This window comes from Lentimonas sp. CC4 (genome assembly GCF_902728235.1).
Lineage (GTDB): Bacteria > Verrucomicrobiota > Verrucomicrobiia > Opitutales > Coraliomargaritaceae > Lentimonas.
On sequence record NZ_CACVBO010000001.1, the window covers coordinates 3,733,617 to 3,791,287 of the forward strand.

Annotated in this window: 38 protein-coding genes (2 of these 38 cut by a window edge); 11 read left to right on the plus strand and 27 right to left on the minus strand. The window is 49.8% G+C overall.

Features of this window, described 5'->3' with window-relative positions; all coding sequences use genetic code 11:
* Positions 1-989: the 5' portion of a hypothetical protein gene (locus GZZ87_RS15980; RefSeq protein ID WP_162024574.1), read on the minus strand. 2,605 nt of this gene lie to the left of the window's left edge; only the first 989 of its 3,594 coding nucleotides appear in the window; the start codon lies at positions 987-989; its stop codon lies off the left edge, out of view.
* A gap of 293 nt (positions 990-1,282) precedes the next feature.
* On the opposite strand from GZZ87_RS15980, the gene GZZ87_RS15985 reads away from it, so the two are divergent.
* From GZZ87_RS15985 to GZZ87_RS15995, 3 genes are all read left to right on the plus strand, one after another.
* Entirely contained in the window at positions 1,283-1,831 is a 549-nt protein-coding gene (locus GZZ87_RS15985; RefSeq protein ID WP_162024575.1) for a DUF4136 domain-containing protein, read from the plus strand.
* 45 nt (positions 1,832-1,876) lie between these two features.
* Positions 1,877-2,419: a DUF4136 domain-containing protein gene (locus GZZ87_RS15990; protein WP_162024576.1), complete on the plus strand. Its 543-nt coding sequence runs from the start codon at positions 1,877-1,879 to the stop codon at positions 2,417-2,419.
* Between the two features lie 273 nt (positions 2,420-2,692).
* Positions 2,693-3,844, plus strand: a complete 1,152-nt coding sequence (locus GZZ87_RS15995; RefSeq protein WP_162024577.1) for a DNA-binding transcriptional regulator — start codon at positions 2,693-2,695, stop codon at positions 3,842-3,844.
* A 95-nt stretch (positions 3,845-3,939) separates the two neighbouring features.
* Here GZZ87_RS15995 and GZZ87_RS16000 read toward each other — a convergent pair whose 3' ends face one another.
* The 5 genes from GZZ87_RS16000 to GZZ87_RS16020 form a co-directional block, all read right to left on the minus strand.
* The gene (locus tag GZZ87_RS16000) at positions 3,940-6,909 is read right to left on the minus strand and encodes a TonB-dependent receptor (RefSeq protein ID WP_162024578.1); all 2,970 of its coding nucleotides are present in this window, start codon (positions 6,907-6,909) and stop codon (positions 3,940-3,942) included.
* Between the two features lie 578 nt (positions 6,910-7,487).
* Positions 7,488-8,222 carry a family 16 glycosylhydrolase gene (locus GZZ87_RS16005; RefSeq protein WP_162024579.1) on the minus strand — a complete coding sequence of 245 codons (735 nt, stop codon included), beginning with the start codon at positions 8,220-8,222 and terminating at the stop codon, positions 7,488-7,490.
* 493 nt (positions 8,223-8,715) lie between these two features.
* Positions 8,716-9,675: an AraC family transcriptional regulator gene (locus GZZ87_RS16010; protein WP_162024580.1), complete on the minus strand. Its 960-nt coding sequence runs from the start codon at positions 9,673-9,675 to the stop codon at positions 8,716-8,718.
* 205 nt (positions 9,676-9,880) lie between these two features.
* Complete coding sequence (locus GZZ87_RS16015) at positions 9,881-10,678, minus strand: PEP-CTERM sorting domain-containing protein (protein WP_162024581.1); 798 nt, start codon at positions 10,676-10,678, stop codon at positions 9,881-9,883.
* A gap of 266 nt (positions 10,679-10,944) precedes the next feature.
* Positions 10,945-11,763, minus strand: coding sequence for a PEP-CTERM sorting domain-containing protein (locus tag GZZ87_RS16020; protein ID WP_162024582.1), 819 nt, complete (start codon positions 11,761-11,763; stop codon positions 10,945-10,947).
* A 644-nt stretch (positions 11,764-12,407) separates the two neighbouring features.
* Between GZZ87_RS16020 and GZZ87_RS16025 the strand changes: the two genes are divergently transcribed.
* From GZZ87_RS16025 to GZZ87_RS16035, 3 genes are all read left to right on the plus strand, one after another.
* Complete coding sequence (locus GZZ87_RS16025; protein WP_162024583.1) at positions 12,408-13,142, plus strand: PEP-CTERM sorting domain-containing protein; 735 nt, start codon at positions 12,408-12,410, stop codon at positions 13,140-13,142.
* Positions 13,143-14,068: 926 nt separating this feature from the next.
* Positions 14,069-15,490, plus strand: a complete 1,422-nt coding sequence (locus tag GZZ87_RS16030) for a family 16 glycosylhydrolase (protein WP_244648103.1) — start codon at positions 14,069-14,071, stop codon at positions 15,488-15,490.
* 23 nt (positions 15,491-15,513) lie between these two features.
* Positions 15,514-17,121, plus strand: coding sequence for a hypothetical protein (locus tag GZZ87_RS16035; protein WP_162024584.1), 1,608 nt, complete (start codon positions 15,514-15,516; stop codon positions 17,119-17,121).
* 262 nt (positions 17,122-17,383) lie between these two features.
* Here the strand turns inward: GZZ87_RS16035 and GZZ87_RS16040 are convergent, their stop codons facing one another.
* From GZZ87_RS16040 to GZZ87_RS16050, 3 genes are all read right to left on the minus strand, one after another.
* Positions 17,384-18,049 carry a response regulator transcription factor gene (locus tag GZZ87_RS16040; protein WP_162024585.1) on the minus strand — a complete coding sequence of 222 codons (666 nt, stop codon included), beginning with the start codon at positions 18,047-18,049 and terminating at the stop codon, positions 17,384-17,386.
* A 151-nt stretch (positions 18,050-18,200) separates the two neighbouring features.
* Entirely contained in the window at positions 18,201-20,204 is a 2,004-nt protein-coding gene (locus GZZ87_RS16045) for an ATP-binding protein (protein WP_162024586.1), read from the minus strand.
* A gap of 169 nt (positions 20,205-20,373) precedes the next feature.
* Positions 20,374-20,832: a hypothetical protein gene (locus tag GZZ87_RS16050; protein WP_162024587.1), complete on the minus strand. Its 459-nt coding sequence runs from the start codon at positions 20,830-20,832 to the stop codon at positions 20,374-20,376.
* A gap of 259 nt (positions 20,833-21,091) precedes the next feature.
* On the opposite strand from GZZ87_RS16050, the gene GZZ87_RS16055 reads away from it, so the two are divergent.
* Entirely contained in the window at positions 21,092-21,733 is a 642-nt protein-coding gene (locus GZZ87_RS16055; RefSeq protein ID WP_162024588.1) for a hypothetical protein, read from the plus strand.
* Between the two features lie 708 nt (positions 21,734-22,441).
* Here GZZ87_RS16055 and GZZ87_RS16060 read toward each other — a convergent pair.
* The 3 genes from GZZ87_RS16060 to GZZ87_RS16070 form a co-directional block, all read right to left on the minus strand.
* Positions 22,442-26,389, minus strand: coding sequence for a sulfatase-like hydrolase/transferase (locus tag GZZ87_RS16060; RefSeq protein WP_162024589.1), 3,948 nt, complete (start codon positions 26,387-26,389; stop codon positions 22,442-22,444).
* 184 nt (positions 26,390-26,573) lie between these two features.
* Entirely contained in the window at positions 26,574-30,155 is a 3,582-nt protein-coding gene (locus GZZ87_RS16065; RefSeq protein ID WP_162024590.1) for a putative Ig domain-containing protein, read from the minus strand.
* Positions 30,156-30,529: 374 nt separating this feature from the next.
* Positions 30,530-30,778 (minus strand): hypothetical protein, encoded by a 249-nt coding sequence (locus GZZ87_RS16070; RefSeq protein WP_162030586.1) that lies wholly within the window; start codon positions 30,776-30,778, stop codon positions 30,530-30,532.
* Between the two features lie 245 nt (positions 30,779-31,023).
* Here GZZ87_RS16070 and GZZ87_RS16075 point away from each other — a divergent pair, with 245 nt between their 5' ends.
* Both GZZ87_RS16075 and GZZ87_RS16080 read left to right on the plus strand, forming a co-directional pair.
* On the plus strand, positions 31,024-32,919 hold the full coding sequence (locus GZZ87_RS16075) for a CRTAC1 family protein (protein WP_162024592.1): 1,896 nt from the start codon (positions 31,024-31,026) through the stop codon (positions 32,917-32,919).
* 37 nt (positions 32,920-32,956) lie between these two features.
* Entirely contained in the window at positions 32,957-33,592 is a 636-nt protein-coding gene (locus GZZ87_RS16080; protein WP_162024593.1) for a hypothetical protein, read from the plus strand.
* 407 nt (positions 33,593-33,999) lie between these two features.
* Here GZZ87_RS16080 and GZZ87_RS16085 read toward each other — a convergent pair whose 3' ends face one another.
* From GZZ87_RS16085 to GZZ87_RS16095, 3 genes are all read right to left on the minus strand, one after another.
* Positions 34,000-35,265, minus strand: coding sequence for a family 16 glycosylhydrolase (locus GZZ87_RS16085; RefSeq protein ID WP_206753329.1), 1,266 nt, complete (start codon positions 35,263-35,265; stop codon positions 34,000-34,002).
* 51 nt (positions 35,266-35,316) lie between these two features.
* Positions 35,317-37,215 carry a CRTAC1 family protein gene (locus GZZ87_RS16090; protein WP_162024595.1) on the minus strand — a complete coding sequence of 633 codons (1,899 nt, stop codon included), beginning with the start codon at positions 37,213-37,215 and terminating at the stop codon, positions 35,317-35,319.
* 73 nt (positions 37,216-37,288) lie between these two features.
* On the minus strand, positions 37,289-38,722 hold the full coding sequence (locus GZZ87_RS16095; RefSeq protein ID WP_162024596.1) for a sulfatase-like hydrolase/transferase: 1,434 nt from the start codon (positions 38,720-38,722) through the stop codon (positions 37,289-37,291).
* Positions 38,723-39,061: 339 nt separating this feature from the next.
* On the opposite strand from GZZ87_RS16095, the gene GZZ87_RS16100 reads away from it, so the two are divergent.
* Entirely contained in the window at positions 39,062-40,495 is a 1,434-nt protein-coding gene (locus GZZ87_RS16100) for a hypothetical protein (RefSeq protein ID WP_162024597.1), read from the plus strand.
* A 2-nt stretch (positions 40,496-40,497) separates the two neighbouring features.
* On the opposite strand, the gene GZZ87_RS16105 is transcribed toward GZZ87_RS16100, so the two are convergent.
* From GZZ87_RS16105 to GZZ87_RS16125, 5 genes are all read right to left on the minus strand, one after another.
* Positions 40,498-41,430, minus strand: coding sequence for an ABC transporter ATP-binding protein (locus GZZ87_RS16105; RefSeq protein WP_162024598.1), 933 nt, complete (start codon positions 41,428-41,430; stop codon positions 40,498-40,500).
* Positions 41,423-42,388: a hypothetical protein gene (locus tag GZZ87_RS16110; protein ID WP_162024599.1), complete on the minus strand. Its 966-nt coding sequence runs from the start codon at positions 42,386-42,388 to the stop codon at positions 41,423-41,425. Before GZZ87_RS16110 ends, GZZ87_RS16105 begins: the two co-directional genes overlap by 8 nt.
* 68 nt (positions 42,389-42,456) lie before the next feature.
* On the minus strand, positions 42,457-43,548 hold the full coding sequence (locus tag GZZ87_RS16115; RefSeq protein WP_162071468.1) for a DUF4340 domain-containing protein: 1,092 nt from the start codon (positions 43,546-43,548) through the stop codon (positions 42,457-42,459).
* Positions 43,549-43,556: 8 nt separating this feature from the next.
* Positions 43,557-46,076 carry a Gldg family protein gene (locus GZZ87_RS16120; RefSeq protein ID WP_162024601.1) on the minus strand — a complete coding sequence of 840 codons (2,520 nt, stop codon included), beginning with the start codon at positions 46,074-46,076 and terminating at the stop codon, positions 43,557-43,559.
* 150 nt (positions 46,077-46,226) lie between these two features.
* Positions 46,227-47,027, minus strand: a complete 801-nt coding sequence (locus GZZ87_RS16125; RefSeq protein WP_162024602.1) for a hypothetical protein — start codon at positions 47,025-47,027, stop codon at positions 46,227-46,229.
* 244 nt (positions 47,028-47,271) lie between these two features.
* On the opposite strand from GZZ87_RS16125, the gene GZZ87_RS19925 reads away from it, so the two are divergent.
* A complete protein-coding gene (locus tag GZZ87_RS19925; protein ID WP_280178246.1) occupies positions 47,272-47,403 on the plus strand; it encodes a hypothetical protein in 132 nt (43 codons plus the stop codon).
* Between the two features lie 401 nt (positions 47,404-47,804).
* Here the strand turns inward: GZZ87_RS19925 and GZZ87_RS16130 are convergent, their stop codons facing one another.
* From GZZ87_RS16130 to GZZ87_RS16160, 7 genes are all read right to left on the minus strand, one after another.
* Positions 47,805-48,377 carry an EF-hand domain-containing protein gene (locus tag GZZ87_RS16130; protein WP_162051199.1) on the minus strand — a complete coding sequence of 191 codons (573 nt, stop codon included), beginning with the start codon at positions 48,375-48,377 and terminating at the stop codon, positions 47,805-47,807.
* 78 nt (positions 48,378-48,455) lie between these two features.
* Positions 48,456-50,078, minus strand: a complete 1,623-nt coding sequence (locus GZZ87_RS16135) for a sulfatase (protein WP_162024604.1) — start codon at positions 50,076-50,078, stop codon at positions 48,456-48,458.
* A 34-nt stretch (positions 50,079-50,112) separates the two neighbouring features.
* Positions 50,113-51,096 carry a family 16 glycosylhydrolase gene (locus tag GZZ87_RS16140; protein ID WP_162024605.1) on the minus strand — a complete coding sequence of 328 codons (984 nt, stop codon included), beginning with the start codon at positions 51,094-51,096 and terminating at the stop codon, positions 50,113-50,115.
* Entirely contained in the window at positions 51,093-53,507 is a 2,415-nt protein-coding gene (locus GZZ87_RS16145; protein WP_244648102.1) for a glycoside hydrolase family 42, read from the minus strand. The genes GZZ87_RS16140 and GZZ87_RS16145 overlap by 4 nt, the downstream gene beginning before the upstream one ends.
* 47 nt (positions 53,508-53,554) lie before the next feature.
* Positions 53,555-55,090: an arylsulfatase gene (locus GZZ87_RS16150; RefSeq protein WP_162024606.1), complete on the minus strand. Its 1,536-nt coding sequence runs from the start codon at positions 55,088-55,090 to the stop codon at positions 53,555-53,557.
* A 9-nt stretch (positions 55,091-55,099) separates the two neighbouring features.
* Positions 55,100-57,079 carry a beta-L-arabinofuranosidase domain-containing protein gene (locus tag GZZ87_RS16155; protein ID WP_162024607.1) on the minus strand — a complete coding sequence of 660 codons (1,980 nt, stop codon included), beginning with the start codon at positions 57,077-57,079 and terminating at the stop codon, positions 55,100-55,102.
* Positions 57,080-57,139: 60 nt separating this feature from the next.
* A protein-coding gene (locus tag GZZ87_RS16160) for an MFS transporter (RefSeq protein WP_162024608.1) crosses the window boundary here: on the minus strand, positions 57,140-57,671 show its 3' end. It continues 1,031 nt past the right edge of the window; only the last 532 of its 1,563 coding nucleotides appear in the window; its start codon lies beyond the right edge, outside the window; the stop codon is at positions 57,140-57,142.

The window sequence follows — 57,671 nt, forward strand, 5'->3', positions numbered from 1 at the left end:
GGGTCACCCTCGACAGGATCTCCCCCAGAGGCGGGTAAAAACATCGGCCCAGTCAGACCGTATGTTGCAGGATCCGACAATACAGTGGATAAGTCCGTCTTGATGCCGCCTTCCTTGGTATTCACCAGCAGTGCATTCGATGTTGTCGTAAAATCATGAAAGTGCGCCTTTAATCCAGCTTCCGTCACTGACGTGTTTACGAGACCTAAATCGCTAAAAGTCGCAATTCTAGACGATAACGAATTGTTACTTTTCCACAATGAAGGAGTGGCATCAAAGTAGCGCGTTGGACTACTCGGATCAGTAAAATAATCACTTGATGCCGCTGGATCGAATACTTGAGCCATCGCGCCATTATAGTAACCCACCTCAGTATCGTCGCCATTACTTGCAAAATGAGGATTCCCTGAATTAATCCGAGCCTTCACGCCTTCATCACTCACCCAATAGGCAAACTCTCCGACTTCGTCTGATCCATTTTTGGATAGCGTTTCCAAAGGAACAACCACACGTTGCGCTGCAGAGGTGCCTGATGCGGCAGACACCAGCTCAATCGTGTCCACTTCAGCCACCCTCGCATCAGGATCGATGCCACTGACTAACCACTGTGAACGCTCGAGGTCGAGCCCCACCACTGCATCATTTGCATCATCTGTCGCGGCCTTACTCGACCACACCCCAGTCCACATAGTCTGCCCCTCAACCCCCCCCGTCACGGTCAGATCTGCCGTTCCCGCTACAGGCGGATACAGTATTTCAGCACGAGCAGTCACTCGCTGATCGGGCCCTGCCAATTGCTGCAAACGCCCTAAAGCATGCATCGCAGCCAACTTTGCATTTTGCCGAGCTAACAGCTGCGCACGGCTATTTGCGGCACTACTCGTCTCCACACGAACCAGCGTGGTGATGCTTAAGAGTAATAACAGAATGAACGCCATCAGGGACAGCGCGATCACAAGGGCAAAGCCACTACATTTTGAATTTTTCATAACTGGGCATAGGGAAAAGAATACTCACAGAATAATACCAATTAGTGAGCCTAATGCACAGTGACATTCCTGTCATTTCAACGGCGTATGCTACCCATCCGCAACGCGGCAGGCACCTCACTGCACTAAATTTAAAGTAATGCACTTCAGGGGATTAGATTTAATCCATGAGGTGCCCTGACGACGAGCCTCACATGCTCAAAACATACTCGATCGCGCAAAAAACATAGTGGATTCTGCCATAGCTCCGTTGGCATTTGCCTTTCCTGAACAGCAGGTAATTTTCATATCCCATGAAACCTGCCATTGCCCTGCTACTGCTCCTATCACTTGCCATCTTCTCCGGTTGCACCACGACACCCTTTCAGGTCAAGTCGAACCCTGAATCCGTCGATAAAATCAAAGGCTACCAATGCTTTAAAATCGATTCCCGCGAAGCACGTGCCAAATATCAGGACGTATCACTCAGCCCGATCGTCGATAGCCGTATCGCGACTGAGCTACGTGATGCGCTCAAGATGCGCGGGTTCACCGACGATTGCGAGAAGCCCGACTTCCTCGTGACCTATGCCACCAAGAAGACGACAGTCACCCGAATGACTGACATGGGCATGCCCGTCACTCCAGGCAAATACCCATACACCAGCTTCGCCGGAGAGCAGGCCATTGATGTCGAGCAATTCAAACAGGGCACGTTCATCTTATACATCATCGATGAGCCAACAAAGGAGGTCGTTTGGTGGGCAATTTACCAAGAGCGTGAACGCTGGGAACCTGCAACCGACAAACAGGTGCGCAAGATTCTCGTTGATATCTTAGCGAAACTTCCGACTGGCAGCTAATTGCCTCCACCCCCTCACTTTAGTGATCACTCACCATCAAATCTCATGAAGTCTGCACTCACCTCCCTACTCCTGCTCTCTTTAGTCGCACTCTCTGGCTGCGTGTCGCCTGTCACAGTCGACTACAACACCCACGCCGCACATAAATTCAGCCGCTATCAATGCTTTGATATCGATACCCGAGAAGAGCGCGCTCAATATCATCAAGTCTCGCTCAACCCATCGACCGATAGTCGCATCCTCTCAGAGATCAATGCAGCTTTAAAGGCACGAGGTTTCTCAGACACATGTGCACAACCAGACTTTCGCGTGACCTACTGTGTCACCAACGAAACGATGACTGAGGTAAATACCAAAGATACCTCTGGCGCAGGCCGTGGAGTCGCTTACGTATTCCGCGAGAACTTTAGATTCGAAGTCGATAAATACCAAAAAGGCACCTTCCTCCTAAGCATTATTGACGAGCAATCCCAAGAGGTTGTTTGGCAGGCCTCTTACTCTAAACGCTGGGATGCAGAACGTCCGACTGACGAGAAGATCCGCGAAATCATCACCGAAACCTTGGCACAATTCCCCCCAGAGTTGTAAGTGCCAAGAGGCTCTAGCAACTCGGAGGATATTGTTAAAGGAGGCACGACTCTAACTTTTCGCCCTGATCCTGACTCACAAATATATCGTAATGATTTATTTTGTAGTAGACCACTTGGCTGAGTGCAGTTCAGGGGATTAGATTTCATCCATGAGGTGCCCTGCGCAACGCAGTCCCTACCCTTTATTTAGATTGATTGAGCACTCTATGCGGCTATCGTTTGATCTTTCTCTTTCCCTGCGACGATCTCTTATAATCATTCAAAGCTCTGCATGGATACACCTAAAGTAGCGATTCTCGTCGATACCGCCACTGGGTGGGGACGACGTGTGATCCGTGGCGTCCTCGACCACCGACTAGAGCACGGCATATGGGACATCACCATTCAGCCCAATGGCCCCAACGATCCCTTTGATTTTGAGAACCTTTCTGAATTCGACGGAGTCATCGCACGCGTCTCAACCCCTGAGATTTCAAAAACGCTCAAGCAACTCAAGATCCCGACAGTCAATGTTTCCGGTATAAAACTCGAAGGCTGCACCTTTACGCAAATCACCACTGACCGCTTTGCCTCGGCGAGACTCGCTGAAGCACACTTCCGAGACCGCTCATTCTCCCATTTCGCCTACATCGGACCACTCGGGCTCAAACATGTTCGAGCGCAAGAACGCGCATTCGAGGAAGCTCTTGAAAAGTCTGGCACCGCTTGCCACGTCTATCACCCAGACCCGAAATCCAAAATCAGTAATCAATGGATACCCAACGAAGATCGGCTAATCGCTTGGTTGCAAAGCTTACCCAAACCAGTCGGCATCTACACTTGGGCTTTTGAAATCGGGCGCACCATCGTCAGCGCCTGCCGTAAGGCCAACATACCAGTGCCACATGATGTCGCCGTGCTCGGTGGCGACTACGACGAACTACTCAGCGATGCCTGCCATCCCGCGCTTTCTGGCATCGTCTGTCCCGCAGAGCAAATCGGCAAGCGAGCCTCCATCGAATTGGACAAGCAGATGAATGGCAACAAATCCGCAGGCTCCAAAATCTACATTCCAGCAGAAGATATTGAAGAGCGACTCTCCACCGAAACACTCGCCATCGCAGACAAGCAGATCAAGCAGGCACTGACCTATATACGTGCACACGCGTGCGAAGAGATTTCAGTCGAAGACATTCTAACTGAAGTGCCCATGGCGCGACGTTCGTTAGAGCGCCGCTTCACACAATACATCGGTCGCACACCTGCACTGGAAATCCGTCGCATCAGGATCAACCACGTTCGCAAGCTCCTAGCAAAGACGGATATGACGATGCAAGAGATCGCCGAAGCCTGCGGCTATTCAGGCTACAACTATCTAGGCATGATCTTCAAAAAAGAGACCGGAATGTCTCCAGGTGCCTATCGAAATCGCGCACGCGGCTAGCCTCTAGAACCGACCAACAAGATATCCCGTATCATCATACGACAATACGGGATATTATGTGGGGCTCATAAAACAAAACCCCAGAAATCGAACGGCTAAAATGTTAGCGCCGCACTCAAAGCATAAGCACGTGGTGTAGTGTAACGTGCGCCACCACCACTCGTCGCGAGTAGATCCTGCTCATCAAATATGTTACGGCATGTGAACTGCACACGATAGCCCATCGCATTCTTAGCCTTTCCAATCTTCCCCCCATACCCAACGAACACCGTTGTAATCAAGCTGTCATCCAGCCAGATTTCAGATTTATCTCCAGTGCGACTCTGATCAGGGTTAGTCAAATAGATGGTATCGTAGAGGCCGGAATCTGTGTATCTCAGAGTGGTGCCGCAGAATGCGCCCTTCAATGCTCCGTCTCTGAAAGTGTAACGCGACGTAAAGCTCACAGTGTGTGGAATCGTGCCCTCTAACTTATCGCCTTCACCGAAATCCGACAAGGGTGTTTTAGTTTTTTCCGTCTCCAAATATGCGTAGGAAAGCACCATAGAAAGCGATTTTGTCGGATTGTAGTAAAGCGTTGCCTCGATTCCCTTCACTTCAACATCTTGGTCTGGCACGTGACTACCATTGCCATCCCAAACATATTCTGGATTAAGGGGGTCACCCACATCGCGCCACAGGCCTGGATCCTCTGCATAAGGATAAATTTGTTTCAAATCATTTACATTATAAACAGTCACGTCGTTTTCCTTTTTAGTGAAAAACCCAACCACTTGACCATTCAACTTCCCCTCCAGCGCTTCAAACTTAATACCACCCTCCCAACCTTTACCGATTTGAGGTGGAACTAAGTTGCCATAAGGATCACGCTGAAATCCGGTTGGTGATTCAATAGACTCCGAATAATTAGCAAATACCGCAAGCCTCTCAGTCACCCAGAACAGAGCCCCCAATGAAGGACTCCAGCGTCGATTCGTATTATGCACTTTATCGCCTGTGCCATAGCCCCCATTCACATCCGAAACGCGGCTGTTTTGTGCGGATGCATTAATTCGATCATACCGGACACCCACTAGAGTGTGCAACCGACCATCCAAATACTTCCCCTGATTCGCCAACCAGAATGCATGACTCTTCGTTTCTGTGCTAATCTTATTTTTAACATAAAAATCACCTCTCCCATGATCAAAATCCAAACCAGGTTGATGCGTGCCACCTGCAATCGTGAAACTTGGATCGGCATTCGGCGCAGCACCATTATAATTATAACCATAATTATAGGGAGTATTACGCTCACGTATCGTCTGCGCAGGTAAGATCCCATTCGCATTTGACAGTATATTACCATCGTAGTCCGTCCGATACAATTGGCCATTGTCGCCGACCGCAGTATAATTAGGGTCATACCAACCCGTATTCTTCAGCTTCGTTCTACGATCATCCAAATCGATACCAAAAAGAAACTGCTGTTGAGAATCCGAGATCTCAGTCGCCCATGTCGTAGTGGAACGAACTGAAGTCGAATCGTCCGATCCAATACGTTCAGACCAAGTCGTATCGACACCAGCGTTCGCATAAATAGTATCAATCGCGTCATCGAGCGCTGCCTTATCTGTGGGAAGCGGGCCAGCATCTAAACCGTAATATTCGTGATTATTGTTACCGATATTATTATAGACGCCATTCGCCGTAAAACGGATACCATTCGTGGCGCCACGCGTCTTACTGTAGCTATCCGACTTTTCATAGGATGCCGCGAGCTTTGTCTTCAAACTGTCCGAGAAGGAATGCGTCACATCACTCAAGAAATAGTATCCGTCATTATCACGGTAGTAGTCCTTACCGATGAGCTCACCCATGTCCTCCATATCCACCTCGAGCGCATTATAGTGATTCTTAATATCTGCATCACTGGTAAAGAAATCGGGCACCCGTGTATCAGGCACTGCATTACCGTTGTTCAGCCTGAGAGCATCTCGATAGTTAATCATCTGATCTTTCACCTTGCGGGTCAGATGCTTATAGAAATCGCCAGTCGCAGGCGCATCTCTAAGTGCACCTGTATGACCAAATTGATCCGTGCGATCGATCATCATCGAAGGAGGGTTCTTGCGCTCAGTATTCACCGATTCCAAGTGCGCCCGCACCTCGGTCTTTTCTGATACACGATAGGTCGCCTCAACAGTGACACCATCGAATGTAAATTCTTTGTAGTCTTGATACCCGCCACTTTCCTTATGCACGGCCATGACACGAACGGCTAACTTATCATTAATCACACGATTTGCATCAAAATCGGCACGATACGTCTCATCCGAACCAACGAGAAAACCCAACTTTGTCGTATCTTTGCCAAACTCAGCACGCTTCGCCAAGAAGTTCACTTTACCACCAGGGGATGCCTGACCATAGATCAAACTATTCGCCCCACGGATGATTTCAGAACGCCCAACGTTATAACCGTCCTGGTCTAACTCACGCCCCATGAATTCATATAGTTGGTCGGCTGTTTTCAGACCGCGAAAAATCAACGAACGATTATTAAATTCTGTCGTCGAATTTACTTCAACACCTGCCAACACATTGGTCAGGTCATCAATGTTATAGAGCAACAAATCGTCCATCATTTCCTGATTCACCACCTGAATGGTCATCGGTGTGTCCTTGATCAGCGCACTTGTGCGTGTGCCACCTAAGGAGTGCGCCGAATAGTAGCCATCATCCTTCTCTGAGGATACTACGAAGTCTGGCAAGATGTGATAGGATTCTTCATCCTCACTTTCCCCTGGTTCGGTGAATTCCGCATCGATTCCAAAGGCCTCCTCTCCTTCTGGAGTCGTGGCCTCTCCGTATTGTTTCTTAGCGTCTGCTTTCTCAGCATCCGCGTCGGGCAATACAAAACCTGGAGCAGCTGCGACTTCATCTACAGCCGGTGCTACGACTTCCGAATCATCGGTAGGCAATACGAATGCAGGCTCTTCAGCGTCTTGCGCTAATAAGACACACATATTCGCACAAACGAACAGGCTGCCAACCAGGACTCTCTTAGGGGATAAATTATTCATAAATTAACAACGGTTTTTAAATTAAAGTTAGCCTAAATCGCATCCACTACAGGCTCTAGGACTTCACAGGGGGAGGTGAAGATTCGTAACAGACATCAAACATGTGAACCTCAAATAGAAGTATTAAAATTCAATCGGTAGCATACCACAGCACATGCCGGAATTGCATAGCCAATCTTATAAAATAGGCGACTAATACAAGACTCTCAGTATCCTACATCTGAATACAATTTTAATGACTTTCAGGCAGACAAGTATCCTAGAACAACAGAACCTCCTAATCGCCTTGAAGTCATACATAGTAGCTTGAACACGAAATGCTCGCATCCACTCAGGCCATTGCGTAGGTCGCGTGCTCTTGGCGGGCGTAGCGTGCGAAGCCTATTGCACGCAGCCGCTGCATGTGATGCGTGCGTGCCCTCGGCAGCGGCATTCAGCAAGGGGACGGCCTCCAAGCTGAAACTCTATATCTAAGCGTCAGGACGAAACACAGACAAACGCACGAACAGCCTTAATCGAGTCGCATTCGGGTTATGCCTTTAACTCATTCTTTGCGGTTCGACAAGACCACCGAGCCACTACTGCCAAACGCGAATATAATCGATCTCGAAGTCGGCGGGCAGCTCCTCCTTAAACGGCAAACCCACCCATGAGAACGTCTCCGAGTCCACCCAGATGCTTGCGGGTTCTACCAAAATCCAACGCTCTCCAAGCTCTTCTTTGGTCACTGTTCCGACGAGTTTCCCATCGGCATAGAATTTTAAATAGTTCTCATTCCACTCACATCCATACACATGAAAATCATCGGCCACACGCCAATCCAGTGGATAGTGGTCGCGCCATGAGCGACGGTCTGGCCCCTGGGGTTTTCCCCAATTGATCATCGTCGCCATCATCTCTTTTTCCAAGTGCTTCTTATGCTTCTGCGACGGCTTGCCCACGAATTCGAATACATCCAACTCCGACTTCACTCCAGTCATCCAAAAAGAGCTGGTAATTGAGGCATCCGCCGCTTTGCAGCGGATCTCCATATACCCATAGTGAAACTCCTCCTTACCGATGACGGCAGCAGTCGTAATATTCTCGTATTTATCGCCCGAAGCCTTGTCGATTTTATCGGAAAAATCAAAGTCAGGCTCCCAGCGTGTTGCTATCTTGAGTTTACCGTCTTCGACTCGCACATTTTCGGTCGAAAACTGTGAAGGCGCACGCCCGATCCAGCGAGACTTATACTCGCCGTTTCTGCCTTGTATCAGCCACTTATCCTCATCTAAACGAGATGAATCAAACTCGTCACTCACCGCTTTATTCAATTGCCATCCTCCCTTATTTAGAGGGTCTGAATAAGGCGACGATACCGATTTAGCCAGAGTGGTTTGAGTAGCAAGAAGCTGCAGACCAACACAGAGTAGAGTCGTGGCACTCGCCAACGTAGTTAAAGAAAATTTGGAATTCTGCATCATTTTTACATGCGGTGATTGAAGGGATAACATCTCGATAATAATAACAATACGTAGGCCTAATAGACAGTGACATTCCTGTCATTTAGACAGCGAATGCTACCCCACAAAGAAACGGACGCTCCTCATGCACGTTCTGAACTGCTTGATCCTTACCGATCATTTTCTAGTAGCCTCCATGTTTCACTCTACGAGCTACGAAGATTCTTTTGTAGCGGAGCCGTGAAGCGGTTTCGTGCGGAGTTACCGAACTTTGGTTCGTCGGTCGAAATGAGTTCCTCATTCCGCTACAAATCAAGCAATCACACCCACAACCGAAGACTAATAAAATCTAAAATCCCCCAACCTACACTGCTATGGCGAATTCACGCACATGCTTTACCTGAGGGTGCTGCTTACGGTATTCCGCAGGCGACTGACCCGTGATCTTCTTAAATAGACGACCGAAGTGCGTGTATTCGTTGAAGCCCACATTATAACAGATCTCTAGCGCACTATCGCAGCTATCACGTAGTAAGACACATGCGCGCTCCACACGCAGACCATTCAAGTAGCCGAGAAACGTCATGCCGGTCTCGTGCTTAAACATCCGGCAAAAGTAGCTCTCAGAAGCGCCACACATGGAAGCCATCTCATCTAGAGTGAGCGTCTTGTCGAAGTTCTCGTGAATAAAATTCAGTGTCTTGCGAATTCCCGCCTTATAGCGAGAAACACGTAGCGATGCATCCACCTCAATCTTTTGCGGCTCAACTGCCGCCTCTTCTTCCTCCTGCCCGGCAAGACATGCGAGCAGGTTCAAAAAATGACAACGCGACATCGCACGGCCTTGCTGACCGTGATCATGCGAAGACGCTTTGAGCTGCTCAAAGAGTGCGGATACCATCTCACGATTCTCATCCGACACTTTGATGTGAACCGCCGAGACCGTCTCTTCCATCAACGGCAGCATCGGCTTAAAGAAATAGCGGTTGGGCGAACCAGAGTTCTGCAACTCTTCAATGGAATTGATTCCAAAATCAACCACCTGAGGCTGAAAGCTGCAGCAATACGCCTTCAGCGGAGCGCCCTCGGCGTCATCTTCCAGCACATGGCTGGCATACGGCTTCATCACAATCAAATCACCAGGGTTCATCGTGATCGCTTCACTTGAGAAGCGATTGACTAAGGTGCCTTCTTCCACATAGAGCATTTCAAAATACTCGTGGCGGTGCATCGTGTTTTGAATCAAAGTGCGATCGACCAAAGTATCAACCGTAACAGGAAATGAGGATTCAGAGAAGAGCTCTCGGGCTTTAATAAGTGACATAGGGTATATTGAGTTGGGGTGTGAATCAGAAAAGCCATGCGTATATTGGCTAGAAGAATGCCGATATTATACTTTGATCCAAAAATACGTCTACTGTCAGATCATGTAGAAGCCCCCTACACGATCATGTAGGATTGCGCGTAAACACAAAAAAAGGCGTGAACTGAAGTTCACGCCTTTTGTTAGAATGTATGGAGTCGAACGACTACTTACGGCGACGAACTGTTACGAACCCGAGGGCAAGTGCACCAGCGATCAAAGCGAAAGCGCCTGGCTCTGGGATTGCGGTCCCATTGACTGAAAATGCTTGAATTTGTCGATTCGACACAAGTCCAACCGTGTCCGTGACGGAACTAGAGAATCCACCATAAAGTCCAGTCGCATCATCTAACAACAACGCTGATACAGTTGTTCCACTCGCGGTATACATCGTAGCCAAATCTGTATTCGACAAAGTAATGCTATAATCCCAAGAGTTTGCAACCGCGTCTGTTGTATTACGTAGGATATCCACCTTAATATTCAACTGATCACTGTCCCCAGTAGCTGCATCATCAAAGCCCAACTGCACCGCAGTTGCCACATCAAGCACTGAAATATTTGTGACTCCTGGAATAAAAAATCCATAATCCCCATCAGTCTTACGACGTAGGCCAAAGCGCAATTGAGACCCAGTGGCAAATTCACTCGAAAACATCAGGCTAACAACATCTTTATTATTAGCAGCAGCAGTCTGAGTAAACGAAAAGTCGATATCGATCGAGAACGCATCAGCCGCACTATACTGCTCGTTAAACATCGCTGCCGACCAATTACTATCAGCATCAAGGTTCACCGCGCCAGTAGTTGCAGAATCGACTACAAGATTATCATTCTGTGAAAGCCAATCTGCATGATCAGTTAAGTTTCCATCCGAGTATCCCGTAGTAAAGTCTACCGTCGTCGCCTGCGCGGTGACAGCAACCGCTGCGGTTAAAGTGAAAAGAGAAAGGATTTTTTTCATAGCATTATTTATCTGGGTTTACGTTTTTGCTAGGTAGCAACTGCGCATCCGATGGGAATTACTAGAATTAGCAGTATGCCATAATCTCCATCCCCATCGAAGTGCTATTCCTAGAATCAACTAGGACAATTTTGTCCTACATCTTCTAAATCTGCACTCAGCCAACTGCTGAATGTCGCACATAAATACTTACACACGCAAACACACAAAAAAAAGGCGTAAGCCGAAGCCCACGCCTTTGATTCAAATGAGTTGAAGTCGGACGACTACTTACGACGGCGAACCATTACAAATCCGAGCGCAAGTGAACCAGCGATCAATGCGAATGCGCCTGGTTCTGGGACGGTTGAAACACCAAAGTGCTGCAATGAAACACCCGCATTCTTACCCGCGACCCCATCTTTAGTGATATCAAAATAGAAACCAACAGCTTGAACATCTGAAAGGCTCGCCGGTGACGCCACTGCACCAATAGTAGCATCACCACTAACATGTGGAGTAAAAGCCAACCATTCTGTCGAACCAGTGACATTCAGCGTTCTCGTATCAAAGCCCGTTGCGATTACGAAATCGTCTGAACTCGCAAACCAATTATCTGCACTATCTTGAAAGATAAATTTCAAGTTACCACTTAGATCGCCACTACCTGTGCGATAGATCGAAGTCGTAAAAGAAGCTAAGTCAGTAGTAGGTGCAGTAACAAAATTCTCCCACACGATCATACCATCAAAATTGGGATCATCGTTATTGCCGGTGACAAATTGAATTTGATCGGGGTTGGCAGCATTTCCAGGGTTAAAAATTTGAGTATTGCCTGCCCCAGTCGTGCTACCGGCCCAATTGAATGTCGGCGACTTCCCTGTATTGTTAGGATAGTAATCAGCTCCAACCACAGGACTCGCAACATGACCAGACGAATATGTCGTTGGAGTATCGATATCAGGATCTGCTCCTGTTCCGAGTTCTTGTGTCGCGGTCACAATATCAGTCGCGCCAGATGGGGCACCCCACTCAACCACTGTATCAGCCTGAGCAGCGCCTGCCCCAAGCGCGGTTAAAGTAAAAAGAGAAAGGAGTTTTTTCATAGTAGTATTTATCTTGGGTTACGTTTTTGCTAGTTAACTCTGGTGATCCGATGAGAATCAGTGGGAACCGCAGTATGCCAGAATCCTCGCTTCTATCGAAGTGTGATTCCAGCAATGAACTAGGACAATTTTGTCCTACAGCGTCTATAATTGCACTCTGCGATGAGCCGTAACTCGTCCGCAAGAGGGGAGCCAATAAAGAAGGGACGTCACACGTTCCTAGAGGCTCGGCCTCACCACGAATAACAGGAGCATGGACACTCTTTTCCATCAGCAACGCGGGCGCATTCCCGTAATCCCGCGGGACGGGAGTGTCTCAACTCCAATTTATGCACTCGACAAAATGCCCTAGATCAAGCCCTAGCGTAGCGCCTTACATAAGTCCACGAGCGTAACTAATGAAAATCTACCAGAACAGAAAACAGCCCCCTTAAACAGAGCAAGAATCGCATACTTAATCAGATAAATGGCCATGTGCCCCCTAGGAATGATATGCTATACTATTCATCAATTAACCTCAGCCCGCACAACCCTCACAATTTGCAGGCGCAAATCCACCCAATCCTTTACGCATAATCATCTATCTCAAATACCTAAGCTTTAGTAATATATAGAATTACACGCACCGAACTCCAATTAACACTATGAATAAAATACTACTCACAACCCTTGCTTCAGGCATTGCGTTAGCAATCTGCACTTCATACGGTGCAACCGTTTCCCCATTTGTAAATTTCTTAGATGATGATTCTGTAGCGAACGACACCGACCTTGGTTTCAATGTTAACTCTGGAGGTTTAGACACAACAAGTCTCACTGCTAATAGCGACGACATATTAACTTTCCTTCTCAATATTGATGACAGTGGAGATACTGGAACTGTCTGGAAAGCTGCACTCACAATCACAGGCCTCACAGCTGGCACCGTTGCACCTGAGCCCAACGCGGTTTCTGCATCTGGCACTGGTGATATCATATTTGGTAGCGTTGGAACTGAGGAAGCAGGCGACCAAACCCAATTAACATTCAACATTACTGATATTACTCAAGTATCAGGCGGCGCTGGATTTGACGCTACTTTCGCTGGATTTACTGGATTAACAGTGAATCGCTTCTCTACTTCGACAGATTCCTTTACATTTGCCGGAAACGGTTATTCTGGCGATATTGATAACTCGGGCGGCGGCACAGGCTCGGTTACCATCAGCCTCAGCAATGAATCGAGTGGCTCAACATTGATCGACACAGGAACCAATCAGTGGAGAGTTGAAGGAGTGACTGGTGCCTTCAACGTGACTGCTGTCCCTGAGCCTGGCACATACGCCCTCCTCGCTGGCATGCTTGCACTCGGTGCAGTCATGGTTCGCCGCAGAAAATAATTTCAGGGGTATGCTAGTTAGGTCTAGCATCTTATATTAGGGTTAAAGCCGTTGGATTCGTCCAACGGCTTTTTTCTTTCACAAAACCTACAACGCAGCAATGACTCAATTGTGAATTGGCAGCTACTTCGCTCTAATCACCTTACTCGTTGAGCCACTGACAGATGCCACACGACTCTTTCAAGCGATTCTTCCCCCTGCTGATGTTCTGTCCTTCGGCGATTGCCCCGATCAGTCGAACCGCCGTGGTTTCATCGTATTATTTACCTGGGTTTACGTTTTTTTGCTAGTTAACTCTGGTGATCCGATGAGAATCAGTAGAAACGCAGTATGCCAGATTCATCGAAATGTGATTCCAACAATGAACTAGGATGATGAGTGCTTTTGCTCAATGCCGCACTCCGATTTAGCTCACAACATTTCTAACGTGCGGCTTCTTGCAAGAAGACTCCTCACAAATACCAGTGATCGCCGATTAGAACTAGTCTCGCCCTGACAAAAACATACGACCACGTGGCCGAAACGGCTTCGCCGATCCGCTACCGAAGTGACTGAGGACCACATGCGGATCTGCAAATGTCGAAAAACCTCGACACCTGCACCTTCGGCTCCACGAGAGCGCCCTTCCCCAAGCAGCACCGGAAGGCGAAACCCTCAGCGGTGACGCACTCGCCTCGTGCGAGAAATCGTTCAAGAACGGGTCGGCGAGGCGCTGTAGCACGATTCGTAAGTCCTGAGCGAGTGAAGCGTCCAGGTGTAGACGGAATCCTCTATGTTTATTACATAAATGCTCATATTCGAAAGCGCGCGTATTTGGTAACCTCTTCACCAGTCATTCAAAGATACCTCACAACACTGCTACTGGAGCTGGTCACGATTTCGACATACGCCGCAACGGACGGTTCAACCTTATACTAAAATAGAATATGATGAAGCAACTACTCCCTCTCCTTCCATGCATAGTATTTTTCTCGGCCTGCACCAGCATGGCTCAGGAGAACGTCTACCCGCATACTGACCCGGAGAATACAGGTGGATGGGTGCTCAACGAAGAAGTGAGCGATGAGTTCAATGCGTCCGAATTTGATCGCCACAAGTGGTTCATCGAAGGCGAGAATGGCGGCGACTATTACATTTGGAAGGGACGTCCGCCTTCGCAATTCGTGGAGCACAACGTGATTCAGGAGGATGGACTTTTGAAGATCCGCTCTCAATGGGAACCCGAGTTTGAATTTTACGAAGGCAAGTATGCGGATGGTGCTCACAACGACCCCTATGGTGTGTTTGAAGATGAACCGTTGCCGATTACCACCGCAGGTGTGATCACCAAGAAACGCTTCCTTTACGGCTACATGGAAGTTCGGACTAAGGCGGGCAACAGTAACATGACCAGCTCCTTTTGGGCGATCGGCTATGAGTCTGAACTCGATATTTACGAGCAAGTCGGCAATCCGAAAATTAAAGGCGATATTCAGGGAGACACATGGAAGGCCTCAATTCATAATTGGTCTCCACCGGCTCAGCGGCCGACACGTCGTTTCGGATTGAAAGAGCAACTCGATCACCGTGTGGCAGATGATTTTCATGTGTATGCCGCAGAGTGGGGACCCACTTATCTGAAGCTTTTTTTGGATGGTAAGCTCTACTACGAGACCACGGCAGAGGAGCAGGGAGAGAACTGGGTGCTGAACAACCCGCTGGAAATCTGGTTCGATTCCGAAGTATTTAAATGGTTGGGCGTGCCTCATGAGGGAGAGCTGCCAGTCGATTATGAAATCGATTATCTCAGAGTCTGGCAGAAGCCTGAGCCGAATTTGCTACAACGACAGTTCTTTAGTTTCGAAGGTCCGGTGCTGTTCTATGAGTATCCAATTCCATTGACGCTTGTGCCTGAGAGTAGCGAGCCAAATGAATATCAGCAATTTTGGCAGTTCGGCGAACATGAGATGGGGCTTTTCTCCATTACCAAAGAGCAGCATGCAGAGGGGCAAGGGATTAAGAGTTTACGCTTCGTGCCTAAGGGTATGCTGGCAAATGTATCCATCGTCACTCCGGCACGCGCCGTCGATATTCCATCTGGCGAATTCACATTCTCGATGCAGGTCATGCTTGAGGCAGACTGCGCGGTGGATCAGCTAAACATCAGTTTGTCCGATCCTGAAGTTTTCCTCGAGCCATTTGATCTCTCTAAATTGGAGAAAGGTCAGTGGGTGACACTGACTCAGACTTTTAAGCGTGATCTGGCATCCGGCGAGCGCGACCGCATGCGCATTCGCATGAACAAGGATACTGTCGGCGCGGGCGAAGGAGCTCTGTTTATCGATGCTATTTCCATCGAAGCAAAGTAAGCCTTTTCGACACTTTAAACACTATGAAAACCTACAAAAATAAGCTAAAATTTTTCGCTTCATCTGCAGCTGCTGTATTGGCAGTTGGCTGTTTTTCTTTATCTCCTGTTTCCGCCGAAATGGTTGGATTCTTTGAGAACAAGGTGTTCGACGATGCCCCAGAAGTCTTGCATGCGGCAACAGACTTTACTGCCTCGACCAATGATACCGAGCGACTCACTGCCGCTTTAAACCGAGCCTCTCAGGAAGATGCAGATGGTGGCGTAGTTATCTTGCGCGGTTCTGATTATGGTGAAAATAAGCGCTACCGAGTAGGCCGCGTTGATTTCCCATCGAATGTGCGGCTCGAAGTTGATCCAGACGTTACCATCGAGATGGAGAGCAAGTCTGAGCCCTTTCTCTTTTCCGTAGGGCGTAGCCCCTCGGTGCGTGATCTTATACCCGAGCGGGTTCGCAATGTGGAAATCACATCGACGCATCCGACCGAGCGCTTCACTATTGATGCCCGCACAAATAAGCCGCTCGATTACACCGGCGGCGGCACCCGCAACGATGGCTCTAGTCGAACACGTGCGATTCCGATTGCGCTATTCTATGTTGAGAATTTTTCGGTCTCCAATGTCCGAGTTGAGGATAACTTCACAGTCTCTGTAGCGGTGCAACTGTATCCTGATACCAACTACATGGATGGCGCATATGCGATTCGTTCCAAAGGTAAAGACCGCACGAAAGATGTCTTCTTGGATGGGCCGAATGGCGAGCCACTACCGATGAATAATCAGGGGCAATTTGTTGATGATCGTGGCCAAGTTATCTCCGATCGCGATGCAATCGTTCGAAACGATACTTGGGGACGCACTCCAATCAAGGGAACCATTCGTAACATTCTAGCCATTCATTCTCACACTGGCTACGGAGCCGTTCAAGTCTACGGCGGGGATTGGGTCGAAATCGACACTATCGAATCAGTTCATGGGATCGGTGTGCGACTTGAAGCAGGCAACGGCACGGATGGCGACAATATGAATCGAGCCGGGCCTTATAACGCTTCAGCCAACCATATTAAGATTTCTAATGTCACTATACGTGAAGGGTTCACTGGGGTTTGGTTGAAAACGCACGGCAAGATCAACAGGAACGTGCTGGTTCACAACGTCACTGCAATCGACAGTGGTTCAGCGATTTTAATTGATAAAGGCACTTTCAACCGCGACTGCCGTGATTTTATCCGAGGTCGCTACGAAAATGCCAAAATCACCGGCGATATTTCATTGAAGCGGACAGGTAAGAAGGCCGACGTCGGGTTCTTGACTACCTTTTACATCGCGCCTTCAGAGCGCGATTCACTCAAAGATACGACAGGTGATGGTCGGATCTCGGCAGCTGATTTGCCGCGCAGTCCTTCTGGGCATCGCTGGTATCTGATCGAGCCGGTTGTGCCAGTGCTGGCCATGTCGCAAATGTCAGCCTCTGAGGTTGGTGATCCATCCGAGAGCGAAGGCTTCTATGCCATTGATTTCAGTCAGGCCAATATCACTGGCGAAAACCTGCTTCGTCCTGAAATGATCCTCTATCGCGAAGATATGACTTATCCAAACGGTAATCAGGCCACAAATTTCATTTTAAAATAAGTGTGACTGACTTGAGTAATTGGTAAGGAAAGGGCTGAAACGTGCGGCTTCTTGCAAGGAGACTGTCTCACCAATGCCACAGACCTAGTAAATTGCTTACGTGACTGTTACTCTCTTAATCTTACTCTTCATCGTAATCGTAATCGGAGCGTTGTGATTGAAGACCTTACGAATGAGTCCGGAGGATTAAGATTATGAGTAAGATTACGATTATGACGTCGAAGATCCTGTTAAGTTACCCCATCCAACCGTCACCTGGATTCTAGATCAAGCCCTTGCGTAGCGCCTTACCGACGGCGCCGGCCTGCGAGTTGACCTGTAGCTTCTGATAAATGCTACGCAGGTAATAATCGACCGTCACTGTGGCGATGTTGAGCGACGCTGCGATTTCTTTCTTCACCATGCCATCGGACAACATACTGAGAACGGCGATCTCCTTTTCATTCAAATTACTCTCCGCGCTCTTAGGAGCGGTATGCTGAAACGCATCCAACACCATCGAGGCAATCGGCCCACTCAGAGGTGAACCGCCTTCGTGCACTAAGCGTATGCCGCGAACGATATCGTCCACAGTGTCATTTTTAAGCAAATACCCCGACGCCCCTGCGCAAATGGCCTGAAAGACGACGTCGCGGTTTTCTGAAATCGTCAGCACGATCGGATGCACTGCAGGACTCATCGCCTTGAGCTGTTGAATGCCCTCGATGCCACTCATCCCCGGCAACTGTATGTCCACTAAGACCACATGCGGAAACTCGCCTGCACGAAAGCGTGGCAGTGCCTCCTCAAACGAACCGAACGACTCATTACATTGAAGTCCCTCGGTCGCATCCAGTAATTCGGCCAGTTCACGACGATACTCAAAGGCATCTTCAATGATCCATACCTTAATAATCTTACCGGACGAAGTGGGAGAAAGCGCTGACATGGCAGGCAACTTGACATTGCTCCCAGTGATCGTCGAGTAGAACTAGTCTCGCCCTGACAAAAACATATGACCACGTGGCCGAAACGGCTTCGCCTATCCGCGACCTAAGTGACCGATGCGCTCATGCGGATCTGCAAATGCCGAAAAACCGCTACACCTGCACCTTCAGCTCCACGAGAGTGCCCTTCCCGGTGGATGAATCGACAGTCAGCACACCGTTCAGGCGTTGGGCACGTTCACGCATCGTCCTGCGCCCGTGATGCCCAGGTGCGAACGACTCATACTCCTTCATATTAAAACCTTGGCCATTGTCTTTGACCTTCAAGTAGAGCGTGCGTCCGACCAGCGCGACTTCCACCTCAATACGTGTGGCATGGGCATGCGAAGCGGCGTTGTGCAGCACTTCTTTCAAGAAGAGCAATAGATCGCGCTTTACTTGTAATTTTACCGGAGTCGAAGGCACCTGACCGGGAGGTGTGGCATGTAACTCAAGCTGTTCTGCTGGAATACTGACACGCACGGAATCGGCCAATTTCTGCATGACATGGTCTAAGGTATCTGTCTGAGCATCCGTCAGCCAGAGCACATCACGCAGCCCATGATGCATATCAGCGGCAATGGTGCGTATGCGTGCGCCGCGTTCACGAACCATAGGCTCACTCGCACTGCGCTCCACATAGGCAGATGCCAGCGAGATGGCTGCCACCTTACTGCCGATATCATCATGCAGGTCAGAATTCACCTGGCGGCGCAATGCCGCAGAGTGGCGACGACGTAATACGCCTTGAATGATTGCGAATAGCACTGCGATCAATGACACCAATACAGCGATATCCACCAAGAGGATACGCCAAAACGAATTCCAGCGGGCTTCAAGTTGTTCACCCAGCACAGTGCAGTTCTCCAACAACCGTTTGAGCTGCTTACGTTCCTGTAGCTGGTTCAACCAATCTAATAGAAATAATACGGGGTGTCCGCCAACCTTACCATCTCTCAACAAATCAACATCCGCCTCCGCCTCTGCCGGGAACCCTTCTAAGCGGATCGCCTCAATCGGGTAAAGGGTATCCAAGCGATACACATTGATTTCGCCTAATGCAAAAGTCTGCTGCTGGTTATGCGTCGGGAAATCCCCCATATGAATTCGGATCCAGCGGGCATTTAAATCGCCACCATTAAAGGCGACTACATTTTGCCCAGGCTCCTGATCGATCCATTCACGCGGCAACATCCGGCCATCAGCACGACCACCAGCCTTAGTCTGACGAACCAACTCAACCCGAATATTTCCAGGAAAACCATAATCTGGTATCAACATGCCCGAGGGTGATTGAGCAGGAAAGAGTGCGACCCAGCCTAATTTCCGATTTCTCCCCAGATCCAACTCCACCACACAGTCTGGTTCTGGATCCGACTCAAAGGAGACCACAAAATCACTTTCAGCAGGACGTTCGGCATTTTCTGCTTTCACATGCAGCGGTAAACCGAGGCTCGTTTTTTGATCAATCACAAACTCAGTGCCCCAATAAGGTAAGGACGTATAGGCCGAACTGGCCTCCACACGTTCACAAGGATGCTCAGACAGCCCCATCACTCCATATAGCTCATCTAGCGCAAATACCTCACGATCACCACTCACCTCGCCACGAAAGACCTCCAGCCGAACTTTATACGCCCGCGGCTCTGACGCATCGATGATCAACGGATAGCGCCCTGGGTCTGGACAGTCCTCATGTATCCACTCCTGAATGACATTCACTGAGCCATCTGCTGCAATCGTAGAGACACGAAAACGTCGTGGAAACCCATAACTCTCGGATGTATTGGCTCGGTGATCAAGCGCAGGCACCAGGATCACCTGAGAGAGCAAGATGTTCCGATTAAAGCTAAAATCTAAGGTCCAGCGTGGCTCATCTATCAGTCCATCCAGAATCGGAAAATAACCGCCATGATACCCATACCCCTCATACTGCAATGGCTGGTTCAGATACGGCAATTGCTCCAACTCGGAACGAACCTCCTGCTTCAACACATCGAGTTCATGTAGTCGCTTCGGTATTTCAAACAGCGCGACCTCAGCAGAAGCATCCAGTGGGGCACCTGTCCGCAAATCGACCGCAGCACACAGCGCGAACTGTCCGCTACAAAGAACCATCAGCGTCAGAACTAGAGCTTTCGCATTGCTTAACCTGAGCGTGAATATCATCTCAGCACTGTAAGCAGGATTCCTGCTCGCTGTCGATCAAACTGACAAGCCAAACGACAATCTCAGACCTAGGCTCGCTCTGCCGTATCCACTGACCGAATGCCGGATTGAGATCTGACTACTTACTGTCCCAATAGACTTTCTTCTCAATACCAGTCGCCAAGCCGTCGTTATTCGCGTCAATGGCCTTGAATTCCGCTTCCATTTTCGACTGATCATAAATCCAGCCTTTTTTCTCATGCCTCGCCTTCTGTATGTCTAAATATTCCTGCTTAGTCGAGTCAGCAGCACTGGTCTTCTTTGGAATCGGCTTAGGCTTTGGAGCTGCCTTAGGAGCCATGCCGTTGGGCTTCGTCCAGTAAGCGGCCTTCTCATCTCCAGAGAGAATGCCATCTCCATTTGTATCCATCTCAGCAAACTGCTGTTCAAGTTTCGCTTGATCATACACCCAGCCCTTACGCACAGCCTGAGTCTTTTGTGTCGCCAAAAATTGCTCTTTAGTGGAGTCGCCTTTAGCAGCGATTGCAGTCGATACTGTCATTGTCGCAGCGAGAATGAGTGTAATCTGTTTTTTCATCTGAGGTATGGAATAGTTTGGATTAATAACGATAAAGTAACCCGACTCGAAACCTAAGGTGATTCCAGCAATCGGAACTACAGAATATCACACACTGCGCCGCAAGAACACTGCCATTTCTGCAACAAACACTGCCATTTCCCTTACAGACATCACGGTTATGAATATCAAAGCAAATCCAACGAGAACCGCATAGTTTTTTTCAATATCGTCAGTCGTCCTCCTCGCTCCGAACTGTTATACTATGAGTTAAATTGTTATGATCAGAAAAACCCCATTCACCCAAATCACACAGCTATCACTCCTTGGTGCCCTCACACTAGCAGGCAACATGGATGCAAAAATCATAGCTGACTTCGAGGCAGACTTCAGCGTTACCCAATTAGCTCCGGGCTGGACTTACAAATGGAACCCAACTGGCGTCAAGATCGGGGATCATGCAAACTACATGGATCTCGTCGCATACGATGCGCCTTATGAAGCAAACTGTCGCTACGTAGTTGATCTCGAGAATCAACCAAGTCCGAAGAATACCTTACCCAATGCCCAGTGGCTTAAAATTGCCAAGGGATTCATCACACCGGGAGACCCCATTCTAAAGTCCACCGATGGCTTAGATCACTATGCCATCGCCTGTTACACGATCCAAGAAGGCGAAGCAGGAATCGGCAGTATTCAGAATAGTAAAATTGCCAGGAAATTCAAAGACGGCAGTGGCAAGATCAGTATTTTCATCAATGGTAATGAGCTCGGTTCTGACGAAGCCGTAGGCGATGAAGCCAGCACATTTAATGTTCCACTGGGCGAACTAAAGGTAGGCGACACGATCTATCTGGCATTCGGCCCAAGCGGCAACAAAGCCAGCGGCGCAAAAATTCAATTTCAGATTGATACGCAGTAATCCTACATGCGCCTTGCGTCTGATTGCCTGCACATAAAACCATCCTTTGACATTTCCAGTATGACGCGCTTCCTAGGAAGCGCATCTCTGACGTATTTTTTAACCGCCCGCTTACGCTTGAGATCGCGGAGCACGCAGAGAGCTGACGCAGAGTATTTCATCTAGGACTCCCCATCTCCTCCGCGCACTCCGCGATCTCTGCGGTTAGACTTTTTACCCGTTTTATTCATAGCTTGATATAATACCGTTATTCGGATTTAGTTGGCATTTCGATATGGGTCGCCCGGTTCTTAGAACCTAGGCCACGTAGCCTCGAAACTCTGTTTCGGGGAGATCGAATTACCAGAAAGTGTCACAGCTTGGTATAAAACGTGTCGAAACTGGCTCCTGGTTCCGCGGCACAGATCTGGCGCCGCGGAACAGGAAACCCACTTCGTGAGCTTTGTGCCTTTTTGAGAGCCCATCCCATGACACTGACTAAGCTTAGGCTCTGTGTTTTTAGTCCGCTAAACTGCGCTTAATGAGCACTTAAACCAACACGATGGGTTCTTAACCATACGGATGTGTTCTTTAGGGTCACTGACTTCGATTCTGTATTTTTAACCGCAGATTTCGCAGATGCACGCGGATGATCGACGACCCATCCGACTCTAACCTCGGCATAAATAATTCGACCGAACATCACTCTGGTATCAAGTGTGCGCTCGCCTAGTTCTCGTAAACGAGCAAACGCACGAAGAACGGATCTGAGCCAGGAGGCATCGCATAAGAGACTGATGCTCCAGCTAGGATCGTGACATCCTGCAGCGCGATGGGTCCCCAACTATCTAGATCCGGTGAAGACGACTGAATCACGTAATCGGTCGCATACACACCCGCGTAGGAGTGCCCCATCGGCCAGGTCACCGTGCCAGTATTGTCAGGACTTGGAAGCGCTGTAAAACCACTGCCCGATTCGCCCATAAAATACTCGATACCATTGGCGACTCCATCAAAGTCATGATCCTGATCAATCGTCTGCCCGGGCGCATTCTCAGCCGCCCACATACTGTAAGTCGCGGGGCCAGAGGTAACAGTCAATGTGCCCGTTCCCGTGATCTGAGAAAGCTCTGCTGCCCCATAAACGCCTGCCGCTTGCTGCACACCTCCGATAAAGAGTGCATCTACGGTGTCGGTGCCTGCATACGCGAGATCTAATGTCGCTCCACTGGTAGCCAAACGAACAGCGGATGCATCATTACTCGTGTTCACCTCTGCGAGCGACAAGGTGCCGGCATTCACCGTAGTATCACCTGTATAAGTATTCACAGCAGTCAAGTTGACCGTGCAAGTGCCCTCTTTGATCAAACCACGTGGCGTATAAAAACCAGCCTCATACTCACCAACGACACCGTTAATATTGAGCACTGCATCCCCATCACCTGTAAGCTTCAGGTCGTGATATAGTTTCACATCCAGGTCCAAGTCGTAGGAAAAGTCCCCTGCCCCAACATTCGTTGCATCCAGTGCAATCTGCGGCGCAACACCCTGAAGGTTGTTGGTAAACAGAATTTCATTCCCTTGAATCGTCGCGGATTGATTGCTTCCACTATCAAAATCACCACTCAAAATAATCTTATTGAGCATGAACTCCATACCCGTCTTTCGACGATAATCGTTGTTGGCAGTGTAATCCGAAGTATGCACTGGAAACTCCAGAACTGCCCCAGGGAAACAATCCGTGTTGAATAGATATTTCTCAACAGTCGTTCCGTTTTTATACCAGTTCCGTGAACCACCCGTCCCTTCGGCTGGATCAACCCCACCCGACCAATTCGTGGCGATACCAGGTCTGAAGACATGGTGGTCAAATACGTTGATCGGCTCAGTATCGATGGTATTCGAACGGATCGCATAACGTGGCTTATCAAAAATCGCTTCTTGATCAGTCAGGTCGCGTTTAAGCTGTTCAATTAACAAATCATACGCTCCACCGCTCAGTTCGGTCTCTTGCCCCGGATCAACATCCACAGCGGCCCCGCCACCCGTGCTGTCCGTCATTTGGAAAAGATCATACCACTGAGGATCAGCTAAGATATTACGACTGTTCTGTAGCGTATAATCACCACGAATGACAGAGAACGAACCACGCCATTTATGGACCAACACCTCATGCGGATTGCCCGCGTTCGTGCCGTTAATATATGGCAGCAAATTAACGCCATCGACATTATCAGCCATGCGATCTAGCGGAGCACCGCCACCAAGCTCATAAGCAGTCGCTAAGATATCAACACCGTGCACTGGATCATAAAAGACCGTGCCACGCTTTGAAGGGTCTAGACCGGCACCTGCAAGAATCATCGGCACGCGAATGCCGCCGTCAAACGAAGAGCCCTTGAAGCCTTTGAGCTTACCATTATCAGTGCCATTAATTTTGGTGACACCGTCTGGCAAAGTTGTCTGTCCGACAACGCCGCCATTATCATTAATAAAGATCACCAATGTTTTATCGACGATACTGTCGGATGTATCTCCATCGCTATTTGGATCTTCGAGCTTGGCCATCAATTCGCCAATCTCCTTGTCCATGGTGATCATCATCGAGGCGACCTGCTTACGTGAATTATCGACCATACCGTCTTCGGAGTCGATCTGATCGGGCCAATCGGCAATGCGAGGATCGTTAAAGTCGGGTGATTCATTCGTCCACGGCTTATGTGGCGCAGGATGCCCAACATAGAGGAAGAACGGCTCGGCATCGTCATAGTGATCTTCGACAAACTGCTCCGCATAATCACCGAAAATATTGGTAATGTATTTCGGCGCTGAAGGCACATTCACAAACTTTGTGTATTCAACCACGGTCTCACTGGTGCTACCATCCGGATAGCTGAACGCTTCGCGAATGTAACGAGGCTGCAAGGCGCTTTCGGGATTATCCACTTGGTTCTCATTGTAGGTGCCGACGGTAAAGTCACGCGACCCATGCCACATACCATAGAACTCATCGATACCTTGATTCTGCGGACGATTACCAAGACGGCCTAAAGGATATTCAGGATCGACCTCTGCCGCGAGATCCTCTGTCTGTCCGAGGTGCCATTTGCCGATCGCACAAGTGGTATAGCCAAGTGTTTTCATACGATCCCAGATCGTATCCACTTCAACGGGAATCCCCTCATAGACTCCTTCCAAATTATTGTCGGCTTCTTCACCTTGGCTGACTAAGAAGAGATCATTGCCGACAGATTCATTACCGATGCGCTGCTGATAGGCTCCTGTGGCAAGTGCGGTGCGTGTCGGCTGGCAATTAGCGGCCACATACGCACGGGAAAATGTCACCCCGCGCGAAGCCAGGGTGTCCAAATGCGGCGTCGGCACCTCTGAATCTTTACCGCTCAAACCATTCATAAAACTAAAGTCGGCATACCCCGCATCATCGGAAATAATCACGATCACATTGGGCTGTCCGGTGTAACCGCCGCCAGTCGCATCGACTTGAATCTGTAATATCGCGGTATCACCGCCACCGTTACCATCCGAGACGGAGACATCCCACTCCTTCAAACCTGCAGAATCAGGCGTGCCCGAGAAATGCCCATTCGAGGCCATCGTCAACCACGCTGGGCCATTATCAATTGCGAATGTCAATGCATCGCCATTCGCATCAGTGGCATCGGCAATGATCGATCCCGCATAGCGCACACCGATCACGGCTGGTAATTTCACAATCGGGTCGGTAATAAATTGCGGATCCACGTTCCCAACTGGTGGTGAGGTCACGGTCAGAGCGATTGAACTGGTGCCTGCCTGCGAACCACTATCTGTCACACTGGCAGTTATCGTATGCGCTCCCACTTGCAGTGTCGTCGTATTCACACTGGCTCCTGTGCCGAGGCTACCATCTAGATCCGAAGTCCATGCGAGACTTGAGGTCAGGTCACCATCTTCAAAGTCACTGGCTGTGCCGGTGAAGTTCACGTTCGTGCCAAACACCACTGAACTGCCATCCGCTGGAGTCGTAATCGTGGTCGTTGGTGCGATGTTTCCAACTGATCCAATAGTCAACGAGTCATCGGCAAGAAAGGAGTCCACACTGAACGATGAATCAGGAAAGGAGTTTGAATTACTAAAGTTGGCAAAACCAAACCCCGACACATCAGTATTCTCCAAGATCCCGTCACCTACATCGATCGCAGTCGCAGTGCCTCCGTTCACGCGCCACAATCCAGTGCCCGAATCAAGCGTGCCGCTCCAGCCTGCACCATTACTAAAACTCTGAGACGATGCAGTGTTATTGAAAAACACTTCATAAGTGCCGTTACCTGCAATCGTGGTGTAAGCATAATTAGTATTGTTTCCAGGGCTGTCGCCAACAAAGCCGAACCAGATCGAAGCACCGCCCGTAAAGTTCGAAATTTCTGCTTTTAAATACCCAGTCTTACCGACAAGTGTCGTCCCATCACTGACAAACCGACGTGCCGTGCCAGCCGCATGCGAATAATCCAACTGATCGTTCGTCGCATCGAACGTCACAGGATCATTGGCATCAACATTCCAGACAGCATCATTAAGCATGGCACCCGTAAAATCGTCTTCATAGACGGTCGCGGAATGCACGGCGCTAGAAGCAACGAGAGAGGCAATAAATAGGAGGTGAATCTTCGTAATCATAATTTGAGGACGGGGTGATTGAACCTGCAAGCTACCTCAAAACCATCCTTTCGTCAGCCACCAAACAGCGGCGCATTTAGCAATAAACTATGCTGATACTGCACTGGAACCTCCTCAAAACATGATCCACCCACCACTACTGCGACGATACGACGCGTAACCAGAGACGATGCCCCCACCGCCCTTACGGCTGCGTTACTTCAACTTTAAAGAAGAGCCTGTCGCGATTTTCATTGGATAGCCGATGCTCCACTTCGACGTAATCAGGATCACTCACCGAGTTGCGACTCACCGTATCCCACACATCACTCCAAGGGCCATCCACCAGATCATCCGTCCAACGCGCCGTATAGCTCACGCCAGCATTCGCCTGATTGCGCTCCAAATAAGAGAAACTTGCAGTCGTTGAGCCAGTCGTCACAGCAGGCACCGGTGCCAACACACTCGAATCAACGACATCGCCGCCCAGCGCGAACTCATAAAAGTCTGCTTCACCATCCGTATCCTCATCTGCTTCGGGCGTGCCTGCCAATCCATGTTGAGCGACATGCCGCTCCCAGCTCGAATACGTGCCACTATTCGCAGTCATCACGATATTATCTAGATAGATGTAATCACTGTTGGCCGATGCATCGCAACGGAAACGAATCTTCACCGTCGATGTAAACGGATAACTGCTAGACTCAATGGTCAGTGTTTCGTCTTCGCGCTGATCCACAGTAAAATCCGTATCGCGCACGTAGGTCTTTACCGTCGACCATTTGCTGCCGTCATCACTGCTAAACTGCAGCCAAAAATCCTCTCCCACATTCATCTGAATCGGCATGTAGGTAAATTCAATCTTGAGCTCCGACGCAGAGCTCAAGTCCAAGGAGTTGATCAATGTAATGGACGAGCCCACCCCACTATCGTCACTGATTTCCACGCATTGATTGCCAATCGCATACAGCGAGGAAAGAATCGCATCGTCTCCACCGCTTTCCCAATTTCCAAACCCAGATTCGAAATCATCATTCAGCAGTTCAGCGGGGCCTGTCTCCACTGTAATTTGCAGCGTCGCAGTGTCAGAGCCTCCCGATGTATCTTCAACTTGAACAGTAAATTCATTCTCGCCGAAATCAACCGAGCTCGGCTTGCCCGACAGCGCGCCGTTGGGAGCTACGCTCAACCATTTGGGTCCCACTAGTTTTGAGAAGGATAAGGAATTGCCGTTCAAATCATTCGCATTATCGAGTAAAGAACTACCGCTGTAGTCAAGCCCTTGAGCCGCATTCGTTTCACTGATTGGGTCACTCGTAAACCAGACTGATTGCCCCGCCGGCACCAAATTTTCAGTGCGTAGTAAGAGCACATCGTTCGGCTCCAACACATAGGTGCCCGTGCCGTGCTGACCCGTCAGTAGATTCACGTAATCGACCGAATATCCGGACACACGGAGTAGCACCGTGCGTTGCTGCTGGCTCACATTGATCAGCGAAACCGTGCTCTTACTCGTCACTGCATCATAGCTACGCGAAGCCAAGACACCATACGCAGGATTCAACGAAGCGTCGCGCACATCCACCTCCAGCGGCAGACTTGGCTTACGTGACTCTAAGGCTGTAGACAGTGCATCAGCCATCGCAAACACACCGCCATAGTTCACCGAGGCAAAGGGCACAAACCCTGCCCCGTCCGCACGACTCGCGCCACGCTCGGTATAATCAAATGCATTCGAAGAATCGACCAACACCACACTGCCCCCGCCTGCGACGAACGCTTGAAGTCCCGCCAAATCGGTATCCGACAGATACGGCGTAGGCGGCACGATCACCGTCTGCTCTGCGGTAACATTCGGCAGCTCGCTCGGCGTCGTAAAACCGACTGGCACATTGAGCAGTTTCAACGACTCATATACATCTGCCATGCCGTCTGAATAATCACCATCTTGGATCGCTGAATCCTGGCTGTAGTAAACCATATAGTAGCGCTCGTTGGGCGTCAGCGACGTCACCGCATTGCCATGCGCATTGATCTCTTTCAGCGTGCGTCCAAACGCAGCCATCTGCAATGGTTCGGCTCCAGCCGTGCCAATGAATTCCTCTGTTGGACGACGGATCGATCCATCATCATTTCGGTTCCATAACCATGCATTCAGCGCAGTCAGACCATGTGTCGCCCCCAACCACAGTGTCGCGCGAACAAACTCTGGCTCCATGTGGAAGTCACGCCATCGCGAGCCCGACAATCCGTGCCACTCCAAATCGATGTATGGTTTCTCAGGGCAGATTGACTTCATAAAATCCATCATGATCGCCTGCGCACGCCACTCTAAGATGTAGTGATCCCTCCAATCCTGTGCATCACGTGTATCATATTCTGTGCGCAACGAAGTGGCCTGACTATCCGATCCAGGGTAATCGACCAGCTTCGTTACAAATTCAAAATCAATCCCACGATCGTGCCCCGAGGCATGGATACCCTGCTCGCCCCAAATCTTAATATTTGTCGGCGCGCCTGGATCTGCCGACTGAACACCGTTCTTCAGAAACGTAAACCAGTCATTCACCCGATCCATATTGAAGCGGCACCAGTCATACCAGATCGGCCCACCGCGAAGATTTGAGTTCACCCCACCCGGGGTGCGAAAGCCATCAGGATATTGAACCGGTTTAGACACAGTATCGAGATATGACTCGGTGTAATTTGCAGTGGATGCCTCCGCAAAGGAGGCATAATTCTCGCCATAGACCGCATTCAAATTGGCAAGCGTGGTGTATTGAGCCTCCAACCAAGTGGCAAACTTCGCATACGTAAAACTGGAAACATTGTTACGCGCATCCCCATCTCCATAACGGATCGGGAACCGCGGCTCATTCGTCAACAAATGCACGCGCGGCACATCGCCTGCACCCGATGGCCCCATCGTAGGCTCCAATAAATCGTCGAACAAGACCGTCAGCCACGAGCGAGTCAGCGGATTATCGATATCGTAATGCGTGAACACGCGCCCTCCGGAGCTAAACACTTCGGGATGATCCACACGCGACCAGTAGCTCTGGTTGTTCATCACATGCCCGAGAAAGACTTCGACTGGCGCCTGGTTATTCAACCGCTGCGAAGCCATGCTATTGGTAATGCCATTGACCTGCCCCTCAACCACCGTTGTCGCAGAATCCATACTCGGCTGAATGCCGTAATACGTGCCACCCATACGGCCAAACGCCTGTAAAGTTGCCTCATCCTCAGGTTGCCAAAAATACTTACCAGGGATCACTCGTTGCCCATCGAGTTCATAATGCGAGCCGTTCATCACCATCGTGCCAACAGAGAAATCCGGTGGTGCCTGCAGCACGATTGTTCCTGCGATTTGCTGATCGAGTTCGTTAATCGTCAAATCAGCCAATTCTATACAGTCGACGATCTCATCAAACACCAAACCAATCGCGCCGTAAGTGGAATAGACTGGATCTAGACTCGCCGCTTTGGATTCATGCACATAGGTGCTATCCACAATGGTCAGGTTCGCCTTATCCCATGGGATATAAAAGTCCTTAAACCAGTCGATCGTCACCTGAGACACCTGCGCGTAGTCCGTATTCATTCCGGCCGATTCCGCTTCAGTGACCTTGGCAGTCAGCGCAGTCGCTTTAACTTCGAGGTCTGCCAGTAACTGCGCATACGTGGCATCATCAGTCGCACCGCTATAGATCGCGGCGACTGCAGGGCTCTGCAATAGCAGCGAAACTGCAGCGATTAGGGTTCTTGAGAAACAGGGAGCATTCATGGATTAGGGGAAATCGTCCTGAAAATTAAACGTAGGGCTTCAGCATGCTGAATACCGCATTCCTATTGAGCTCAATAGGACATTTCTGACGTGCGGCGTTTTGCAAGCAAGCGCCCTATAATTTCACGTTCTTATAATTCAGTTAGAGATACAGGGGAATTTGGGGTTATATTAGATTGCGCCTCCCTGCGAAGGGAGAGACGAAACAATCGATCTCTTAGTATGCTCAATTGCCCCCACATCGAACAGAACCATTCCTCCATAATACTCTGCGTATTCCGAACAGGAACCATTCGAAAATCCCATAGACAGATGAACAAAAAAGCCCGAGCCGTTTGCACGGCTCGGGCGGCATCTCACGCCTGAAATAAACTTTATTTCTTATTCGCAGCTGCCTTCGCCTTGAACCACACTTGACGCTCTTTGCCCGAGGCAATGCCATCCTTGTTTGTATCCATTTCAGCGAAGTTGGATTCAACTTTGGCTTGATTCCATTTCCAGCCCTTCTCTTCCCACTTCGCTTTTTCCTTAGCGACAAACTGATCTTTAGTCTGGTCACCTTTAGCGGCATAGAGGGAAGTTGCGACACAGCTCATCACTGCGATTGTAAGTAATTTATTCATCTTCATAATTTTATGGGGTTCACAGCCAAGGCGCCTGCCTTGGCTTGTCTTACATTAATATACCCGAATGACGCCCCCGTTCACAGTGCCATTCTTACACGATACAGTGCAAATACTGCCCCGCTGCAGCCACACCGCGCGAAGCGGATAGAACACGCTGAGTATATTGCAAGAATGGCTCTATTAGAATGAAAGGAGAATCTATATAATCAGCGCGAATAGAGACACCCAATCAAGACATTCTGATGAACACTCCCCTCACGACATTTCGAATTCCCACTCAATTACTCGCATACGGATGCGCGGCAATCGCTACCTATTTCGGCACTACGGCCATCGTAAACGCCGCTACAAGCCCAGCCATCGCTCCGGCGACGAGCTTTGTCAGTGCGGGCAAGGACTTTCCGCAATCCGAGCTAAATATGCGCAAGTGGGAAACGCCCCTGGTGGCCGACCTCGACCAAGATGGCTGGGTCGACATCATATTAAACGACCACGGTTACAGCATCCAAATCCTCTGGAACAACAAAGGGAAATACGCCAAACCGTGGGACTTAGTCATGGGAGACATGCACGGTCTAACCATCGGCGACTTCGACCAGGACGGCCTACAAGAACTGGCGATTTCGCGCGGAGGTGGCTCAGGTAGTAATGCGCGTAACTCAATGATTTATAAAGTGAATAAAGATCGCACCTTTGTGCGTTTGAAGGATTTTAAAGAACCACTCGCAATGATGCGTGGCCGGACTCTTAAATTTCTGGATGCGGATAATGACGGCGACCTTGATCTGCTCAACCTAGCATTTCCCTCGAAAGAGAAAAATGGTGCGAGCGAAAATTACATTTACGAGAACGACGGCCAAGCCCGTTTACTGCTGCAATCCACATTGCCCGCATCTAACAGAAATGGTCAAAAAATACTGATCACGGATTTCAACGGCGACGGCATTGACGACCTATTCATGTATGGGCATGGCAATTTACGCGCCTACCGTGGCAACGAAGGCATCTCATACACAGACGTGAGCAGCGAACTGTTCAAAGACCCGATCACAGAAGTCACAGGCATCGTCGAGTTGGACTATGACCACGACGGCGACTTGGACATCTACATCAGCCGTGGCCTAGAAATGCAAAAAGGCGATACTTTTTACGACAAACAAACACAAACATGGGGCTTTTTTACCGTGCGTGAAAAATTCCGCTTCGAAGACCTGCCGATCGGTGACGTTATCAACATCGTCAACTATCAATCTCCGTGGCCGAACAAGAAGCTCTTTACGGGCGAGGCCTGCCACGCCTACGAGTTCGATGGCGAAACACATTCCGGCAAGGACTTTCGCCTCGTTAACAGCGACACCCTCGGCTGGCCCGACCATCTAACCGAGAAGGGGCTCTATCTAGGCTTTGTTGGTAACGAAAGATGGCGTCTCGCAGGCACAGCAGCCTCGCCGATGAGCGCGGTTGTGCTTGGCGTCAAAAACGCCACCCCCACCGCAAACACAGAAGGACCGAGTGACATACTACTAAAGAACGATAACGGCACCTTTATAGATGTTTCAGCACACGCCGGCATCCATACGAACGTGCACACCACCGGAGCTGTCGCAGCGGATTTTGACAACGACGGATTCGAAGATTTACTCGTTATGCGCCGTGGTGATCTAGTCACAGAAAACGAGGGCATTCTCTACCTGAATCAAGGTGATGGCACATTTAAGACATCTCGCGCACACGGCATTGTCTCCCCCGAACTTGGCGCCATCGGCATGGGCGTTGAGGCTCTGGACTACAACCAAGATGGAAAAATCGATGTGCTGCTAGGTAATGAACGCGGCAAATGGCACCTATTCCGCAACAAAGCATTAGCCCGCGGCAACTACATCACGATCGACTTGGGTGAAACTGGAACAAATCAACCGACCAAGCTGGGAGCCACGATCACGGTCGAGGCAGGCGAAATGAAACAGATCAAACGCTCCGGATCATGCGGCGCACCCTACTCACGCAGTTACAACCGATTCGTCCACTTCGGCTTAGGCGAACATACAGGACCAGTCACCGTAAAGTTGGTATTGAGCAACGGCGAAACATTTGAACAAACGGTCAAAACGATCAACTCCACAGTCACATTGCATTAGGCCGCACACAGATAAAACCACGATATTACCAATCAAAATGCACAACAAACTCACCTTCATCTTTTCAGCCCTGTCTATCATGCTCATCCCTGCCTTACATGCAGGTGAGACAGTCATCATTGGAGCTGGCGTCTGTAACGGCGACTTCAACGAAGACACCAGCACGGATGACAAACGTCGCTTTTCTGAGACGCCTCATTGGTTTAATTTATTAAGCGGCGAAACCGGCCCCGTCGCCACAAAGCTCGACGGCAACGATCCTGCCATGGATAAAGGCGACGGCACACGCAACGCCCTCATTTATAAGGGCTCCGCATTTATCAACGATAGCGGACACACGGTTAAATCTGCAGGCGAGATCCTATCCGTCTCCCTAGACTTCCGCGACTATGGCACGTGGGTCGATGGCACCGACTCCATACAGATCTTCTTCTTTACCACTGATATCGGCGTCGATGAAAGCACCACCGAAGAGGACATCACCCTCATTGGCCCAATGATAGGCTCGACCACGGTGACCGAGAACAACGACTTCGAAGCATACGAGTGCCCCTCCGTCTATACCACAGTCGCTGAGGACATTGGAAAAACCATTTACGCCGGCATTCGCGCCGATTGTGCAGGCCACTACGGCCGCGCAGACAACTTCGTATTCAAAGTCGTCACTCCATAGCCGCAGTTGTGATGGCCTGCTACCGATGCGTAGCGTGAAGCTTTAGCGAGCGAACCGATATGTAGCGTGAAGCTTTAGCGAGCGTATGTCATTTCATATTAAAAATCATATAACCGTTAAGCGGAAAACTAGGTTGTCATATTTTCAATTTGGATAATTCCTCGGCCCAACGGGGCAACCTATACCAGCCCGGGGCAACGCCCTGGGAATTTAAGCCCAAGACAGCTAGCCCTAAAAGGGCGTTCTATTCGACAGGCCATGCCTTTGCGCGCTTAAGTCGTCCTTTCAGGGCTCAGGAGGTGGTTCATTCAAATCCTAAGGCGTTGCCCTAGGCTGATACAGGACGCACCTTTTGTGCTAAGTCACCATGCAATGGGACGTTCGCTAAAGCTTCACGCTACGCGCAATCACCGTGTCTCATAAAGCTCGAATGCATCGACCAACGCGGTAGCACCTGGTCCCCCAGTCTCAAAGAAAATAGTCACCTCCGTGACGTCATGTGCGGTTCTAAATTCTAGACTGCGGCGAAAGTATGTGTTGTGAAAATATTTCACCTTCACCGTTCCACCGCTATGTCCGGACACACCCAAATAAGCATTATGCCAAACATCCTTCATGTTCGTCCCAGGCAACTTGCACCAGGCCGATAGTATATAAAGCGTATCTGGTTTCAATGAAATCGTTTGTTCGATACGTCCACGGTGCTCCAGTGCAATCGCCGCCGTTCCATCTATACCATCGGCAACCACCGAAGCGGCCTCGAGCTTCCAGCCAGTCGCTCCGGCATCGAAGTCAGGATTGGCAATCAAGTTCTCACTCGGCACGTCAGGCACTCGAACCGAGTGCGCACTGCGCTGCCAAATACGGACGTAGTCGGTGACAAATACGACGTCATCCCCTGGATAATCGCTTGCACTCAGAAGCTTCGCATTCACTTCCCACGGAAATACTTCACAATCCAGCCAAACCTTCTGAGCTTGATCGACTACCCATGCATCACCGATCTCCTCTCGTGTCGCATGGCGAATCATACGGCCATCAATATAAATCTTAATATAATCAGGATCCCACTCGAGCGCATAGATATGAAAGTCATCCGTCACCGGCGAGGACAACTGATGCGTATTCGTCCAGATACGCTTACTATAGGTTTCACGTCTAGGCACGCGCCAGTCATGAAACGATGTATGGTAGCGCTTCGCTGATTCCGGGCGACGTGCCACATCACCCCAATGCTCAAACACGTCTAGTTCTCCACCTTTGCCTGTCGTCCAAAACGAACTGGAGATCGGCCCTTTGGCCGCCTTACTACGAGTCTCCATGTAGCCATACTGGAAAGTCGCTTTAGAGATCACCGCACCCGTCGTAATGTTCTCGTAGTTGACCCCATCTTTGACTTTCTCTGAAAAGTCGAAGTCTGGTTGCCACCTCGTAGTAATCTTTAAACAACCTTCTTCGACTGACACATTATCTGGCACGAACTGAGACGGCGCGCGACCAACGAAGCGATTTTCATAATGCCCTTCGGCACCTTGGATATACCACTTCTGTGTATCCACAGCCGTGCCATCGAATTCATCGCTCACCGATTCAACCAACACCCACGCTCCCCGGTTCTCTGGATCCGTATGTGGATTCAATGTTTCAGCCAGAACCAGGCTAGGCAGCAACATCCCACTCAGAACACTTAGACATAGATACTGACTAGATAGAGTCATATGCAATTACTCCGTAAAACGCCCGACACGAATACTCTGATTCAAGGTATCGACTGGAACTGTTTCCTGCTCGCCGTTTGTCCACGTTACAATTGCCTCATCCACGGTTTCCATTGAACCTAGACCGACGTGCAGGTGATCGTTCGCGCTCGTAGAGAATGCCGCAGAGGTCGACCCCACGACACGCTTATACGTCCGTTCGCCTGCTTTTAGAGTCAGTGTGGCACCGAGCGAGGTGGCAGTGCCCGATGGTGAGCGTCCAACTTTCACCACGAGGTAGTTGTTCTCACTCGCACCGACGGTATTGTTGGTAAACAGATGCCAACGACCACGTTCATTGCCAAAGATCAAATCCACGTCGCCGTCTTGGTCGTAGTCAAACACCTCAACCCCGCCACCCGTCGAGCCCAATTCAGGCGACACGATGCCATGGTTCTCTGCACGAACAAAGGACTTTCCGTCTTGATTGAGATACAGGATCTGCTCTGTCTCGCTCGCAGGATTACCATGACGCACGATGAACAGGTCCGACCACCCATTGTTATCAAAATCACCTGCGACCGCGCTCGTCGTCTGCTCTGCCACGGAGATGCCCATCTGTTCAGTCACATCGACAAACACGCCATCACGATTCTCTAGCAGTAGCGCAGGCATATCGACATAACCCGTCACCTCTGGCTCTGAGATGACATTATGAATCACCGCTGCAGTCGGCGATTTCGTATGCCCTCCGATGCGCCAGAGTGCATCGCCCATATATCCGATGTAGAGCCCATGCGCAGAACGCTCCTCAGGCCACCCCTTCGCTTCGTCAGGCGTTAATGTGAAATCCTTGCCTCCGTGCTTATCCCCCTGATCAGAAAAATCAAGAAGTCGACGATCCGACCCCGCGAATACATCGAAATGCGGATACGCCATTTGTAGGTTCTCCAACTTAAAATCACCCTCGATCTTCAGATCTTCGTATTGAAACGGCTTGCCACGTGCAAAAAATGCAAAACGGCAATGCTCACAATCCATACTGGTTTTACCCGCAAAAGGATGGTCCGCCCGCGTAATAAACAAATCGAAATCGCCATCATTATCATAGTCGATTTCCGCAATACTACTAGCAAAGGTCGTATTCGCGTAGGCTCCTAGGACTTGCTTGCTGACATTGGCATAGGTGAGCCCCTCGCCCCCTGCGACGGCGACCATGTTCTCGCCACCGAAGAAGATCTGATCCATCACGGAATCATTATTGAAATCCGTGTTCACCGAACGAAAGCCCATCCATTTCGCCACGGGTAGATACGAGACAAACTCATATGCCCCACCACCAACATTATTATATAAATGATTCGCGCCCTTCTTTTGAGTCTTCAGCGGAAATGCAGTCAGCACCAAATCGAGAGAACCGTCATTGTCACCGTCAAACAGTTTCACCGCACGACCACGCGATGGCTCAAAGTGATCAAACACCACGCCCTGCTCGATCGTTCGGTCTCGATTCACGTGATACACCTTCGTATGGCTCGGCTTCTTACCGCCTCCACCTCCTGGCGAAATGATTAACTCCATCCGGCCATCCATATCGTAGTCCCCTGCAGCCGCACCGTGCGTATCACCAAATGCCACATCCTGTGGCTCGGAGAACGTGCCGCCATTATTCCAGAACACACTTGCCTTACGTGCGTGCTCGGTAATGAAGACATCCATATGCCCATCTTGATCCAGATCTGCAATCACTGGCGCATCCCACTTGCGGCGCGAGCGCTCTTCGAGTGGAATCACGTCACTGTTAGCACGCGTAAATAAAGGCGCACCATCAGCCAACGCAACATCGGCCGAGACGAAACAGACGAGCGCACCGAAACAAAATGTTGTGAATGGCTTACGCGCGGAAGGTAGCAACGAATCAATCATAGGAATATGTGAATGTATTAACTCACATGAAGGACGAGAGGTCACATCACGTATCTCTAATAAAAGGAGGTGCTTAGTTCAGTTGAAACGTTTGATCGTAGTTCGGCATGTGCTTATCCTTCCACATAGCCTCGGCCTTTTTGTTGTCCCACCAGAGCGGCTGCGTATGGTTACGAGTCATCTTTTCGACTTCCGAGACGATGTGCTGCAAACGCTCCGGATACTGGGAACTTAAATTCTTAGTCTCACCGGGATCTTGAGCGACATCATACAGACGCCACGGACCATTATACGAGCGCACTGCCTTCCATTGGTCACGGCGTGCTCCGACATCGGAAAATCCATTACGGTGACGCACTGAATAGATAATCTCTCCCTTTCGAGCACTCTCACCCGCGAAGAAGGCCTTCCAGATATCTTTACCATCCAGATCCTTTCCTTCAGGAATTTTCGCTCCAGCAATACGCGCAAACGACGGATAAAAATCCAGTGCGGAAACGGGATGGTCATAGTGTTGACCAGCAGGCACCTTGTTCGGCCAGTGCATAAACATTGGCACGCGGAAGCCACCTTCAGTGGTATCGCCCTTCACGCCAGCCAGCGGCGCATTGTTCGCGCCCTGGTCCGTGCGACCGCCATTATCACTCAAAAAGATGATCAGTGTATCTTCATACTGATTCGTTGCCTTCAACGTCTTCACCAATTCGCCGATACCACGATCCATCGCATAGACCATCGCCGCATAAGTTTGGCGCTTATCAGTCAGATCAGGGAAGATGGCCTTATCTTCATCCTTTGCTGCCAACACAGTGTGCGGCGCATTATAAGACATGAATAGGAAGAATGGATCGTCTTTCTTGGCAGCCGCCTCGATAAAGTCCACGCCCTTCTCTGTGAGCACGTCAGTCATGTAGTCCTTCGCAGTCAGACTGGAGTCGCTTTCTCCATTGTGCTCTGGCTTGACCTTATAATCCCAGACCTTACCGAGACTGTTCTGGTCCTTATACGGCCCGAAGTAAAGAATACCGCCACCGAGAAAACCGTAGAATTCATCAAATCCATGCACATTCGGATGATGCTGTGGCTGATGCCCCAGATGCCACTTACCCATAATACCCGTGTAGTAACCGGCATCATGGAGCACGGTGCTAATCAACGTCTCACCCTCCGGAATACCCTGATCCCGATAATTCCCCGAGCTGTAGTCAGGCAAATTATACGGCGCACCAAACTCATGTGGATAACGACCAGAAAGAAGCCCCATACGGCTCGGCCCACAGAACGGGTGCACCACGTAGGCCGACGAGAAAATCGTGCCGCTGGACGCTAAGGAATCCATCTGCGGTGTAATAATATCAGGCGAACCGTTAAAGCCCACATCAGCATAGCCGAGGTCATCCGCAAGAATCAGAATAATATTAGGTCGCGGGGCAACCGTTTCGGCAATACCCACATGGGCGCTACTTAGCAGCGACGCGCAGGCCATCAGAATCATTTTTGTCTTCATAAATATAAAAATCAGATCGTTTAAGGAACTATTAAGAGGTAAATCGAAGGCACTGCATCACCTATGAATGCGTGCGCCGACTAGTGAATCATACAGGCTAAACCTTAAGCCGACACAACTGGAACGCACCCTCAAAACCTCGGCCATTCCCGCAAAAAACAAGGCAGATCACACCCCTAACACGCTAACATCTTGGCCCGACCAACTATAGCTGAAACACTTCAATTGCCACACCATCAGGATTCACAAAAACCTTAGAGCCATTCTGCTTTATCGCCAAAGGTCGTCCTCCCCTCTCTTCAATCAACCGGCGTTTACGACTCAAAAAGTCATTGCAACATGAAAGACCTATCCCTCAGACACTGCTTAGGCTATATCGTAGCCAGTTCACTAGGAATCGCCATTGGTCTACTCCTTCGTCCAGATAGCAATGAACTGGAATCACAACAATGGAGGCCTTTAGAGGTCCGAAGAGACCGCCCAGAGGTGAAAAACCATGACACGGCTGATAACACTCCATCTAAAAGCGCAAAATACCAACTCGATGGAGAGTCCGCCGATACAGTTGCCGAACAAATGATCCCTGAGATGTATCAACAGCTCTCAACCGCAGGCAGAACCCAGCTCTTTCAAGATGTGTTCGACGCATACGCATCCGAATCCCCGAGCGATGCCGCAGCGTTACTGGAACAGCTCACAAACCTTGAACAACGTCATTTGATGACGGAAACATTAATAGATGCATGGAGCGAGGCCGATTCAATTTCAGCCTATCAATGGCTCCAAACTCAGGGGCCACACTTAGACGATGAAACGCAGCAACGACTCAAGGAACACATTCTGCACTACATGACATTCAGCGAACCGAGTGAAGCATGGGACATTATCCACTCGATACCCAACTCTGATAGTAAGCAAGCCATGCTGGCTGGCCTCGCAACAGGCTGGGCACAGAAAGACCCACAAGCAGCATTTTCTTGGTTAATCGATTTATCCGAAACAGACGTTCCGACCTCAACAATGAGCGAGTTATATGTCATCGCGATGGGCCAATACATGAAGGCCGATCCGGTCGAAGCCGCACTCGCCATTCAAGAGTTGGAGTCCGAAGCGCTACAGACTCAACTCGTCGAATCGACTGTATTAGCGCTGGCTGATCAAGATTTGTCGCAAGCAATGGTCTGGCTACAGAACTTGGACAATATCGCCGTCACGCAAACTGGGATGTTTCAACTCATTGAGACATACGGCAGTCGTCAGCCAGAAACGATTCTGACCTACGTATTGAACAACAATGACTCGTCGCCCAGAGGTATTGATTTATTAAGTAGCACCTTCGCCAGAATCAGCTCCGACAACCCACAACTGGCCATACAGCACATATCGTCAGTGCCAGAAGACGCTCGGACCCAGGCCACCAGTGCACTGACCGCGGCATGGGCCGACAATAACGAGGAGCAGGCAACCGCATGGGTAGAGCGCCAACCAGCAGGGGCGATGCGTGACGGGGGGGCTGCCGCATTGGCACGCCACCACCTCAATACAAATCCACTTGTTGCGCTGCAATGGGTCAGCCAAATCCAGAACCTCGAAGCACGCACCACTGCACTGACAACAATGGCAACGGCAATCGAACCGGATCAATTAAGCGCACTCCACACTGCCCTAGCTACGGCACCCATCACAGCAGACGAACGTGGCAGCTTAGAGGCCACGTTGAATAAACGAATCAAAGAAGAAAACCCATTCCTAGTGCTTCCTCCTGAAGAATAAGATCAGCTCTGAGGTTTAAACAACATCGACAGCGGCGAATCCTCGCACCGCAGCTCCACCACCCGAAGCCCATGTTCGTGCAAACGAACGGATAGTTGATCTAGAACATCGACCACGGCACCATTCCATTTCACATTCAAACGCGCCTGAGCACGTCCGGCCTCTGTGGAGAAACTCGCCGAGATGAGTCCATCAAAATTCACCAATGCCTGATTCATCCGATCTGTATCCTCATTTGCAATACGAACAACAATGACGAGGTCCGCAGATCCAGCATGGCGCACCTCATCAATCGTCCCAGCAAAGGCGACAGTTCCTTGATTGAGCAACACCACACGATCGCACAAAGACTCCACTTCCTCCAACAGGTGCGTCGTCAACAACACTGCCTTCGACTTCGCGAGCGTTCGAATCATGTTACGCGTCTCGATCTTCTGCAAAGGGTCAAGACCATCCGTTGGCTCATCCAACACAATCACGGGCGGATCTCCAAGCAAACACTGGGCCAAGGAGACGCGGTGCCGATACCCTTTTGAAAGTGTCCCAACCGCCTGGAAGCAGACACCCCCTAGACTAAAGGCATCAATCGATCGATCGACTTCCGTCTGCAACTGTGCACGTTTCACCCCCCGCAATCGGGCAATGAAGCGAATATATTCCGCTACGGTTTGTTCACGATAAAGCGGTGCATTTTCAGGGGCATAGCCCACCAGGCGCTTCGCATCCACAGACTTGATACTCATCTGCTGATCACCGATGCATACGTCCCCTTCATCCGCATCATAGAAACCCGTGAGAATACGAATCGTGGTCGTTTTACCGGAACCATTTGGCCCCACTAATCCAGTGATATGTCCGCGTTCCGCAGAGAAACTTAAACCACGCAACACAGAATGACCGCCAAAGCGCTTGTGAATATCCTGAACACTAATCATCACTCGATCCCTCCACGACAGCCCCATCTCCGACAGCGCTCAATTGCTCATCAATTTCCATGCGCAGCTCGAGTGATTCGAATGGGAGTTGCTCCAACCACTCTATAAATAGTTGCTTCTCGATTTCTACAGTGACACCTAGGCTATGATCACGAACGGCCAACTCCCGTAGCATCGAATCTCCTACTTTCGCTGCCCACCCAAGGGCAGCGACATACTGCTGACGACTCGCGAAGTAATAGCTAATCTTACTAGCGGCCAAATCAACCGCAGGGTCATTGCCCAACACACATGCATTGCATAACGTGTCGATATAAGCGATCGCAGCATCGGCATCCGCAGTCATCCAATCTTGTATCACCTGGTCAAAGAACCGACTGCGACGCTCATCGTTCAGATCTAAAGAGAGGAACAACGATGCCAACGCAGATGGATCAGTCTCACGAGGCTGAATTGCCTTCAAAAAATCCTCATAGTAGCTCTCTTCAAAAAGACAAGGTGTCTGCTGAATCCAACGACGTAAGTCAGCTGGATCCTGTTCCCACCAATTCACGAGGCAACTCACAGCCACATAACGAACTCCGACATGAGACAAGTTCAACATTGCCAACAACTCAATCCGCTGCGCTCCTTCATACGCATCCAAATGCCTCGCATACACGGGAGCGACCGAATGACCTTCAAAAACGAAAATAAACTCACTGAGTGCAGGTAACGCGGCAAACGCCTGATTGAAATCACGCTCGATCCACGCATCCACCCAGCTATCCGCGTCGTGGTATTGCTGACTGCCAAGCAACCTTGCCAATGTCAGTAATTCAGGCGCCCATTCGCCATTGGGCCCTGCAAACAACCATTCGATCTGTTGATCACTCAAGTGCTCGACCGTTGAAGCCTGCTCAAAATCAATCACGCCTGATACAGTGTTGGTCGACGAGTTCCCCATCGTGACTGACATGCACACAAGCGCCACGAGCACGAATCGAACCATGCATAGAAGTCGCCTGCATATTTCAAAATAATCGTTCATTCAACTCCCTCCATGATACGAAACAAAGATTCACATTCTTCCAGTGCGACGTAAGCAATACGCCCCTTCAATCGGTTTACCCGTGCCAGATTCTGAGCATTCAACTGCTGTTCAAGATAGTTCATCTCCATCGCAACAGAAGAGACATCGACCGTAAACGGGACGAGTGACGACGCCATGCCATCACTAAAGAACCCAGCCTGTAATGCCTCTCTACGAATTTCAGTCTCACTCGGGGCAACTGGTCGACCAAACCGAAACCGATATGAATTACCACTAAAGTCCTCCACCAGCACGGACACTCCCTCCGTAGTCGCAAGCAAGGAGTCCGATGGATTCGAAATTCCCACTTGGCGACACCGACCTTGCTTCAAAAACGCCTCAAACGCAGCAAATTGATTCGGAGCGATCCGTTGAGCTTCCCCTGCATCCACATGATGAAAGAGCGATCCAAACATTTGCTCACGATAGAACGTATGCGTCACCGAGTCCGCATTGATAAAGTCCATCCGCTTGAACGATGGAATACGACAAAAGGAATGATCCGTCCAGAAACCTGACGCTGACGTCAAATCAACCAAGGATATTGGAACCAGAAATACCTCATCACTGGAGGAACGAATCACCCGCACATATCGACGTGCCAAAAAACCCATACCTACGACGTGCCCCGCACGCATATCTTTGGGGTAACTCAGATCTCCGAAAATAAGCGTCACACTCTCACTGGACTCAAACCCCAAAGTCACCGTCACACTGCCACTGTCTGATTCTAGGCCCAGTTTCCCCAGATCACTGAACGCAACCTTCATTCGTTTCCCAATTTCGACATCCGTTAAATTCCGAACCAACATCTGAATGCTCGTAGTTGCCGCAGGATAATCAACTGGATCATCCACCCACCAGCCAGCGTCTTTACGAACCAGCAGCGTGCGACCTTCAGCAGAAGACAGCTCAATCGAATCAACCGATTGAGTCTGTAAGCAAGGCAGCAGATAGTCGATAGTCGGTTCTAGTTCAGTAGAAGGCCGACAACCAAGCACTACCAATAATCCAAGCGCCACAATCAGTTGCAGCAAAACTGTCATCACATGGTTCATCGACATCCTCCTCTACATTTCCGAGCACGGAACGTCGTCACCGCAACTCCCATTAGAACAGTCAACAGTGGCGTCGACAGGACATTGATCCACTTAATGGCATTGAGCCGACTCTGGACTTCAGCTTCTCGCTGACTGCGCACACTAGATAGATCTGCAAGCTTTAGCCGAAGCGCTTGAGTCAAGGCGACCACCTGAGATCCCCCTTGACTATTGCGTGACGTTGCTAAGCGACGCGCTTGGCTCGCTTGTTCAAGATTTCCTTCCAGTAAGCTAATTTCCTGAGCCAGTTCAGCTATCGGCTCTCGATATGGCGCCACGAGTGACTGGCGTATCGCATCCCATCCATCCAGAGGACGCTTTGCCAAACTCCGTATGCGCAGCTCATGCAGAGAACGCTCCCCCGCGAGAAAATCGATAATACTCTGCATCAACCCCACATTCGCGTTCATCGACTCGATTCGCCCACTCTGATCCTCGACTCCTGCGACCGTTCCGTATAGCCAATCAACATCTGAGACCACCAAGACGCGGCCCTCATTTGGATCGTCCGTGCTGGTTTGTAGAACCATTAAGGGCAACCCGAAAGGCAATGGCTCAAACTGTCCCATCGTCTGCTCAAGCTGCGATGTATGTCCTTCAGCTACAATTGATACATCCGCCAGTAACGCAGCCCTAGACGTCCGAACTAATCCGACCGACTCATAGCCATCGATCGCAGCCACTTCTAACGCGCCCACACAGCAGAAATGAACATAATCAAAGCCAGCAGTGATCGCATGCTCTGGATTAAATTCTCCCAATCCTAAAGTCAGAATAGCGGGATTTGAGGAGCTTCCTTCCTCCGTGACATGCTCAGTCGCTAAGTCAAAGTCATACACTAAGCGATTATCTGAAAGGGTAATGCCTCGCCGTTGAATAAACTCCGGAAGCTGTGAACTTTCCAACGCCGCCAAGTTTGAATCCCCAAAAGTTTGAGCCATCAACGAATAGGGATCTGCCAACACAACAAGATCACCACCTTGCTGCACGAATGATTCGAGTCGATTCGACAGCCCAGGATCTTTAACATTCTGATGTAACAACAGTATCATATCCAGATCGCTCCAATCCGAGTCCATAGAGAGGCCGCGCAGATTGTAACGCTGTTTTAAGACCTGAATACCAGTCCAATATTCAGCAGCCAGACGATCGCTTCGCGACTCAGTGAACGGGCTCAGAATACCAATCGTTCGCCTTTCGATTTGGCCAACATCCAAGACCGCTTGCACCATGTCTCCCATAAAATAGCGTTCACGCTCTGGATCGATTACATCAAACACACGCTTCCGATCCAAGCTCTCAACCACCAACCCGAACATCAACGGCTCCCCTTGATCAACCGAAAAGCTAGCCACTTCATCGGTCGCAGCAATACGTGCCGCTTGAGCATCACGACTCGGATCCAACACTTCAAAAGTCACTCGATGATTCGAACCATCAACAACCTGTTCCATCATCTCACGAATGCGCCGCTCATAACGAACCAAGTCGAAGCCGAATTCTGGATGATGCGAAGTCGCAAACAATCGAACGATCACCTCCCGTTCAAGACCGCTTAACTCTTCCGCGACAGCCTGCGGCAAACTGTAACGCTGATCTTCAGTCATGTCGATTCGTCCAGGTATCACACTCAAGGCCACTGCAAGTAGCGCGTAGATGCTCAACGCCAACCATACTGGAAAACCATACGTCAAAGCCCTGCTCAACCACGTCCCTCGCGTGCGACTGCCTCGCTGTATCAACAACGCACGTTGGCAAATCGCCAATGCTACGATACTTAGCAGTAAAAATCCGAGCAAACCAGCCAGTTCGATACGACCTTCAATAAAAGGGTCGAACTTCGGTGTAATTGAAATCGCAGCTAGACAATCTGTCATCCATTCCAAACTTGGAAATGAACTCAGAATGATATTCGCGACTCGAGTGACCCCACTGGTAATCAACACCAAACACAATGCAACCGAGCACACAAAAGCACCAATGGATCCTCGCATAAATGCACAGACAGCAAGGCTTACTGAGGCGAATGCACATCCACATAAAAGACTACCAAGGTAGCCTGACACGATCACACCCAGGTCAGGATTCCCCAGCCACATAACAGTCACCACTGCTGGAGCAGTGAGAAATAAAGAAAACGCAACGACACCAAACGCAGCACATGCTTTTGCCAAAACCAAAGTGCCCATTTGTATCGGCTGAGTGCCCATCACTTCAAACAGTCCGCAGTGACTCTCCTCCGACCAACTCCGTATTCCAATCACCGGCGTCGTCATGGCAAAAACCCAAGGAATCCAACGAAAAAATGAATAGGATAATTCCGCCTCATTCACCTCCATAAATCCCCCCAACAGGAACATCGCCGCCAACGAGAAGAACGAGAATAGCACACAGTGCGAATACAGCACCGAGCTATACCACCAACTAGACAGTTCACGTAGGATTAGCACCCACACCTGGTTCAACATATTCATGAATCAATCAATAACTTTGAGTTCGTCTGAATACCATCCATCCAAACAGTCCGAAAAAGCAGGGGCAGTCTCAACCACCCCTGCTCGTCAATTAGATCTGGATTACCAGCAAGCAGCTGAATCTACCCAGTGACACACTCACACATCGGTCTATCTATCGACCCATGCGCATTCTAGTGTCGCGACCTTACCTGGAATATCCACGTTATCAAAACGCCACGGTTTGTTATGAATGTTAATGACTGATCCAACATTGTGATCACTCAAGCGTGTCCACCGAACGTAATCACTATCACGTTTCACTTTAAAAAAGGTTCGAGCGCTATTGCTCAGGCAGGTATAATTCGCCCAATCAGTCGCAGCCGATAGTTCACCAAAATCCTTAATGCCGATGTTAGTGCGAGATAGGCTATCCCATTTAATGAAATTCGCGACAATCACCTGATTTGGCTTCAACTCAAAGAAGTCAATTTCGTGTGATTTACGATTACTCGATGTGCCTGAAGGCTCCAACCAAAACGAGGCTTGAGAACGCTTCACTTGATCTTTCAGCGAATTTGAACCGCCAGCGCTGGAACCACTAGTGGAGCCGTTCGCGACCATGCGGCAACGTGCGGTGATCCGATTACCATTGAAGGCCGTGTTGTGCCGAACACCGCCACCATATGCAATCGTGTCGTCTGAGGGCAAATTGTCGGACTTACAGATTAACTTCCCATCTGAGAAGCTTACTTTATTAGCCTTAAATCCGATATTAAATAGATGGTTACTCTGCTTATTTCGAGACGTGGTATCGTAATACCAACCTCCGCTTAGACTGTCCATTGGCCAATCCTTATTGGATTGAGCTGATGATTCCTTGGGGAGAAGGAATGTCGATGCAGCGAATGCAAACACTGAAGTTGTAATCATGCGTCGGAGTAGAGCCGACTGATTGCTTGTATTATTCATACTAGTTTTTCATTGGGTTTTTTCGGGCAGATTCGAAGTCGATCGAACCTTAGAGGGGTATTTTGCGTGATACTAAAACGGGGGAATATCACACTGAACTGAATGAATCAAAGATGCACGTTTATTCGGACTAACGGCATGCTCTGTCAAATAAAGCATGGTTGCATCCGTGTTTTTTACAGGATCGGCCGACTCGAATCCCAGAGTTCGAGTGCAGCACTATAACGGTGTGTTAAGCCCACAAATGAAAAAATTATATAACTTCGAGGAGCTCGGTTTTCGCACGCTATGGAGCGTGGGCGTCTCGCCCTACGAACCGAATCTAAGCGTCTCGCCCTACGAACCGGACCTAAGCGTCTCGCCACCACAACCGTAGGCCGGAGGCCTACGCTCCATAAATGCCCCTGTAAACGCTCCATCTATTAAACCTAAAAAGGTGAGTTAAACCACCGATTTTAATCCTGCATGGAGCCCCGTGATCTGTTAGCGGGCCGTTCTGCGGCGGCGTAATCAGCACCATTCCATTTGCGTAAGGAAAAATAAATCATCACATCGCCGATGTAAAACCCAGTCACTGACACGAAAAAAGGCGCGAACCGAAGTTCGCGCCTCAATTCAAGGGCACCCTATATACCCTCAAATTCGAAACACCGAAGTGTTTCCTAACCCTAACAATAATCCTATATGAAATTACCTGATGAAGAATTTAACAGATTTCAGCCTACCCGCCTAGTGACGTTCCTATAATATACATTGCGATTCTTACACAGAGGCTGGCTACTGACCAAATGCCTCCGCGGGGCTCAACTTACCGTCACCATTCGTATCTTTCTTCTTAAAAGGCCCCGGCGCCCATGTCTTAGCGTCGCGGTGTGGTTGATTCTGAGCCAACCACACTGACAAGTAGCTAGTGAACTCTTCGAGCGAAAGATAACCATCCTGATCCACATCGTTGTCTCTAAAGCGTTGCTGTAAATTGCGCGGCGTCTTCGGAGGGAAGACGTATTCTGGTGCGGGTGTCTCGACAACAACCTCTGGCTCTGGTTCGACGACTTCGACTATCACTGGTTCTGGCTCGACGACTTCGATCACCTCCACGATGGGCGCAGGTGCTACGACGATGATCGGCTCTGGCTCAACGACGATGGCTGCGATCGCAGGTTCGTGCATTTCGATTGGAGAGATAACGTCTGGCACCTCCATCACAGGCTCTACTCGTTGCGCAGGAGACGTTCCTAAACTGGAAGCAGGTGCTTGTGGAGCGGATGGTTGACTCTCTTTAGTGGTTTCGGAGCAACCAGCAAATGCTAGGGTGCAGACGAGCGTAAGTATGCATTGGGTATTATTCATAGACATATAGAGTATAACTCCTCACGGTTCCAAATAACAGTGGCATTCTAACAATAAAGAAGGCCAATTCCGACACTGCTACTTCGCACAACAAGTCGGGCGACTGCCCTGCCAACCCGCATCAAACTGCTTGAGCAATTCTTCGACGATGGCTGCATTGTCCTTTGCGATGTTAACCGTTTCGTTGGCATCTTGGTCGTGATCATACAGCTCGACGAAGACAGGCTCGGCGCTTGGGTTTTCGACATCCTTCCAAACGACCAAGCGATAGCGATCTGTGCGCATGCTGTAACCCATCAGGCGATTCTCGAAGAGATCGCGATCCCACTTCTCACCTTGCTGCTCGATAATACGACCTTCGACTTCTTTGATCAGTGGCCCGAAGAATGTCTCACGCATACCAGGAGACAGTGGGTTTGCAGCCCACTCACGTAGAGCAGGATCTGGGAACTGGCTGAATGCTGCGGCTTCCCACGGACGGCTCGGATCTGCGAGCAATGGTGTAAAGCTCGTGCCTTCTAAATGATCAGGCATCGGTAACCCGGCCAACTCTGTGAGTGTCGGATAAATATCAACCAATTCGACCAGTGCATCCGTCGTTTTGCCACGACTGCCTGCTGGCATGTCTGGTGTCCAAATCATCATCGGCACACGCGTTGCAATTTCGTAATTCGTCGCCTTGCCCCAAATTCCCATATCTCCGAGGTGCCAACCATGGTCGCCCCAGACGATAATGATGGTATTATCGCGCACGCCTGCCTCTTCCAGAGCTTCGATCACAAGACCGATCTGCGCATCAATATAAGTGACACATGCGAGATACGCGTGCTTCAAGTTACGCGCTAATTCGTCGTCAATATCGCCACTTTTTGGAATTCCATCGCGCACACGTAACTCAAACGAAGCATGTAAGCCCATCGCAGCACCGTCCTTGGGGCCTTCGACTTGTGTCGCAAGTGGAATATCGTCGTGGTCATACATATCCCAATAACGCTTGGGTGCGATAAAATCGAGGTGTGGTTTATAGAAGCCCATGCCGAGGAAGAAAGGCTTATCCTCCTGCAACATTTCCTTGAGCGTAGCAATCGCGACCTGTGCATTATAGCCATCACGATATTCCGTATCCGCGACATCTGCGAACTCATAGGCAGGCCCTTGCACGATACCGGTGCGTCCGATGCCTTTGCCATATTTGGCTTCGAGCGTCTTTTTATTACGCGCTTGGATCGCACGGTTCTCCTTCAATGCGTAAGGATAATACGGCTTTTTAAGTTTAATCCGAGCGGGATCACGGCTCCAAGAAAACTCAGGATCGGAGTGCACCAGGTTATGATAAATCTTACCGATTTGCACCGCCTCGTAGCCGTTGGCAATGAAGTGCTGCGAAAGCGTCACTAGATCGGGGTTGAGCTCACGCAAATTCGCAGAGTTCTCGACCACACGATTACTATCGGGGCGCATGCCACTCATAAGGCTGGCACGTGATGGACCGCAAATCGCCTCTTGACAATAGGCCCGGTTAAAGAGCAAGCCCTGACTCGCCAATTTGTCGAGGTTCGGAGAGATCGCAATCTCAGAGCCATAGCAGCCCAGTTCGGGACGCAGGTCGTCGATCGCAATGAACAGAACGTTCGGCTGACTTGCAGCAAAACTACTTAATGCGAGACAGCCCGCTGCTAAAATTGTGGAAATTCGTTTCATATCAGATACATTTAGTGGTTCATACAATAGTAGGTCAGTTCGCTTTCTGCCAGACACGGACATACTCGATTTCGTAATCGACGACTCCGTCCTCTTTCTCGCCAGCGGGGCTGTTGAGCTCCAAGTCTTCTTTACTCTCGGGAATTCCGTGCCATGGAAATATTTCGTTATCCAACCAAATATTGATCGGCACCGTGGCGACATATCCATCGTAGTCATCGGGGACATCACGATTTTTCTTCGCCCATGCGGTCGCCTCTTCAGCGGTTACGCCTGTAAAGCGCTCACCATCGACATAGTATTTAATGCCAGTCTCATCCCACTCGATCCCATACACATGGAAATCGTCAGCGAAGCGAAAACCGATGTCCTTTCGCTCGGTATAAGAAGGTTGCCCCTTTAGATTGGTCCAATCACGAATCGACCACCACAACTGGCTATCGAGGTGCGATTTATTGCCGCGTCCATCTCCATAGGCTTCGAAGAAGTCAAACTCGATGCCCTCGCCCATCGACCAAAAGGCGCTGGTGACCTGCGCATCGGCGGCCTTACTCTTAATCTCGATGTAGCCATACTTAAATTCCTTGCGCGAAATGAAGCAAGCTGTGGTGATATTCTCATAAGGCAGCGCTTCGCCAAAGACAGGCTGACGTATCTCATCGCTAAACGGGAAGTCAGGCTCCCAGCGCGTCTCAAGCTTCAGCTTACCGTCTTCCAGACGATAGTTACGCCCAGAAAACTGCGACGGCGCACGCCCCGTCCACACTCGTTTCTCTGGCTTATCGGGATGCTTATAAAAAGGAACGCCGTCTTTGAATTTTCCTACGATATACCAACGATCTTCATCGATCTCGGTGCCCTCAAACTCATCGCTCACCACTGTGTTGTAAACCCATCCACCGACATTGTCGGGATCTGAGAATGGCAATGGCTTGTCTGAGCTGCCTCCATTCAACGCAGGCACAATGGATAGTGCGCACGCGCTCAGAAGTATACCTCTGACTCGATCGTAAATCATAGTCCTACCTTCACCTCCAGTAAGAGAACTCCGTTCGGCTCTAGTTCAAATTCGGAACCAATTGTTTGGCCGGTTAACATGTTGACCGCAGCTACGGATTCGCCGCTTTGACGTGTCAAGTTCAAGTCAGCTGAGTGCTTTCCTAGGTTCAGAATGTTCACAAGATATCCATCACCAGTCAGATTCTTGACCACTCGCCAAGTGCAGCCCTTATGCGTGGTGCCATTGTCTTCATGCACCAAAATCGGCAGTAAGTCATCTGGCAATTGCTCAAGCGCGAGGTCTTTAATTGATCCAAGCAAGCGGTCTGCTCCAAGAGCAACCAGCTTCCCTTTGCTAGCCTTCAACTGTTTGCTGCGTGATTGACCATATTCATTCTTGGTGAGGCTTTGACTGTCCAGCAAGACGGTGCCCCCATTATCCAAATAGCCCTGCAGCGCATCAAACTCGGCATCGGTCACAAACTCAGTCTTATAAACTAGGATTGCGTCCCATTCGTTAGCATCTTGCTTCTGGATGATCTTCTGGGTCGCATAACCGAGCGGAAAACCTTCGAAGAACAATTGCTCATAAACTTCAAAATGTTCCGACATATGACGCGGCTTATTAATCGCCGAAGTTTCAGAGTAGAAAAAACGAATGGGGCGGCGTTGCTTGCGGACAGCCATCACCTCCTCAGAGAAGCTGTTCAGATCATACATGACCTGCGTCACTTCATTGACTACATGCGGCTGCTGGTTGGCAGATGCCGCATACGAGCCCGCGAGTGCTGGATCGAAGAAATCCAACTCTCCTTCCATGCGGTCTTCAGGTGAACCGTCTGGATCGCGCGCCCACCACCATGCGAGATTCGCGTCCATCCCCTGAATCGTGGCCAACCAGTAAACGTTTCGCACATAGGCTGCTGGCTGGTCCAGCTCTCTCACCCATGAAGCAGAGAGAAAGTGATTTTCCGAATTAAAGTGAATTTTGTTGGGCGAGACCGATTCCATGAAATCGTAAGTCATGCTCAATTCTTCCCAGAAATAAGCGTAATGTGCTTCCCACGGCGCCGGCTGCTTCGCGTTGAGATTGCGAATCCATTGCGTCTTCGCATCATCACCGATGATGGATGTGAGTTCCGTCAATGCTTCCATATCGATACCGTGCGAGCGATAGTTCTCGGAAAAGAGATTGGGCTGCAACTTAATGCTCGTATCTGCATCTGGGTTACCTTTACGCAACTCATCTTGAATGTAGGTAAACCAATCCGTGACACGATCCATATTATAACGGCAGAAATCATACCACATAGGTTTGCCTCTGTAAGAACGTGAAATCGGGAACGGATACGTCACAGCATCGAAGCTAGCAAACGATGTCTTCCAATTCTGATTCAACAGTTTGATGTCACCGTCGTAGTTTTGCTCTAACCAGACCTTGAAGTTCGCATCCGTATAAGAGGACAAAGCATTCATTTCCTTGTAACGCTGCGTCCAATGCTCTTTTGCGGCATACCAGTGCGGTTCATTTGAAAGAATGTAACCGAGCTGAGTCACCTTTTTGCCCTGAGTGAGCTCTCCTGACTTTTGAGCAATCTGTCCCCACACATCACGCACGAGAGGATTATCGATATCAAAGCCTGTAAAAAGGCCGCGACCTAAATTGGCTTCAGGCTCCTGCTCTAGCACCCAATCAGGAATGCCGCCGTTCCAGAACAATAGAAAGCCGACGTTCGTGTCGGAGATATCGGTGATCTCGCTCAAGAGTGCGTCGTCAAACGTGCCATCTTCCTGAAGTAGGAATGAATTGATCGCGCGGTCGTGATCGACTGGATACAGGTTCTCCCCACCGTGGAAAATTGCCCCTAGATGGTCGTTGTAAACCTGGGTATCAGTCAACGGACGCCCCACTGACTTAGAGAAATAATCATAGAGAAAGATCGGCTTACCATTGCTCAGCAATACATCTTCACTCACTTCGATGTTTTGCCAATCGACCTTGTTAACCGGGCGGCGAACAATCTTTCCGCTCAAGACATCTTCAAGTGTATCGATCCCATCATCGAGCATCTCGATCACTTTTTTGCGTTCAAAGTCAGGCAACTCCTCGGCCAGCTTCTTTTTCTGACTCTTAAAGGGCTGATGATACACACCAAACAAATATTCATTCGCCTCCGTATTGGCTTCGTCCCAATTGGCAAACTTCAGAAATTCCTTAGAAAACCAGACAACGGTTTCCTCACGAGTGACGTCGATCGACTTCGAACGTGCGTCCGCCATTAAACTCTCGATTGAGCTAATTTTGGACAAGGCTTGTGCTTCGTATTGTGACTCTGCTTCGGCTAGATGGCAGCTAGTGCCGACTACGAGACAGGCCAACAGCGTGAACCCATATTGCATACAACTTGAGCCGTATTTTTTGATGATCATAGTATTAATTAGTAGAAGGATTCAGCCATTCACCCGTGGGAATGGCATTAGTGTGTTTGTGAATAAGCACGGATGCTCTTGGATGACTTTAATTCTTTCAGGCGCAGTGACATGCTCTGCGCTTTCTCGGGGTATTGTAGGATGAGGTTGTTCTGCTCACCGACATCCTTGCTGAGGTCATATAGGCAGTCTTCGAGTGGCCAAAAGCCTCGGGCATATTTCGGCGCCATCGCGGGAATAAACTTCCAGTCACCCATGCGCAGGGCGACGCCCCTGCCCTCCTCGATCAATAATTCAGAACCGGTGGCATCTTCACCAAGCAGCGCCGCAAGTGCATCGCGGCTGTCGCGACCTTCATCTGCACTTAGTTCGACATTCAGCAAATTCGCAAACGAAGCCATGTAATCGATCTGGTTCACCGTCGCTTGCGAAGTGCCGGCCTGAATCTTTGCCGGCCAACGAATGACCATAGGCACACGCGTGGAACCTTCATAGATCTCATACTTACCGCCCCGCCATGGGCCAGAGGCATCATGTCCATTGCCGCTTTTAGGAGAATAGAGCTCCACCTTTTCAGTCGATGGATAGCTGTCATCGTGATGCGTCGGGCCATTATCACTCGTAAAAATTACGATGGTATTCTCAGACAACCCGTATCTTTCGAGTTCTTCTAGAATCGCACCGACCGCCCAATCCAATTGCACCATCGCATCTCCACGAGACCCCAGCTTCGTGGCACCTTTGAAGCGCTGATTCGGGGCATTCGGAATGTGAATATCCTGTGCCGAGTATATGAGGAAGAAAGGTTGATCACGATGCTCAGTGATAAACTCACGAGCTTTGCCGACGAATACATCCGTCGAAGTATAATCGTCCCACAACGCAGACTGACCTCCAGACATGTAGCCGATACGTCCGATGCCGTTCACAATACTTTTATAGAACACCTCATTAGAATCTTTGCGGGCATCCGGATATTGTGTGCTACCTGCGATCTGCACATCGGCAAGTGTGTCGCCGACATAGATCGGATCATTGGGATCTAAGTTCACCACATGATGCCCATCAACATACACACATGGCACACGATCATTCGTAGTAGGCAGTAGAAAAGCCGAATCGAAGCCCAGTTCCAGCGGCCCCGGTTTCAAGGCTCCGTTCCAATTCGGCCCCGTGTCTTTGTCCCCCAGACCCAAGTGCCATTTGCCAACGATGCCTGTGCTGTAGCCAGCTTGTTTGAACAGACGAGGCAACGTCATGGCATCTGGATCGATCAACAACGGTTCGTTCGGCGGCGCAATCCTCACGTTATGGCGAAAGGCTTGAACACCAGTCAACAGCGAGTAACGCGAGGGTGTGCAAGTGGAGGCGGAACTGTGTCCGTCGGTGAAGTTCAATCCCCCAGCAGCAAGCTGGTCGATATTCGGCGTGTCGATCTGCGTGGCACCATTGACGCCGACATCGGCATAACCGACATCGTCGCCATAGATGAGCACCACATTCGGACGGCTCAGATTCGCTGCGGATGCGCAAGCCAATCCACTAGCCACAATCAAACTGATCCATCTGGTTACACCTTGCATATCAATCGGCTAGCTCCAAATAACAGGCAGAAAGACGGACATCTCGGCTGCGCCGCGATTACTCCATGCATAGTAAGGCACGAACTGTGCATCATGCGGGATGAACTCAGGCTTCTTCACCTCGTGATACATGCCTGGTGCGGCATTATCTTTACGCAGTAGCACGTTGCCATGAATCGTAGTGAGACCACCAAGGAACTGTGGCTGATGCTTTAACGTCAGTTCAGTATCACCTGAAACGTATACATCGACGATGTTCGCATCTTTCGGCAGGTCTGGAGATTCCACACAATACACAACGGGTCCACGTTTGATCGCGACTTGGTTGCGAATCTCTTCGATACGCGTGTGGCCTTCGATGAAGCGAATGTCCATAGGCATGTCGATTTCGATGACATCGCCGGCCTTCCAATTGCGCTCGATCTTAGCAAACGAACCAGGAACCGCAGCTATGCCAGACACCTCGCCGTTGATCTTGATACTGGTGCCATGCGCCCAATCTGGGATACGCAATAGGATTTCAAATGCGTCCTCCTTACAGGATTCGACGGTAATCTTCACTAGGCCTTCCCATGGATACTGAGTTTCTTGCTTGAGCGCAATTTGAGAACCGTCCGACATGGTGGTCGAGAGAGTATTACCACCGTAAAGATTCACGGACACACCGTTCTCGGAAAGACTGTAGGCCCAGGACGAAGACTTCGCGATGGTGCGAACGACATTCGGCGGGCAGCAGAAGCAGTAGAGATAGGGCAAGCGATCTGGCGACTCGGTATTCATCACCGAGTAATCGCGCGCGCCTTCGATCTTACGCAAAGGGTTCGCATAGTAGTATTTCTTACCACAGATACTGATCCCAGAGAGGCTACTGTTATGCAGCACGAGCTCCATAATGTCGGCGTATTTGGATTCGCCCTTAATGCCGAGCATACGGTGACTGAACATCGCATTACAGATGTTCGCACAGGTCTCATTGTATGCGGTCATATTCGGCATCATGTATTCGTCGATGAAGCCCTCTTCGATCATATCGAGACGTGACGAGGCACCGTAGTGCGTCTGACCGACGGCACCGGTGGCATACATCTTCTTTTTTGTGACATTGTCCCAAAGACGATCCAGCGCATCAATTAGCGCCTTCTCACCAGTCTCTGCATACACATCAGCCGCACCGGAATAGTAATACAGTGCGAGCACGGCGTGCCCGACCGCTTCAGTCTCATCGCGTAGCGGCACACGTTCTTGCACCATATCGCCAATTGGATAGCCGACCGTGGTGGAATCGTGCACCATTTCGGACTGACCACGATTGTTGATAAAAATCTCAGCCAGTTCCAGATAGCGCTTATCCTTCACCGTGCGGTAAAGCTCAACCAGTCCCATGATCTGAGTTTGGTTAAAACCGAAACGCTTCAATTCATCTGGGCATGGGTTAAAGAGCTTGCAGAGTAGATCCGCATTCTTGATCGCAATGTCCAGGAAGTTGGTCTTCCCCGTCATACGATGGTGGATACAAGCCGTGGTGTAAAGGTGGCCACAGTTATACATCTCGTGATACTTACGATTCGAGAAATGGTCGATGCCATTGATCTGAATATAAGCGTGCAGATAGCCATCCGCTTCTTGCGCTTGCGCAAGGACATCAATGATCTCGTCAAGCTCGGTAATGATGGATTCGTTCTCGTTTAAACCGTAGACGTAGCAAGCCGCTTCCATCCATTTAAAGAAATCGGCATCATGCCAGAACTCACCTTGGTGCTTCCCCTCTTTCAGCCCCGCTGCGATCTTGAAGTTGTTATAGCCGTGGCCGATATCGCCCTTCAACAAGGTGCCCATGTAAGGCACCATCACTTCTTCGCAAACCTTAGTCTTGTCCGCCCAGAAGCCTTCCGTCCAACGGCAATCTCCATGATTAATGGATCGGAGTGCCACGTGTGGACTCTCAGATGTGTTCAGTTCCGTTTTAGAGTGAATGATTGTATCAGTCATAAGAATTCAAATAAATGTGTGTTACAATTAGAAGTGATTGGTTGCTGCGCAGCCGTGCGACTATTTCGAGAGTGCGGCTTGAATTTCTTCAATCGTCATGTTCTTCGTTTCCTTCAGGGTGAAGAAGAGCACCACGAGTCCAACCGCCACCGTCACGGCATAGCAGAGGAAGATCGGGCTCATGCCCATATTCTCCAATTGCCAAGGAAAGAACTGCTGCACCACATAGTTCACGATGCTGCTGACGATCGCGAAGAACGGAATCGCGAGTCCGCGCACTGTGATCGGGAAGATCTCTGAAAAGAGCACCCACATCAATGGACCGACAGAAATATGGAAGGCTGCGACCACACTTAAGATACAGATCAACACGAGCTTTGCATTCATATCGATCGCCTTCGCCAGAATGTCGTTTTGATACTTTGCCGCAGCTTCGTCGCCAATGGCAGTCTTCAGCGCCTGCTTAAATGCGATGTCACTTGCATACTCGACATCAACCATGGAGCTAAGCGCAACGACATCCACCGTCTCGGACATTTCGGCAATATCCTCTTGAGTCAAAACATAGCGTGCTTCGTGAAATGCGAAGGAG

Coding starts and splice junctions, on each gene's coding strand:
- GZZ87_RS15985 (WP_162024575.1), top strand. CDS start 1,283: ATGAAACCTGCCATTGCCCTGCTACTGCTCCTATCACTTGCCATCTTC.
- GZZ87_RS15990 (WP_162024576.1), top strand. CDS start 1,877: ATGAAGTCTGCACTCACCTCCCTACTCCTGCTCTCTTTAGTCGCACTC.
- GZZ87_RS15995 (WP_162024577.1), top strand. CDS start 2,693: ATGGATACACCTAAAGTAGCGATTCTCGTCGATACCGCCACTGGGTGG.
- GZZ87_RS16000 (WP_162024578.1), bottom strand. CDS start 6,909: ATGAATAATTTATCCCCTAAGAGAGTCCTGGTTGGCAGCCTGTTCGTT.
- GZZ87_RS16010 (WP_162024580.1), bottom strand. CDS start 9,675: ATGTCACTTATTAAAGCCCGAGAGCTCTTCTCTGAATCCTCATTTCCT.
- GZZ87_RS16015 (WP_162024581.1), bottom strand. CDS start 10,678: ATGAAAAAAATCCTTTCTCTTTTCACTTTAACCGCAGCGGTTGCTGTC.
- GZZ87_RS16020 (WP_162024582.1), bottom strand. CDS start 11,763: ATGAAAAAACTCCTTTCTCTTTTTACTTTAACCGCGCTTGGGGCAGGC.
- GZZ87_RS16025 (WP_162024583.1), top strand. CDS start 12,408: ATGAATAAAATACTACTCACAACCCTTGCTTCAGGCATTGCGTTAGCA.
- GZZ87_RS16030 (WP_244648103.1), top strand. CDS start 14,069: ATGATGAAGCAACTACTCCCTCTCCTTCCATGCATAGTATTTTTCTCG.
- GZZ87_RS16035 (WP_162024584.1), top strand. CDS start 15,514: ATGAAAACCTACAAAAATAAGCTAAAATTTTTCGCTTCATCTGCAGCT.
- GZZ87_RS16040 (WP_162024585.1), bottom strand. CDS start 18,049: ATGTCAGCGCTTTCTCCCACTTCGTCCGGTAAGATTATTAAGGTATGG.
- GZZ87_RS16045 (WP_162024586.1), bottom strand. CDS start 20,204: ATGGTTCTTTGTAGCGGACAGTTCGCGCTGTGTGCTGCGGTCGATTTG.
- GZZ87_RS16050 (WP_162024587.1), bottom strand. CDS start 20,832: ATGAAAAAACAGATTACACTCATTCTCGCTGCGACAATGACAGTATCG.
- GZZ87_RS16055 (WP_162024588.1), top strand. CDS start 21,092: ATGATCAGAAAAACCCCATTCACCCAAATCACACAGCTATCACTCCTT.
- GZZ87_RS16060 (WP_162024589.1), bottom strand. CDS start 26,389: ATGATTACGAAGATTCACCTCCTATTTATTGCCTCTCTCGTTGCTTCT.
- GZZ87_RS16065 (WP_162024590.1), bottom strand. CDS start 30,155: ATGAATGCTCCCTGTTTCTCAAGAACCCTAATCGCTGCAGTTTCGCTG.
- GZZ87_RS16070 (WP_162030586.1), bottom strand. CDS start 30,778: ATGAATAAATTACTTACAATCGCAGTGATGAGCTGTGTCGCAACTTCC.
- GZZ87_RS16075 (WP_162024592.1), top strand. CDS start 31,024: ATGAACACTCCCCTCACGACATTTCGAATTCCCACTCAATTACTCGCA.
- GZZ87_RS16080 (WP_162024593.1), top strand. CDS start 32,957: ATGCACAACAAACTCACCTTCATCTTTTCAGCCCTGTCTATCATGCTC.
- GZZ87_RS16085 (WP_206753329.1), bottom strand. CDS start 35,265: ATGTTGCTGCCTAGCCTGGTTCTGGCTGAAACATTGAATCCACATACG.
- GZZ87_RS16090 (WP_162024595.1), bottom strand. CDS start 37,215: ATGATTGATTCGTTGCTACCTTCCGCGCGTAAGCCATTCACAACATTT.
- GZZ87_RS16095 (WP_162024596.1), bottom strand. CDS start 38,722: ATGAAGACAAAAATGATTCTGATGGCCTGCGCGTCGCTGCTAAGTAGC.
- GZZ87_RS16100 (WP_162024597.1), top strand. CDS start 39,062: ATGAAAGACCTATCCCTCAGACACTGCTTAGGCTATATCGTAGCCAGT.
- GZZ87_RS16105 (WP_162024598.1), bottom strand. CDS start 41,430: ATGATTAGTGTTCAGGATATTCACAAGCGCTTTGGCGGTCATTCTGTG.
- GZZ87_RS16110 (WP_162024599.1), bottom strand. CDS start 42,388: ATGTCAGTCACGATGGGGAACTCGTCGACCAACACTGTATCAGGCGTG.
- GZZ87_RS16115 (WP_162071468.1), bottom strand. CDS start 43,548: ATGACAGTTTTGCTGCAACTGATTGTGGCGCTTGGATTATTGGTAGTG.
- GZZ87_RS16120 (WP_162024601.1), bottom strand. CDS start 46,076: ATGAATATGTTGAACCAGGTGTGGGTGCTAATCCTACGTGAACTGTCT.
- GZZ87_RS16125 (WP_162024602.1), bottom strand. CDS start 47,027: ATGAATAATACAAGCAATCAGTCGGCTCTACTCCGACGCATGATTACA.
- GZZ87_RS19925 (WP_280178246.1), top strand. CDS start 47,272: ATGAAAAAATTATATAACTTCGAGGAGCTCGGTTTTCGCACGCTATGG.
- GZZ87_RS16130 (WP_162051199.1), bottom strand. CDS start 48,377: ATGAATAATACCCAATGCATACTTACGCTCGTCTGCACCCTAGCATTT.
- GZZ87_RS16135 (WP_162024604.1), bottom strand. CDS start 50,078: ATGAAACGAATTTCCACAATTTTAGCAGCGGGCTGTCTCGCATTAAGT.
- GZZ87_RS16140 (WP_162024605.1), bottom strand. CDS start 51,096: ATGATTTACGATCGAGTCAGAGGTATACTTCTGAGCGCGTGCGCACTA.
- GZZ87_RS16145 (WP_244648102.1), bottom strand. CDS start 53,507: ATGATCATCAAAAAATACGGCTCAAGTTGTATGCAATATGGGTTCACG.
- GZZ87_RS16150 (WP_162024606.1), bottom strand. CDS start 55,090: ATGCAAGGTGTAACCAGATGGATCAGTTTGATTGTGGCTAGTGGATTG.
- GZZ87_RS16155 (WP_162024607.1), bottom strand. CDS start 57,079: ATGACTGATACAATCATTCACTCTAAAACGGAACTGAACACATCTGAG.